This window comes from Rhizobium sp. AG207R (genome assembly GCF_027109195.1).
Classification (GTDB): domain Bacteria; phylum Pseudomonadota; class Alphaproteobacteria; order Rhizobiales; family Rhizobiaceae; genus Rhizobium; species Rhizobium dioscoreae.
In genome coordinates this window covers 115,344-167,058 of record NZ_JAEPVT010000014.1, presented here as the reverse complement: position 1 = coordinate 167,058, position 51,715 = coordinate 115,344, and the positions used below count along the sequence as shown (strand labels likewise).

Genomic DNA, 51,715 nt, shown 5'->3' with positions numbered 1-51,715 from the left:
TTGGGATGTTCTTCATCCTGCTGATGACGGTCTTCTTCTTGCTCTCGGCTCGCCGGAAACTGGATCGCTATCCGCTGCTGCTGAGGATCGCGGTCTTCGCCATTCCGCTGCCCTGGGTCGCCATCGAGCTTGGCTGGGTCGTTGCGGAATTCGGCCGTCAGCCATGGATCATCGAAGGCGTGCTGCCGACGGCGGCGGCCGTCTCCAATCTTGGCGCCGGCACCGTGCTTCTCACCATCCTCGGTTTTGCCGCGCTCTACACCATCCTCATCGTCATCGAGATGATGCTGATGATCAAGGCGATCCGCAATGGCCCCGAAGCGGATGACGAGCCGGAGGCCAAGCTGATTTCCGAAAACCTCGTTCCGGCTGCGGAGTGACCTGCCATGATCCTGCATGAATTGATCGATTATGAGACCCTGCGCATCATCTGGTGGCTGCTTCTCGGCGTGCTTTTGATCGGTTTTGCCGTCACCGACGGCTTCGACCTCGGCGTCGGCACGCTCCTTCCCTTCGTCGCAAAGACGGATACGGAGCGACGCATCGCCATCAATTCGATCGGCGCGACTTGGGAGGGAAATCAGGTCTGGCTGATCCTTGGCGGCGGCGCCATCTTCGCCGCCTGGCCACCGCTCTATGCCGTGTCCTTCTCCGGCTTCTACCTCGCCATGTTCGCCATCCTGTTGGCGCTGATCCTGCGGCCGGTTGCGTTCAAATACCGTTCCAAGCGCGATAGCGCCGGCTGGAAGGCGGGCTGGGACTGGGCCTTGTTCGTTGGCGGTTTCGTTCCATCGCTGATCTTCGGCGTAGCGGTCGGTAACGTGCTGCAGGGCGTGCCGTTCCGGTTCGACGACGATATGCGCATCTTCTACGAAGGCTCCTTCTTCGCGCTTCTGAATCCATATGCACTCCTCTGTGGTCTGCTGTCGGTTGCCATGCTCGTCATGCACGGCGCCGCCTGGCTTCTCGTCAAGACAGATGGAGTTGTCGCCGAACGCGCGCGTCGGTTCGGCACGGTGGCGGCTCTGGTTGTGATCGTGCTCTTCGCGCTCGGCGGCCTGTTCCTTTGGATCGGCATAGACGGCTATCGCATCGCCAGTGCAATCGATGTCGAAGGCCCATCCAATCCGCTTCTGAAGACGGTCGAACACAGCGCGGGCGCATGGCTTGCCAATTATGGCAGCCATCCATGGATGATGATCGCGCCGGCTCTCGGTTTCCTGGGTGCGGCAGTGGCCTTGCTTGCCATGCTCGGGCGGCGTGAAGTGACCGTGCTGCTGTTCAGCAAGCTTGCCATCTTCGGCATCATCTCAACCGTCGGCGTCTCGATGTTTCCCTTCATCTTGCCGTCCTCACTTGATCCGCGCTCCAGCCTCACGGTCTGGGACGCTTCGTCCAGTCATCTGACGCTCTTCATCATGCTCGTCGTCGCCGTCATCTTTCTGCCGAGCGTGCTTGCCTACACCGCATGGGTTTATCGCGTGCTGTGGGGCAAGGTTGACGAGGCGACGGTGAACGATAAGGGCGGCCACGCCTACTGATCTGCAAGGAGATTTCGCATGTGGTATTTTGCCTGGCTTCTCGGCTTCCCTCTGGCCGCAGCATTCGCTGTCCTCAACGCCATGTGGTACGAACTGGTGGATGATCAAGCGAAAGCGAAAGCCGCGCTCACTCAGGAAAAATGAGCGAGCGTCCCATCCTTGATGGAACTTTGCCATATGATCGGCACGCCGGACCAAAACCGGCGTGCCGCGCTCGCAAGAGCGAATGGCGATAACCGGGATATAGGTTCCTGGGTTTATGACTGCCGAGTTGGTCAAACAGCTTTGTCATGCCGTCAATTACGGGAGTATCGGCTGGTTCAAGGCATTCATGGCTCGAAAATATTGGGATATTTGGTTTTCTTAGAGATGAAAAATGCGGTAGATAGCTCCACATAGCGGGAATTGTATGCAATGATATGCCATCAATGCCGGCCGGAGTTTCAGCTCAGGTCTGGTCTCGTGCGGAGCATGAAATGAAAGACTGGCATCCCGATCTCAGCCGCTCCTCCAGCCCCCGCTACATTGCCATAGCCGACTTGATCGAGATGGATTTGCGCAGCGGCGTTCTTGCCGCCGGGGACAGGTTGCCGCCGCAACGCGCGCTTGCCAAGCGTCTCAGCATCGATTTTACGACCGTTGCGCGCGGCTATGTCGAGGCGCAGAAGCGTGGGCTTGTGGATTCCCATGTCGGACGCGGGACGTTCGTGACTGGCAGGCAGGAGAGGGAGCGCCGAAGTTTTGCTCTCGACGCCGCTTCCGATCCGCGTCGTGCCTCCGCGATCGATTTTTCGATGAATCTCCCGCCGGAACCGAGCGATCCGGATCTTCTGGCCCGCATGCAGGAGGGCATGTCGGCCGTAGCGGTCGATCTTATTCCCTTGCTGCGGTATCAGGGATTTGGCGGCCTGGCTGTGGACAAGGAGGCCGCCGCAATCTGGCTCAGCCGCCGGGGCCTCACCCCGACACAGGAGCGCATCTTCATAACACCCGGCGCGCACCCGGCCTTGCTGGCGATCTTTGGCCTCTTGGCCAAGCCAGGCGAAACCGTTCTCTCGGAAAATATTACCTATCCCGGCATGCGTTCGATTGCGGCGCAGCTCCGGCTCAATCTCTCGGGCCTGGCGATGGATGAGGAAGGTGTCTTGCCGGAAGCTTTTGAAGACAGCTGCGAGCGCCTGCGACCGAAGGCGCTTTACCTCAACCCGACACTGCAAAATCCGACGACGCTGACGATTCCGCAGGCGCGGCGCGAAGCGATTGCCGCAATTGCCCGCAAATATCGTGTGCCGATCATCGAGGACGATGCCTATGGCTTCATTCCGCTGGATGCGCCAGCGCCAATGGCTGCAATCGCCCCGGATCTGACCTGGCATATCGGTGGATTGGCAAAGTGCATCGGTGCGGGGTTGCGTTTGGCCTTCGTCGTGGCGCCGGATACCCGGTCGATATGGCCCTTCGTGAGTGCGATGCGAAGCAACAATGTCATGGCGTCGCCGCTCAACATGGCGCTTGCGACGCGCTGGATCGAAGATGGCACTGCCGATGGTATTCTGCGTTTCATTCGTACGGAGGCCGCCGCCCGCCAGGAGATGGTCGCTGACACATTGCCATCAGGCAGCTATCGGGCTGACCCCATCAGCTTTAACATCTGGCTGCCGCTGGGTAACGGCTGGACGCGTGCCACCTTCGGCAGCCATATGCGCAATGCAGGTATCGGCGTTGTTGCAAGCGACGCATTCACGGTAGACGGCGTGGCACCTGAGGCCGTGCGCGTTTGTCTCGGTGGCCCAATAGGCCGCGAGGCCTTGAAGGGTGCCTTGAGTTTCATGGCGCATGCGCTGCAGGGGCCGCCGGAATTGGCCGCCTCCTTTTTCTAGTCTTCTGGCGCAACATCGCTATTGATGGGAGCGGCGCAGGCTCCTTACCGCGCCTATTCTCTTCATTTGCCGAAATTGCCACTGCGTCATTCTGCCGAATGGACGTATAGAATGCATTCATTATATTTAGAATGAATGCATGCAATATGATTATTGATTGCCTTCCCTTGGAAGATTGATTCAGGAGTGATGCTGTCATGGATGCCGATTATCCCCCGCTGAGCCCGCTGCAGGCCGGCCTTCGTTGTCGTTGCCCGCGTTGCGGGCAAGGGCGTTTGTTCGATGGATTCTTGACCCTTCGCAAGCAATGCGAAGCGTGTGGTCTCGACTATTCCTTCGCAGATCCCGCCGATGGGCCGGCTTTCTTTGTCATCTGCTTTGCCTGCATCCCGAGCGTCCTTCTCGGTGTCTGGCTGGAGGTGGCGTTCTCGGCGCCAGTGTGGGTGCAGTTTCTGGTGACTGGCCCCTTCATGCTGGCGACCTGCATTCCGCCATTGCGACCGTTGAAGGGATGGCTGATTGCGAGTCAGTACTTCTACAAGGCCGAGGAAGGCAAGCTTGTTCGTCTGCCGCAGGCGGACGGGCCTCACGCAACAAATTGAGGCCTGCTGTCGCTAGAGAACCAGAGCAAAGTTTGCAACGGATGGCTACGAGGCGATCAGAAGAAGATCGCCAAACCGACTTTCTCGGACTGATTTTCTCGGCATGGCATGGCTCGACCCTTTTCGTCGCCTGCGTTTCCGAAGCCTCCGGATATCAAATTGGACGACGATGGATGTTGCTTGATTTCAATTTTCCTGTCCACTTGACGGATATCCTACAAGTCAATAAGTTGCACGCCATGTCCCGAGGAGCTTGGGTGTCATGGTGGGAAAAGTCATTCAGCCTTTGACGCGCGCACCCTTGCTGCATGTCTCCGTGCAGGAGAGTTTGCGCAGCTATATTGCCGATAACGGTCTCGAGGCGGGCACGATGCTGCCGGCGGAGGGCGAGCTCGCGGCGCAATTGGGTGTCAGCCGCAACTCTCTACGCGAAGGCATAAAGGCGCTGGAATCTCTCGGTGTATTGGAAACGCGCCGCGGCATCGGCATATTCGTCAAGGCATTCTCCTTCGCGCCGCTGCTCGACAATCTCGCCTACGGGCTCGGCGATGCGCTGCGGCATATGGAGGAAGTGCTGGAAATCCGCCGCACGCTCGAAGTGGGCCTGATCGGCAAGACGCTCGACATGATCGGGCCGGAGGACCTGGTGGAACTGCGTGCCACGACCGACCGCATGCGCGCTCACGCCGAACGCGGCGAACCTTTTGCCGAAGACGATCAGCTCTTTCATCGCCTGCTGTTTCGCTGCCAGGGCAACGAGACCTTCGTTCGGCTGATCGATGTCTTCTGGCTTGCCTTCTACAAAGCGTCCCGCTTCTTCGATCTGGACGATGTCGATCCCATGGCCACCTGGCGTGACCATGAGGCAATCGTCGATGCGCTGGAATCCAGAAATCTCAAGGAGGTGCGCATGCGCCTCGACCGTCATTACGAGGGAATTTCGCAGGTGATCGCCAACAACAAGAAGAAGTAGCGATCGCAACCACGAGAGGAGGATCATCATGAGGAAAGCTTTTCATCTGCCTGCAATCGCGTTGGCAGCTTTGCTATCGGCCACTGCGATGCCCGTCTTGGGTGGCCTAGCAGTACCTGCCGCCGCCGCTACCATGTCCGGGGGCTTCGATGTCGGCCCAGGCGGCTTCCAGGGCAACTTCAATCCGCTGGCGGCAACCGCCGGTCTCACCTGGCTCAGCACCTACTTTGAGCCGCTGGTCAGCTACGATGAAAAGCTGCAGAAGATCGTCGGTGTGCTTGCGTCCTCCTATGAGGTGAGCCCGGATCAGTTGACCTATACGTTCAAGCTTGCCGATACCAAGTGGCATGACGGCAAGCCTTTTACGGCCAAGGACGCCAAATTCACCGTCGATCTTGCGGCCAATGCCAAGACCGGCTCGATCTTTGCCGCCCGTTTTAAACTCCTGTCATTCGTCGAGACGCCGGACGACCATACGCTTGTCATCAAGCTTTTCGCGCCTTCCGCGAGCCTGCTTGATACGCTGGCCAAGATCATGGTGCTGCCTGAGCATGCGCTTGCCGCCGTGCCCGTCGATCAGCTTGCGAAGAGCACTTGGTGGTCGACCTCGCCGATTGGGACGGGGCCGTTCAAGTTCGTCAAATATGTGCAGGATCAATATGTCGAGCTGACAGCCAATCCCGACTATCGCGGCGGCAAACCCGTTCTCGATCGGCTGATCAACCGCTATTTCGCCAATCCGGCGGCAGCGATCTCGGCGCTGCGGGCAGGCGAGATCCAGTTCACCTATGTCGATTCCAACGATGTGCCGACCTTCAAGGACGACAAGTCCTTCAAGATCATCGAGGGCGATTCCTTCGTCGTCAATTATCTTGGTTTCAACCAGGATTCGCCACTGTGGAAGGATCTTCGCGTCCGGCAGGCCGTCATGTACGCCATCAATCGCGATGCGATCATCAAGAGCCTCTATGACGGAGCGGCAAAGCCCGCCAATTGCGCTTATGTCGCCAATCAGTTGGTTCCGGACGGCATCGAAGCCTATCCCTACGATCCGGCCAAAGCCAAACAATTGCTCGACGAGGCCGGCTGGGACAAGATCAACGGCAGCAAACCGATCACCTTGCTGACCTATTATAACACGCCGCTTGCAACGAACGTATTGGCGGCCATGCAGGCCATGCTGGCGCAGGTCGGCATCAATGTCGTGCCGCGCGCCGTCGACGCGCCGACGTATAATGGCATCGTGCTGAACCCAAATGCCGACGCATCGCAATTCCAGCTTGTCTATGCGGGCCTTCAGAACGGACCCGATCCGAGCAACATCAACACCGGGCTCAACGAAAAGCAGATCCCGCCGGCGGGCGCCAATGTGGTGCGCGCACGCATGCCCGATCTGACCAAGGCGCTAGATGCGGCGATTGCCGAGACGGACGCCGGCAAGCGTGATCAGCGCTACCAGGATGTCTGCAAGGTCATGAACAAGGATCTGCCCTGGGCGACCATGTGGGTGGCGAACCGCTATGGCGTGGTTTCGTCCAAGGTGAAGGATTTCATCTGGACACCGGCGCCGGGCGGCGGGCCATACATCGCGCATCCGGAAGCGTGGAAGCTCTCAAACTAGGTTTTGAGCCGGCTGCAGGCTCGGTGGCTGGCGCATTCCGCGAAACGCAGGTTCGATATGCTGCACTATGGTCTCAGGCGTCTTGTAATCGGCATCGGCATGCTCGTCGCCTTGAGCATACTGGTCTTTGTGTTGCTGCGGTTGACGCCGGGCGATCCGATCGATGCCTATATCGACCCGAGCACGCCTTTATCTCCCGCTGCGATGGCCGATTTGCGTGAGCGCCTCGGGCTGGATCGGCCGCTGCCGCTGCAATATGTCGGCTGGTTGCAGCAGGCTCTGCAAGGCAATCTCGGCTATTCCGTCAAGCGGCTGGATCAGCCTGTTCTGACGCTGGTTCTGTCTCGCATCGGTCCGACGGTGCTGCTGATGGGCTCGGCCCTGATCATGGCGATCGTCGCCGGCATTGCTGCAGGCGTCATCGGTGCCGTCAGGCGCAATTCAGTCACGGATATCTCGCTCTCCGTGCTGGCGCTTGCCGGCATATCGAGCCCTGCCTTTCTGAGCGCGCTTCTTGGTCTTTATATTTTTGCGGTGCGTCTCGGCTGGCTGCCCTCGGGCGGCATGCTGACGCCCGGCGAGGACTTTTCCATCGGCGACCTGCTTTGGCATCTTATCCTGCCGGCTTCGCTTCTGGCGATCGCGCAAGCCGCGCTCATCATGCGCTATATGCGCGCTTCGCTGCTGGAGGTCCTCAATCAGGATTATGTGCGCACCGCGCGGGCCAAGGGCGTGTTCGAATTCTGGGTTATCGTCAAGCATGCCCTGCGCAATGCGCTCCTGCCTGTCGTAACCGTCATCGGCTCGACCATAGGTCTTGCCATCGGCGGTGCGATCTTCGTCGAAAGTGTCTTCAACTGGCCGGGCATGGGCCTGCTTCTCGTCGATGCGGTCACGTCGCGCGATTATCCCGTCATCATGGGGGCGACGCTCGTCATCGGCGCCTGCGTCATCATCGTCAACCTGCTGACCGATCTCGCCTACGCAGTGATCGATCCCCGCATCAAGGTGGGCTGAGCGATGCTGGCGCGAACCGAACGACCAAGCCATGGGCCACTTGCCCGAGCATTCGATCGCTTCCGGCTGAACGGGGCGGCCCTTTTCGGCGTCTGCGTTGCCGTACCGCTGCTGCTGCTGATCGTCACCTATCCGCTATGGTGGCGATTCCAGCCCAACGACATCGATCTCCTGGCCATGAACGCGCCGCCCAGTGCGACGCACTGGTTTGGAACGGACGGCGTCGGGCGCGATGTCTTTGCCAGAGCGCTCGAAGGCGGCCGTATATCGCTGATGGTCGCGGCAGGTTCCACCGTCATTTCGGCCATCATCGGTTTTCTGTTCGGCTTCGTGTCTGCCTTTGCCGGCCGCTGGGCGGATGCGCTCAGCATGCGCTTCGTCGATCTGGTCATGACCTTGCCGCCGGTGATCTTCCTGCTGGTGCTGGCCTCCATCACCGGCACGGGCATCTTGCCGACGATAGCAGTCATATCGCTGCTCTCCTGGCCGCTGCTGGCCCGTATGGTGCGTTCCAGGCTGCTGGAACTGCGCGAACGCGATTTCGTCACCGCTGCGCGCGGCATGGGGGCAGGGCTGCCGCACCTGCTGCTGCGCCACGGCATGCCGAACTGCATCGATATTCTGGTTGTCTACGCCACGACGCAGGTCGCCAATGCAATCCTCTTGGAGGCTGGGCTTTCCTTTCTCGGTCTCGGCATTGCGCCGCCCGCGGCGAGCTGGGGCAATATGCTGAATGCGGCCCGCTCCACAGCCGTTCTCGAACAATATCCGTGGCAATGGCTGTTTCCCGGCGCAGCTCTGGTGCTTGCCGTCCTTGCCATCAATTTCATCGGCGACGGGCTGAGGGATGCCTTCGATCCGCGCGCCGAGCTTCATTGAACCCAGGAAAGAAAGAGACGATGAGTAAATTCAAGGGTGTGGTGCCTCCCGTTGTAACGCCGCTGAACGACGATTTCACTGTGGATTACGCATCCTATACTAGGGTGCTGGAGCATCTGATCGATGGCGGCTGCCACGGCGTCTTCGTGCTGGGCTCCACCAGCGAGGTCGTCTTCCACGACGAAAAGACACGGCGGGAGATCATCGAGCATTCCGCCAAGGTCGTGAACGGGCGGGTGCCGCTGCTGGTCGGTGTCATCGACCCCACGACAGACCGCGTGATCGCTCATTCGAAAATCGCCAAGGCGGCCGGCGCCGACGCCGTCGTCGTCACCGCTCCGTTCTATACGGTGACCAGCCAGTCAGAGATATTGGATCACTTCCGCTGCATAAGAGATTCTGTCGATGTACCGCTCGTCGCCTATGACATCCCGGTCTGCGTGCATGTGAAGCTGCAGCGCCAGACGGTGGTGACACTCGCCAAGGAAGGGACCATCATCGGGCTAAAGGATTCCAGCGGCGACGACGGCAATTTCCGCTATGCGCTGCTCGATCTTGCCGATCACAAGGATATCTTCCTGATGACCGGCTCCGAAATCGTCGTCGACAATGCGCTTCTGATGGGCGCGCATGGCGTGGTGCCCGGTATCGCCAATGTCGATCCACATGGCTATGTGCGGCTATGGGATGCCGCGCAGCGCGGCGACTGGGCCGCGGCGCGGCGCGAGCAGGAAAGGCTTTGCCGCCTGTTCGAGATCGTCTGGGTCGCGCAGGGCCGCGTCAGCGGCGGTGCCGCCGGCATCGGGGCCTTCAAGGCAGCGATGAAAAGCCTCGGCATCATCGATACCGCTGTCATGCCCCGCCCGCGCGCGGCACTGAATGCGGAGGAAACGGCCAGGATCGATGCGATCCTGAAGAATACGGGGCTGCTGTAGGTATGATAGCGCCGGCTGCCCAACCCGTTCTCGATATCAGAGGGCTCAGGACCGTCTTCCGCACCCGCGGCGGCGAGTTGACCGCTGTCAGAGATATCGACCTGACCATCGACGCGGGCGAGACGCTGGCGCTGGTCGGCGAGTCCGGTTCGGGCAAGTCGGTGACGAGCCTTTCCGTGATGCGGCTTCTGACGCGCAATGTCGGGAAGGTCGCAGCTGGCAGCATTCGGTTGCGGGACAGGCAAGGCGTCGTCAGCGATCTCGCCACGCTGGACGACAGCCATATGCGTGAGATCCGCGGCGGCGCTATCGGCATGGTATTCCAGGAGCCGATGTCGAGCCTCAATCCAGTGCTGACAATCGGCGATCAGATTGCCGAGCCGATCCGCATTCATCGGCGGGCAGATCGTGCTACCGCGATGCGTGAGGCGATCGCGCTGTTGGAAAGCGTCGGAATTCCCGATGCGCAACGCCGCGTCAGGCAATATCCGCATGAACTATCCGGCGGCATGCGGCAGCGCGCGACCATTGCCATGGCGCTTGCCTGCGATCCGGTGCTGCTGATCGCTGACGAGCCGACGACGGCGCTCGACGTCACAATACAGGCGCAGATCCTCGATCTCCTGCAGCGGCTGCAGCGGGAGCGCGGCATGGCGATCCTCTTCGTCACGCATAATCTCGGCGTGGTGGCAGAGATCGCCGATCGCGTCGCCGTCATGTATGCCGGCCGGATTGTCGAGGAAGGGCCGACGGAAACAGTGTTCCGCAATCCGAGGCATCCCTATACGCGCGGCCTTTTGGCCTCCATGCCGCGGCTCGGCGAGGCGACACGGATGCGGCAGGCAGGCGAGCCGCTATACGCTATTCCCGGTGTCGTGCCGAGCCTGACGCGAATGCCATCCGGCTGCGCTTTCGCGCCGCGTTGCGCCCACGCGATCCAGGCTTGCGGCGCGGCGGTGCCGCCTCTCGATGCTGTCGATGCAAGCCATGCGAGCCGCTGCATCCGCTGGCGGGAGATTTAGATGACCGAAGCGCTTGTCTCCGTTCGCGATCTTGCCAAGAATTATGTGTCCCGCGGCGCAAGGCTTTCCATACTTCGCGATATCTCCTTCGATATCGGAAAAGGCGAAGTGGTGGGGCTCGTGGGAGAGTCCGGCAGCGGCAAGACGACGATCGGCAGGTCCATCCTGCGATTGATCGAGCCATCGGCCGGCAGCGTGCGCTTCGACGGCACGGAAATGACCATGCTCGGCGCCGGCGATCTGAGGCGCATGCGACCGCGCATGCAGTATATTTTTCAGGATCCCTTCGCCAGCCTGTCGCCGCGCATGACCATCGGCGAGATCCTGATCGAGGGGCTGAAGATCCAGCGTATCGGCAGCCGTATGGATCGGCTGGATCGGGCACGCGCGGCGCTCGAACAGGTGGATTTGCCGGCGGACGCGATCAATCGCTATGCCCATGAATTCTCAGGCGGCCAGCGCCAGCGGATCGGTATTGCGCGCGCACTTGCGCTCGGGCCGGAATTTCTGGTCGCCGACGAACCCGTTTCGGCACTGGATGTCTCCATTCAGGCGCAGGTCATCAATCTGCTGCGCGGCCTACAGCAGCGTCTCGCGCTTACCATGCTGTTCATCTCTCATGATCTTGCGGTGGTCGAATATCTCTGTGATCGCGTCATTGTGCTTTATCTCGGGCGGATCATGGAGATTGCTGCAAGCGCTGATCTGTATGCCCGGCCACGCCACCCCTATACCCGCGCGCTGCTCTCGGCCATTCCCTCACCGGACCCGGACAGTAGACGCGACCGGCAAATCCTGAAGGGCGATATTCCGAGCCCGGCAAATCCGCCGAGTGGCTGCGTCTTCCGCACGCGCTGTCCCTTCGTGCTCGAGGCCTGCGCGACGACGGTTCCGCAATTGCGGGAGATTGCGCCGGGGCAGTTCAAGGCATGTATTCGCGACGATCTCGATTGATCCCGCTTTCAGGCTGATACGGATCTCGCGACGCGGCTTGCTATGTCGCACTGCACATTTGACCAAACGGGCCACCCTTGATGTCAAAAAAGTATCGGTTGGGCGTACAAGGCGTAGTAGCGGCAGGCGCCTATGAGAGGTAGATTTACCACATAGAAGACGCGATGGCCTCTGGGAGGAGGCGCCGTAGCCGTAACGAATGCGGACGGACGAAAGGAGGTTTGCCGATGAATCCCGATTTGGAAGTGGTCGCGATCGGCAGCGGAGAATCCTTCAAAGCGTGGGAGCACGGCTATCCCTACCGCACGGTGCGTTGGCATTTCCATCCCGAATACGAAATCCATCATGTCGTCGCGACAACGGGTCAATATTTTATCGGCGACTTTATCGGCGAGTTCGAGCCCGGCAATCTAGTGCTGACAGGACCGAACCTCCCGCATAATTGGGTGAGCGACGTGCCTGCCGGTGTCACCCTGCCGCTGCGCTGCCGCGTCCTGCAATTTTCCGAATCCTTCTTCGCCGATGCCAGCAAGGTTTTTCCGGAACTGTCGGCCTGCGCCGGTATTCTTGAGACGAGCCGCCGCGGTGCGCTCTTTACGCCTGAAACGGCGGCCATCGTCGGTCCGATCCTCGGCGAACTGGTGGAAGCAACCGGTATCTGCCGCATCGAACTCTTCATGAATATTCTCGATGCGATGAGCTGTGCCGAGGGCACGCGTACGCTCGCCAGCGCCGGCTATCAGCCGGACCCATCCGGCTTCATGTCGGCGGGCGTCAATCAGGCGCTGGCTTACATCAATGCGCACCTCACCGAGCCGTTCAGCGAGTGTGATCTGGCCGAATTGACCGGCCAGAGCCCGAGCGCCTTTTCGCGCAGCTTTCGCCGCCATACCGGCATGGCGCTGGTTCAGTACGTCAATCGTCTGCGTATCAACTTCGCCTGCCATCTGCTCATGAGCAAGGCCGAGATGACGATCACCGATATCTGCTTTGCGGCAGGCTTCAACAATATCTCGAACTTCAATCGGCGTTTTCTGGATCAGAAGGGCATGGCGCCCTCCCGGTTCAGGTCGCTCTTGGCACAGCACGCACGCGCGGTGGAGGCCGCCTAACACAAGGGAGGACAGGGAGGAGAGACAAATTCAGGGCGAGCGAACGGGTTGGCATCTCTGCCGTCTGAAGGAGAAGGCTTGTCCAAAATTACCGCCGCGTCGGTCTGAGATCGCCTTCGGCGACGCATCAACAAGAGCATCGCGTGCGGACAGCCGCGATGATCGAGGGAAACCATTACCATTTGGAACGGAGAAATTCCAATGAACCATTTCGCACTGAAAATCGCCGGCATAACCGCGCTTGCGGTCGGTCTTCTGGCCGGCACTTCCGCCTTCGCGCAGTCGGCCAAAGTCACGGACGCGACCGTCGCCTTCCTGATGCCCGACCAGAGCTCGACGCGCTATGAAGAGCATGATTTCCCTGGTTTCCAGGCCGAGATGAAGAAGCTCTGCGCCGGCTGCAAGGTCATCTACCAGAACGCCAATGGCGATGCCTCGCGTCAGCAGCAGCAGTTCAATTCGGCGATCTCGCAGGGTGCGAAGGCTATCGTGCTCGACCCGGTGGACTCGACGGCCGCCGCCTCATTGGTGAAGCTCGCGCAGAGCCAGGGCGTGCGCGTCATCGCCTATGACCGGCCCATCCCGTCGGCGGCCGCCGACTACTACGTGTCCTTCAACAACGAAGAGATCGGCAAGATGATCGCCAAATCGCTGGTCGATCATCTGAAGGCGAAGGGCGTGAAGGCGGGCGATGGCGGCCTTCTCGAGATCAACGGCTCGCCGACCGATGCTGCTGCCGGCCTGATCAAGAAGGGCATCCATGCCGGTCTGGCCGACGGCGGCTATCCGGTGCTGGCCGAATTCGACACGCCGGAATGGGCACCGCCGAAGGCGCAGCAATGGGCAAGTGGCCAAATCACCCGCTTCGGCAAGAAGATCCTCGGTGTCGTCGCCGCCAATGACGGCACCGCTGGCGCAGCCGTCGCTGCCTTCAAGGCCGCCGGCTACGATCCAGTGCCGCCGGTCACAGGCAATGATGCGACCATCGCTGGCCTGCAGCTCATCATTTCGGGCGATCAGTATAATACGATCTCCAAGCCGAGCGAGATCGTGGCGGCTGCTGCCGCCAATGTTGCGATCGAGCTGCTCTCCGGCGAGACGCCGAAGGCCGACACGAAGCTCTTCGACACACCGACCAAGCTCTTCACGCCGGCCCTGGTCACGTCCGAAAATCTGAAGGCCGAGATCATCGACAAGACGGTCAACGGCAAGCCGATCCAGACGCCGGAACAGCTCTGCAACGACCGCTATGCCGATGGCTGCAAGAAGCTCGGTATCGGCAGCTGAGATCTGCTCCTCCCAGTCTCCGGCTGCTTCGGCGGCCGGAGGCAAAACGCATCCGATAGCATTTCAACCCGAGAAGGTGGCGAGTCATGAGTGACGCTTCCGATCATAGAGCCCCGGACGGCGAGCTGGTGCTCAGCCTCAAAGGGATCTCCAAACACTTCGGCGCCGTCTCGGCACTGACGGATATCAACCTCGATGTGCATGCCGGCGAAGTCGTGGCGCTGGTCGGCGACAACGGCGCGGGCAAATCGACGCTCGTTAAGGTTCTGGCCGGCGTCCATCAGCCGAGTTCAGGCACGATTACATTCCGCGGCAAGCAGGTCACGCTCAGTGACCCCGCAACCGCGCTCGATCTCGGCATCGCCACGGTCTTTCAGGATCTCGCCCTTTGCGAAAACCTCGATGTCGTCGCCAACATCTTTCTCGGCCGGGAACTGAGCCCGATGAAGCTCGACGAAACCGCCATGGAGGTTCGCGCCTGGACGCTGCTGAATGAGCTCGCGGCGCGCATCCCGAGCGTGCGCATCCCCATCGCCTCGCTTTCCGGCGGTCAGCGGCAGACGGTGGCGATCGCCCGTTCGCTGCTGCTTGAGCCGAAACTCATCATGCTCGACGAGCCCACCGCAGCACTCGGCGTCGCACAAACCGCCGAAGTGCTGAACCTCATCGAACGCGTCCGCGACAAGGGGCTCGGCGTCATCATGATCAGTCACAATATGGAGGATGTGCGCGCCGTTGCCGACCGAATCGTCGTGCTACGCCTCGGGCGCAACAACGGCATCTTCTATCCAGATGCCTCGAACCAGGAACTCGTCAGCGCCATCACCGGAGCCACGGAAAACGCCGTGTCGCGACGCGCAGGGCGGCGTCAGGCCCAGCAGGAATTGAGGGAAGGGGGCCAGCCATGAGCCAGGACAGCAAGCAATCGACCATGCTGCTCGACCGCAGCGATGTCCGCGTCAACCATGATACCGGGCTTGGCGCGACTATTCGCTCCTCCATCGACAAGGTGCGCTCCGGCGACTTGGGCTCGTTGCCCGTCGTCGTCGGCCTCGTCATCATCTGGACGGTGTTCGGCACGCTCAACCCGACCTTCCTTTCCAGCAACAACCTCGCCAATTTGCTGTTCGATGCTTCGACCGTCGGCATCATTTCGCTGGGCATCGTCTGTGTGCTGATGGTTGGCGAGATCGACCTTTCGGTCGGCTCGATCAGCGGCTTCGCCTCGGCCATGGTCGGCATGCTCTGGGTCAATGAGGGCTGGCCGGTGGCGTTGGCGATCCTGGCGGCGCTGGTCGTCGGCGGTGTGATTGGCGTGATCTATGCCGTACTGTTCAACCGCTTGGGCATGCCGAGCTTCGTTGCCACATTGGCAGGTCTTCTCGCCGTACTCGGCATGCAGCTCTATCTGCTTGGCGCCACCGGCTCGATCAATCTGCCCTATGGCTCGGCGATCGTAAATTTCGGCCAGCTCCTCGTCATTCCTCGACCGCTTGCGTATCTCTTCGCGCTTATTCCGGGTGTGGTTCTGCTGGCGACCGGCTTGGGCACTGTGCGGCGACGCAGGCAGGCGAACCTCTCCGCGCCCTCCGTCGGCGGCCTGCTGGCGAAGGCGGCTGTCATCACCGTGGCCCTAGAGTTCGTCGCCTTCTACCTCAATCAGGATCGTGGCGTTCCCTGGATGTTTGCCTTGTTCGTGGTGCTTGTTATCGTCATGGACTACGCGTTGACGCGCACGCAATGGGGCCGGTCGATGTCCGCCGTCGGCGGCAATCGCGAGGCAGCGCGCCGCGCCGGTATCAACGTACGCAGGATCTATACCAGCGCCTTCGTGCTTTGCGCCATGTTTGCGGCGCTTGGCGGCGTGCTAGCGGCGGCACGTCTCGCCTCGGCCAGCCAGCAGGCGGGTACAGGCGACGTCAATCTGAATGCGATTGCGGCGGCCGTCATCGGCGGCACCAGCCTCTTCGGCGGCCGCGGCAGCGCCTATTCGGCCCTGCTCGGCATCATCGTCATCCAGTCGATCGCCAGCGGCCTCACCATGCTCGATCTGTCGTCGGCGCTTCGCTACATGATCACAGGCGCAGTTCTTGCCATTGCCGTCATCGTCGACTCGCTCGCCCGTCGTTCCCGCGCCTCGCATGGGCGCGGCTGATTTCTTCAAGAAGGTAAGGATTGTTATGAGACAGGATTTTGCCGGCAAGGTCGCCGCCATCACCGGGGCTGCCTCTGGAATTGGCCTGGAATGCGCCAAATCGCTATTGAAAGAGGGCGCCAGCGTCGCCCTCGTCGACCGGGCCGAAGACAGCCTGAAAAGCCTTTGCGCCGAATTGGGGCCGAACGCCTTTCCCGTCGTCGTCGATCTTCTGAACCCCGAGAGCGTAGCGGCGATGATGCCGCAGATTCTTGGCAAGTTCGGTAAGCTTGATATCTTCCATGCCAATGCCGGCGCCTATATCGGCGGCGAGGTGGCGGAAGGCGATCCCGATTCCTGGGACCGGATGCTGGATCTGAATATCAACGCGGCGTTCCGCTCGGTTCGCATGGTGTTGCCGCATATGATCGAGCGCAAGACCGGCGATATCATGATGACGAGCTCGATCGCCGGTCTGGTGCCGGTGGTCTGGGAGCCGATCTACACTGCCTCCAAACATGCCATCCAGGCTTTCACCCACACGGTTCGGCGCCAGGTCGCCAAGCATGGTATCCGCGTCGGCGCCGTGGCGCCGGGGCCGGTGGTAACGGCGCTGATCAGCGATTGGCCACAGGCAAAGCTTGACGAAGCGATTGCCGCGGGCGGCCTCATGGAGGCGACGGAAGTGGCGGAAGCGGTGCTCTTCATGCTATCGAGGCCGCGGAACATCGTAATCCGGGATCTGGTGATCCTGCCTTTGAGTACGGATCTCTGATGACAGCACCCTATTTCATCGGCATCGATGTCGGCACCGGCAGCGCCCGGGCCGGGGTTTTCGATGCGCATGGCCATCTGCTCGCCGCCGCCAAGCGGCCGATTACCATCTGGCACGAGGCCGGCAGCATCGTCGAGCAGTCGAGCGAGCAGATATGGAGAGCCGTCTGCGACAGCGTCAAAGAGGCTGTTGCAACGGCAAAGATAGCGGCCGGTGACGTTTCGGGCATCGGCTTCGATGCAACCTGTTCACTGGTCGCCGTCAAGGCGGATGGCCAACCCGTGGCTGTCGGACCATCGGGCTATGCCAATCGCAATATCATCGTCTGGATGGATCATCGTGCGGCCGGCGAGGCGGCGGAGATCAATTCAGGCAATCATGCCGTGCTGCGTTATGTCGGCGGCCGGATCTCGCCCGAGATGGAGACGCCGAAGCTCCTGTGGCTGAAGCGAAACCTGCCGCAATCCTTCGCGGCAACGGATCATTTCTTCGATCTTGCCGACTATCTGACCTGGCGCGCGACCGGCTCGCTGCAGAGATCCGTGTGCACGGTGACATGCAAATGGACCTATCTCGCCCACGAGAAGCGCTGGGATGCGCAATATTTCAAGGATATCGGCCTTGGTGAGTTGGCCGACGAAGGCTTTGTGCGGATCGGCACCGAGATCGTCGAGCCGGGTACGGCACTCGGTGGCGGCTTGAACGACGCTGCCGCCGGCGATCTTGGCCTCATCGTTGGTACGCCGGTCGGCGCGTCGCTGATCGATGCCCATGCGGGCGGCGTCGGGACGCTCGGCGGGCAGGGAGCGGACGGCAAAGCCAATGTCCGGCACAGGCTCGCCTATATCTTCGGCACCTCCGCCTGTTCGATGGCGTCGAGTGATGACGCTGTCTTCGTCGATGGCGTTTGGGGACCTTATTATTCTGCCATGGTGCCTGGCCTCTGGTTGACCGAAGGCGGGCAATCTGCGGCAGGGGCGGCGATCGATCATCTCGTTACCATGCATCCGGCAAGTGGTGAGGCGCGTGCCAGGGCCGAAGCGGAAGACTTGTCGCTCGTCGCCTGGCTTGACCGGCAGGCCATGAAGGCGGTCAAGAATGCGTCCGACGCCGTGAAGCTCGCGCTGTCCATTCAAGTCGTGCCGGAATTCCTCGGCAATCGTTCGCCCTATGCCGATCCCGACGCTCGCGCCGTCATCTCCGGCCTCGGACTGGAAACCGGTATCGATGATCTTGTCGCGCTCTATGTCGCCGGCCTTTGCGGCATCGGCTATGGCCTCAAGCAGCTGCTCGAAAAGCTGGCTCAGGACGGCATTGCCTGCGATCTCATCATCGCCAGCGGCGGGGCTGCCCAGAGCGGATTGGTACGTCAGCTTTTGGCGGATACGACCGGCAGGCCGGTCGCTGTCGCCGATACGGAGGAGCCTGTTCTTCTCGGTGCGGCCATGCTCGGCGCCACGGCCGGCGGGCATTGCGGTTCGCTCGTGGACGCGATGGCTGCCATGTCACGGCTGGCGAAGAGGTTCGAGCCGGCGGATGGCACCATCAGGGCGTTGCATGAACGGCGTTACGAAGCTTTCGCGCTGCTGCAATCGGCAGATCGCAGCATCCGCACCTTGATGGCGTCGTAAGTCTGGCGGGAACGACATTTATCGCTCCAATTCATAAGTCTATACGACGATGGCCCTCTACCGCTTTGTCAATTGCAGGCTAGATTGCCCTCATGCAGCGGAGCCGTCACGGCTCATCGCAGGAAAGGATGGTCATCATGGATATCACGAGGAACGGTGCGCAGCCCTCCGGCAAAGGCCCTTCGGATTGGTTCACCGGTACTGTCCGGATAGACCCGGTCTTTGTGGCTAATGATGCGCGGCGCGCCGCAGCGAGCAGCGTCACGTTTGAACCTGGTGCGAGGACGGCATGGCATACCCATCCGCGCGGCCAGACCTTGATCGTCACCGTCGGCCTGGGTCTCGTTCAGCGCGAAGGGGGGCCGGTCGAAGAGATCCGGCCCGGAGATGTCGTCTGGTTCGAACCGAATGAGAAGCACTGGCACGGTGCTTCGCCGACGACAGCCATGACCCATATCGCCATCCAGGAACACCTTGACGGCAAGGTGGTGGACTGGCTGGAGCATGTGACGGACGAGCAATATCACGCGAGGTGAAGGTCCAACCCGTGGTCGGCCAGCACCGAGCGGATCGCTTGCAGGCAATCAACTCTTGCCATAAGTCAGCCTCACGAGGTCAATATAGATGGAACCCTGTCGCTTCCACGGCACGTCCTAACGATCGAATGCCCCGCGACGTAACTGGCCTCGCGATGGCAGCAATATGGATGGGGAAATATCATGCTTCGGCTTGTGATTGGCGCGGCTCTTGCGCTTGCAGCGCTCACCTGGTCCAACGCGCAATGTATGTAAATGCCGACGGGTTTTCCCCTACTGTCGGGCAGCGTATTTGCCGCCGATTGAACTCGGCGTAATCAGGCAGATGTCGCCATAGCGGCGGTGCTGGCCGTAGGCAGATAAGTGTTCGGTTGCATCGCCGCGTAGTGTCGATGCACTGGCACGAATCGAGGATATCCGATGACCTCTGTTGAGCGTCCCATGCCGAGCGAAGCCGGCATCCTGCAGTTCATGGAGATTTGCGATTCCTTCTATCCGCCGGATGCGGTAACGGCCTCCATCGCGCAACAGCGCCAATGGTATGACGCACTATGCGCTCGTTTCGATCGCCCTTTACCGGAGGGCATGCAGACCGCGGATGATCTTGTATCCGGAACGATTCCCGTCAGGCGTTACAAGCCCGCCAATATCCGTACGACAACGAAGCTTCTCTATCTCCATGGTGGCGGCTTCGTTGTCGGTTCGCTCGAGAGCCATCATGCGATCTGCGCCGAGATTGCCGATCATGCCGGCGCCGAACTGGTCTCGGTCGATTACCGGCTGGCGCCGGAATATCGCTGGCCCGCCCAGACGGATGATTGTTTCAACGTTCTCAAGCAGCTGCTCGCCGAGAAGAGGCCGGTCGTGCTGATCGGCGATAGCGCCGGCGGCAATCTCGCGGCAGGGCTGGCGGTGCGCGCGCAGGCCGAGGGGCTTTCGGGCATTGTTGGCCAGATCCTGATCTATCCCGCACTCGGCGGCGATCTCGTCTCCGGCTCCTATGAGGAGATGGCCGAGGCGCCGGGCCTGACGACGGCTGATGTCGCCTATTACCGCACCGTTCTGCAGGCGCCAGAAGGCGATCCGGTCGCAGGACCGCTTGCCTTAGCCACCATGGCCGGCCTTCCGCCAACCTTCATTACCGTTGCGCATTACGATCCGCTGCGCGACGATGGCCGCAACTATGCGGCGCGTCTCGCACAGGCGGGCGTCGAAGTCTGGTTCCGCGAGGAGCCGCAGATGGTGCATGCCTGGCTGCGGGCACGGCATATGAGCGAAGGTGCGCGGGCCGGCTTTGCCGCCATCTGCGCAGCGGCAAGCCGGTTTGCGGGGTCGCGCTGAACTACATCAGGTCGCGGGCGATACGTTTCTCCTCGAAGGTCTTCCGGAAGATTTCGGTCTCGCCCTCATAGGCAACGACGGAGGCGCTGATGATCCAGTCCTTTGCCGCGCAGGATATGGACGATGTCGCCACCGTGCGAACGAACCAGCTGGGGCGGCTCATGTCACAGGTCCATGTCGAGATGCCTGTCATCGATAGCGGATCGTCCGGCGCGATCGACCAGACCTCTTCGCGCAGCTGCCGTGTGGAAAGTCCGGTGCCGGGATGTTCGGAGAGGCCGGTGTCCTCATGAATTTCATAGCGGGTGACGCCGGCCGAGAGATCGCGCATCACCTGCCGCTTCGTCGAGCCTGGTGCGTGTTCGATATATTTCGGCAGCGGATCGGGATTGTCAGGCTGCTTGATGTCGATGATCTCATGCGCACCGAGCTTCGGCAAAGCAAGGCCGATGGAGGCGATGTCGATCGCCAGGCCCGGATCTTCCGGTGGCGGCAGGACCATCGGCCAATAGGCTGTCGACAGCGACAAGCGGATGCGGTGCCCCTTGCGGAAACGATAGCCGCAGGCATCGAGCGTCACAGTCACTCTGACCTGCTGACCCTTGATCAGCGGCTCCGGCGCGGCATCGCCGTTGCGGTGGGCGAGGTTGAGCACGCCGAAGGAAACGCGCGTTGCCGTGCCGTCCGGATGGATATCGACGAGCCTTGCGCAGAGATTGGCGGTTTCGGCGTCGCATCTGAGCGTCAAGGTGACGACGGGGCGGCCGAGATAGTCGTGATCCTCGATCAGCGGCGCGGTTTGGAAGGTCAGCGAGCCGGCATCGTCGACGCGTTGATCGATCGCCATTTCCGCATCCGGCTTCAGGGTGAACCATTCGCCCGAGGCCGTACCCGTGTCGAGCGGCGAGCGCAGATAGACGGGATGTTCCGGTGCGTGCGGGATTGGCATGCCTTCCATCAGCGTGCCGAATTGCTCGACATAGAAACACTGCATCTCTGGCTGCTGCCATTCTTGCTTCGCGATCCAGAAACCGGGGTCGAAGTCGCGGCGTTTGGCGGGCTTTATGGCGTCAAGAATATAGGCACGCACCGATGGCATGGCCTCCGCGCCGTTACGTTCGCCACGCAGCCAGTGGTTCCACCAGGCGATGGCTTCTCCGTGGAAATCGACCCGCGGCTTCGGCCAGGCGAAATGCGGATATTTGTGAACCCACGGGCCGATCAGCGCCTTCGCCTTATCCCCGAGGCCTTCGACCGCCAACAGCGGCGTATTGCGGTAACCGTCAGCCCAGCCGGCGATGACGATGGCGGGGATATCGAAGCCTGCAAAATCTTCGCAGATCGAGCCATGCCGCCAGAAATCGTCACGACGCTGGTGCTGGAGCCATTCTTCCATGAAGAAGGGTTCCTTTTCCAGGCGCTCCAGCCACATATCGCGCCAGTCGTCGCCAACGATGGCCGGGTCGGGTGAGCGCGATTGATAGCCGAGCATGGTCGCCGCCCAGGAGAGTTGGGCGGAGAGATGGCAGCCGTTCTTGTAGTGGATATCGTCGTTATATCGATCGACCGTGGAGGCGATCGAAATCACCGCTTTCAACGCGGGCGGCTTCAGCGCTGCGACCTGCAGGCAGTTGAAACCGCCCCAGGAAATGCCCATCATGCCGACCGACCCATTCGACCACGGCTGTGCTGCGATCCAGGCAATCAGCTCGCAGGCATTCGCAAGCTCGAGCTCTGTATATTCGCCATCGATGACGCCGCTGGATTCGCCGGAGCCTCTGATATCGACACGAACGCCGGCAATGCCTGCTGCAGCGAAGACCGGGTAGGTGGATTCGTCACGCGGACTTGTCCCGTCGCGCTTGCGGTACGGCAGGAACTCGAAAACGGCAGGCACGGGATCGCTCTCCGCCCCTTCCGGCATCCATATGCGCGCGGCAAGCCGCGTTCCGTCCTTCAGGGTGATCCATTGATTTTCGATGGTGGTGAAGCTGCGCTCGGCCATGATCATATATCCAGAAGAGGTTTAGGCATTAAACCATACACGGCTGCCGATGTAGCCATTCGACATATCGTTGCCGATATCGTCCACGTATCCCTTCAGCGTCTTCGAAGAGGCCATGATGTAGTCGTTGAAGACGGGCAAAATCAGGCCACCATCGTCTCGCACCATCACTGCCAGCTGTCGATAAAGCACCTTGCGTTTGGCTTCATCGAGCTCGGATCGCGCCTGCAACACCAACTTGTCGAAGTCGGGGCGCTTGAAGCGCGTATCGTTCCACTCGGCGGTTGACAGGTAGGAGGTGGAGTAGCGCGAATCCTGCGTAGGACGGCCGCCCCAGAAGGATGCGCAGAAAGGCTGCTTGTTCCAGACATTGGTCCAGTAGCCGTCTTCCGGTTCGCGCTTCACGTCGATCGCAATGCCGGCCTTGCGTGCGCTTTGCTGGAACAGGATCGCCGCATCCACCGCGCCTGGAAACGCTGCGTCTGACGTCAGCAGCTGAACGGGGCGATCGAGACCCGATTTCTTGAAGTGGAAGGCGGCCTTGTCTGGATCATAGGGGCGCTGTTCGATATCGGTCGGCGCGAGCGCGTAGTTGGAATTGACCGGATAGTCATTGCCGATCGTCCCGTAGCCGCCCAGAACCTTGTCGAGGATCGACTGGCGATCGATCGCATATTTCAGCGCGAGCCGAAGATCGGCGTTGTCGAAGGGCGCCGTGTCGCAATGCATCAGGAAGCAGTAGAAGCCCTTGCCGGCATTGCGGACGATCTCGACGGTCGGTGCCCGCTGCAGCATCGGCACGGTTTTCGGGTCGACATTGTTGACGAAATGAACCTGACCGGAGGCGAGCGCTGCAATGCGGGCGGTGTTGTCGTTGATGACGAGGATTTCGACGCTGTCGACGAAGCCCCGGTCAGAGCGCCAATCCCTAGGGTTCTTCTCGAAGGTGGCACGAACACCCGGCTCGAAGCTCTTCAGAATGTAAGGGCCGGTGCCGATAGCTGCCGCCGGCTTGTCGACGCCGCCCTTCGGCTGGATGATCAGGTGGTAATCGGTCAAAAGCAGAGGCAGATCCGCATTGCCCTCGGAAAGCGTGAGGACGAGATCGCCCGCCTTTTCTTCGATGCCGGTGATCGAGGCCATAAGCCCAAGAGCACCCGACTGCGAATTCTTGTCCGCATGCCGCTTCAATGTCGCGACAATGTCGGCGACCGTCATCTTGCTGCCGTCGTGAAACTGCACATCGTTGCGGATCTTGAAGGTCCAGACGGAAGCGCCAGCCGAGGGCGTCCAGGAGGATGCTAGCGACGGCAAGGGAGCGCCGGTCTTCGGATCGGATTCGAGGAGCGTATCGCCCCAGAGGCGGCCAATGACGAACAAGACGGAGGCACTATAGGTTGCCGGGTCGAGCGCATCGCTGGTGGCGCCGCCCTTGAGGCCGAGTTTCAGATGACCACCGCGCTTCGCTTCCTGTGCTTGAGCATCGCGGGGCATTAGGAGGCCGGAGGTGAGTGCCGGCAGTGCACCCAGCGCGGCTGCCCCGCCGAGGAAGTGGCGGCGGCCCATATTCAGCTGAGAAGATTGATCTTTTTGTTGCGTCATGACAGTTCCCTCGTTTCCATTTTGTAGGTGAGAACGTAGAGGCCGGCTCAGCCCACGCAATTTCGCGACTTGACGCATCTTTAAGCAAGTTTACGCTAGTCGTCGTCAATGCGGAGCTACCGATGCCTCACTTGGTCGAGAACCTCAAAATTGCCTGCGCAACGCAACGCTCCATTTCGCATCTGTGCCGCGCAATCGATATCAACCGGCAACAATTCAACCGGTACATCAACGGCCAGACGAGACCGTCTGCCCACAATCTGGCGCGCATCGCCAACTATTTCGATCTTGATGCAGCCGACTTTAGCCTCGCTCCGAAGCTGTTTCGTGAACGTCTTCGAAAACCTGCCCTCGGCGTCAATGAAGGTTCCGATCTCCTCAAAGCGTTTCCCGGAAACCTGATCGCGCTCAGGCGTCACATCGGCTATTTCCAGACCTATCATCGTTCGCCGTCCTGGCCCGGAATGGTTGTGTGTTCGTGCAGTCGTCTGATCGAGCAGGGTGGGTTGGTGCACGTCAAGTCGATGGAACGTCTGCGCGATCCTGGAAACGGCATTCAGCAATTCTCGAAATATGTGGGTTTGGCGGCGTTTTATCGAAACCGCATCTTCATCACGGAGCGTGTGGTAGGCCCGAATTCCATGTTGTCGCAGACGATCCTCCTGCCCTTCGACGAGCACCAGCGCGTCTATCTGCGCGGGACGACAATGGGCGTCTCCTGGCGAAGGGAAAACCTCCCCTACGCCTCGCGGATGATCTGGCGGCATGTGGGTGCCGAGCCTGATCTGCGAGAACTTCTGTCGCGCTGCGGACCGCTGCCGCTGTCATCGCGGCAACTGCCGCCGACGGTACGCTCGTTTCTTGCGGATCCCTCGGCCGAAGTGTATGCGGTGCCAGCCGAGTATTGACGACACCGATTGCCGAAGGGCTTTGTTAGTCTTCGCGGGGGCTCAACAGCGAAAAACCCAAAATGCAAGAAAAAGTTGTGCTTCTACGGAATATATTAAGGATCGCTTTATAAGAATGGCGGTCATCATATCGTTTAGTGACGCATACTTCGACATTTTGGGGATGCCTAGATGCTTTTCTCTGCGAGAATGGATGCAGATCCCAGTGCGTGTGCCTATATCAACGATCTGCTTCGCCAAGAAGCAAAGGTTAATTTGGACCGCGACGCCGACATTCCCGATGCCGTTTCAGTCAACCGGATCTTGAATTTCATCAAGCGCTTGTGGAGCGAAACCGGGGAGGAGCTGGATGTCAATGTCTTCTATCGCCATCGCACCCTCGATGTCCTCGGCCTTGCAATTTCCAATCACGAAGACCTCTCAGTCTCTCCGAAAATCATAGAGCTCCGTGGCGGGGAGGGCGCGGCGCCGTTGCTGCTATTTGCCGGCGGAGCAAGCTGCTTCCTGGAAATGCAGCAATTGATCAAGGAAATTCGCTTTCCAGGACCGATCCTTGGCGTTGCATTGACGGCCTTCAATCGCGATCGTCGACATCCGGCCACGGTGGAAGACGAGATCCAAAGCACGCTGAGAGCGCTGCAGGCCGCAGGGATCAGCGAGCCATATCGATTGCTCGGTTATTCGTTTGGTGGTGTTTTTGCCTTGGAGCTTGCCCGCGTCCTGAGAGCGCAGGGGCAAAAGATTGCATTCCTTGGCATGCTTGATACCCCGTTTGGCGAGCAGGAGTGGCCGCTGACGACGTGGGGCAGGTTCATGTGGCAACGCTGGAGGCGCGCCCGAACCAGAAAGAAGAACCTACGGAAAACCGATTCTCAGCCACGCCGTCAAGTATCGGCTCAGGCCAGCAGGTCGGTTATCGAGCGACGAGAACTCCTCGCAAAAAAACTGAAGCCCCTTTCTTTCCGTTACGCCGATCCGCATTCGGCCTATTATCCGGAGCTGGCGCCGCAATGGATGGGCGATTATCCGCCGCTCTATGATGCAGCTGCCAGACAACTCCTGCGTATGAAGGGTCTTTATAAACCGAGCTGTTATGACGGCGAGCTGACCTTCTACCGCAGCCTGCAAGGCTCACCGGTCGATTGCGATCCCAAGACCATATGGAGGCGTTTTCTTGCGCATGCGGATTGGGTCGATGTTGCCGGCAACCACCAGAGCATGATTGTCGGTCGCAATGCCGGCACGCTTGCTCGCGAACTCAGCGCGCGCCTGCTGCGCTGAGCTTTCAATTTCCGGCGCTCTCCATCTTTCGGGTCGTCAGTACGCGCTCCAGCCAGCCGATCTCCATTTCGGGAACGGATTTCAGCAGCAAGTCGGTGTAATCGTCGAAGGGCGGCGACAGTGCTTGCGATTTCGGGCCGAAGCGAACGAGCTTGCCGCGATGCATCACCGCGACGCTATCGGCGATGGCGCGCACGATAGCGATGTCATGCGTGATGAAGACGTAGGAGAGATGCGACTCTTCCTGCAGCTTCAGGAGCAGTTTCAGAATGCCTTCGGCAACCAGCGGATCGAGCGCCGAGGTCGGCTCGTCGCACAGTATGAGTTCCGGCTTGGCTGCGAGCGCGCGCGCGATGGCGACACGCTGTTTCTGGCCGCCCGATAGCTCGGCCGGATAGCGGTCGATGAAACCGTTGCTCATCTCGATCTGATCGAGCAGTTCTTTCACACGTGCGGTCTTTGCTGCACCATGCAGGCCATCATAAAAGGTCAGTGGACGGCCGATGATATCGCGCACGGTCTGACGCGGGTTCATGGCGGTATCCGCCATCTGGTAGATCAGCTGGATACGTCGCAGTTCCTGCCGCGAGCGGTCTTTCAAGGCAGGCGTCAGCGGCTTGCCGTCGAAAGAAATCCGCCCGTCGCTCGGCGGCAGCAGGCCGGTGATGACGCGGGCAAGCGTCGATTTTCCGGAACCGGACTCGCCGACCACTGCCAAAGTCTGGCCTTTAGGAACGTGTAGAGAAACATCATGTAATACTCTGAAACCATTGGAGTATTGCGCGCTGATATTTTCGATTTTCAAAAGCGCGCTCGTCTGATCGGCGGCTTCTGCACGTATCTCCTGGCGGACGTTGACGAGAGCGTGGGTATAGTCCTGTTGCGGCTCCTCGATGATCTGCTGGACGCTGCCATATTCCACCGTCTTGCCGTGCCTCAGCACCATGATGTCGTCGGAAATCTGGGCAACGACGGCAAGGTCATGGGTGATGTAGAGCGCAGCGGTATGCGTCTCCTCAATGGCGTGCTTGATCGCTGCAAGCACATCGATCTGCGTGGTGACATCGAGCGCGGTCGTCGGTTCGTCGAAGACGATCAGTTCCGGATTGGAGCAGAGCGCCATGGCGGTCATGGCGCGCTGCAGCTGGCCGCCGGAAACCTGATGCGGATAGCGGTCCCCGAAAGTTTCCGGATTGGGAAGGCCAAGCACGCGGAAGAGATAGAGCGCCCGCTTCCTTGCCTCCTCCTTCGTCATCAGGCCATGCTTCACCGTTGCTTCGATGACCTGATCGCCCAGCCGATGCGCCGGATTGAAGGCGGCCGCTGCCGATTGCGCGACGTAGCAGACCCGTGCCCCGCGGATCCGGCGGATGCCGGACTTGCCGAGCGGCAGGATGTCGGTGCCGTCGAGCAGCACCTGGCCGCCGGTAATCTCGGCGCCGCCACGGCCGTAGGCGAGGGCGGAAAGGCCGATGGTGGACTTGCCGGCGCCGGACTCGCCGATCAGCCCGAGCACCTTGCCTTTCTGCAAGTCGAAGGAAACGCCATCGACGATGGTGACGCGTTTCGGCGGCTCGCCCGGCGGATAGCTGGTTGCCTCTATCTTGAGATTACGGACGGAAAGAAGCTCAGGCATCGCCACGCCCTCCCTTGAGGCTGGAGGTGCGCCTTAGGAGCCAGTCGACCACCAGATTGACACAGATTGCGAGTGCCGCAATGGCGGAGCCCGGCACGAGCGCGGCTGAAATCCCGAAGATGATGCCGTCCTTATTGTCCTTGACCATGCCGCCCCAGTCGGCTGCCGGCGGCTGGATGCCCAAGCCGAGGAAGGACAGGGTGGAGAGAAACAGGATCGAGAAGGCAAAGCGCAGTCCGAATTCCGCTAGCAGCGGCGACAGCGTATTCGGCAGGATCTCGCGGAAGATGATCCAGATCTTGCCTTCGCCGCGCAGCTTAGCGGCTTCGACGAATTCCATGACCGCGACATCCAGCGCTACGGCGCGGCCGAGGCGATAGACGCGGGTGGAATCGAGAATGGCCATGACGAGGATCAGCACGATCAGGTTCTGCGGCAGGACTGCGAGCACCACGAGCGCGAAGATCAGCGTCGGGATCGACATCATCAAGTCGTTAAAGCGCGAAAAGACCGTGTCGATCCATCCGCGCGAGACGGCGGCGGTAAAGCTGAGGATGATGCCGAGCGAGAAGGAGATGATCGTTGCCGCCAGTGCGACGAAGAGCGTCGTGCGGGTGCCATAGATCAGACGCGAGAGGATATCGCGGCCGAGATTGTCGAGACCGAAAAAATATTGCGCATCGGCCGGCTGCCAGACGTTGCCGACGACTTCCGTCTCGCCGAAAGGGGCGATCCAGGGCGCGAAGATCGCGCAGATAAAGGCGATCAGAATACCTGTCATGCCGACCCAGGCGGTGATGGGAATGTCTCTCAATCTCATCGCGGATGCCTCAGACGCGGGTTGGCGATGATGGCGAGAATATCGGCCGTCATGTTGAGGAAGATGTAGACGGCGGCAAAGATCAGGCCGCAGGCCTGGACGACAGGCATATCCCGCACCGTCACCGCATCGACCATGTACTGGCCCATGCCCGGATAGACGAAGACAACTTCGACGACGACGACGCCGACGATGAGATAGGCGAGGTTCAGCGCGATGACGTTGATGATCGGCGCCAGCGCATTGGGGGCGGCGTGCTTGACGATGGCGCGGAAGGCGGAGAGCCCCTTCAGTTCCGCCGTTTCCATATAGGCCGAAGACATGACGGAGAGAATGGCCGCCCGCGTCATGCGCATCATGTGAGCGAGTACGACAAGGACCAGAGTTGCGGTCGGAAGCGCGATTGCCTTCAGCCGATCGACGAAGCCCATGCCGTCGAAAACTGTGGCCGGAAAAGTCGCGATACCGAATTTGACCGAGAAGAACATGATGAGGAGATAGCCGATGAAGAATTCCGGCAGAGAGATTGCCGCCAGCGAGATGACATTGATGATCTTATCAGGCATTCGGTTCCTGAAATGGACGGCGAGCATGCCTAGGCAAACCGCCAGCGGCACCGAAATCAACGCCGCAAAGCCGGCTAGAAACAGCGAATTGCCGAGCCGCTTGCCTATTTGCTCGCCAACTGAATTCTTGCTGGCCCAGGAGGTGCCGAAATCGCCCTTGACGGCATTGCCGAGCCATTCGACATAGCGGGTGACAACCGGCCGATTGAGGCCAAGCTCTTCGCGGATATTCGCGACCGCCTGTGGCGTTGCCGACTGGCCGAGATAAGTGGTGGCGAAATCGCCGGGCAGGGCTTCGAGCCCGCCGAAGATCAGGACCGAGACGGCAAACAGCAAAATGATGCTGAGCACGCAACGCTCGATAATGAGGGATAGCAGCGGAAAACGCTGCTTGAACCTCAGCCCGGGCAGAACGGTGCCGGGAGGTGAATTGGACATGGCCGATGCCTCGCACTGAGAGCGGTTCCATGTTTTACAGGAATCGCTGTGCCGCTCTCTCTTGTTGTTTTACGCAATTCCGAATGGAAAACAGCTGCGCATTTTCCTGAAATTGCCTGAAACGTCGGGAGGACCGCGAAAGGCTTTCGCGGTCCCGGCTGCGTTGGAGATCAGGGCGTTCTCGCCCGCTTCAGGCATCAAGCGTCCAGCCAGACGCGGGTCGCGACATAGCCGTTCGACATGTCATTGCCGATATCGTGGACATAGCCCTTCACCTGCTTGGTGGAGGCATTCACGAAATCGTTGAACATCGGCAGGATGACGCCGCCTTCGTCGCGCACCATCATTGCCATGGCGCGATAGAGCTCCTTGCGCTTGGCTTCGTCCAGTTCGGAGCGGGCCTGAAGCAGGAGTTTGTCGAAGTCGGGGCGCTTGAAGCGCGTGTCGTTCCAGTCCGCCGTCGAGAGATAGGCGGTGGAATACATCTGGTCCTGCGTCGGCCGCCCGCCCCAGTAGGAGGTGGAGAAGGGCTGGACGTTCCAGACGTTCGTCCAGTATCCGTCGCCCGGCTCGCGCTTGACCTCGATATTGATCCCCGCCTTCTTGCAGCTTTCCTGATAGAGAACTGCGGCATCGACGGCGCCGGGGAAGGCGACTTCGGAGGTGCGCAGCAAGACCGAACCGCTATGGCCAGACTTTTTGTAGTGGAAGGCGGCCTTGTCGGGATCATATTTGCGCTGCTCGATGCCTTCGGGGAAGAGCGCATAGGTGCCGTTGATCGGGAAGTCGTTGCCGACCTTGCCGTAGCCGCCAAGAATCTTTTTGACCATCGTCTCGCGGTCCATGGCGTATTTCAGTGCCAGGCGCAGGTCGTTGTTGTCGAAGGGCGCCTTGTCGCAATGCATGATGAAGACGTAATGGCCGCGGCCGGCGGTGGCCAGGATTTCGACGTTCGGCGCACGCTTGAGAAGATCCACGGTCTTCGGATCGACACGGTTGATGTAATGGACTTGGCCGGATGAGAGCGCGGCGATGCGAGCCGTCGCATCGTTCATGCAGATGATTTCGACACTGTCGACGAAGCCGCGGTCGGTACGCCAGTCGTCCTTGTTGCGCTCGAAGGTGGCGCGTACGCCGGGCTCGAAGCTGACCTGCTTGTAAGGGCCGGTACCGATCGAGGCGAGGGGATCGTCATAACCGCCATTCGGCTGGATAACGAGGTGATAGTCGGTCAGAAGCAACGGCATGTCGGCGTTGCCTTCGGTCAGCGTCAGGATGAGATTGTCGCCATCGGCCTTGATCTCCTTGATCGACTTCATGACGCCCAGCGCGCCGGATTCCGATTTCGCATCCGTATGGCGCTTGAGCGTGGCGACGACGTCGTCGATCGTCAGGTCCTTGCCGTTGTGGAATTTCACGCCCTTGCGGATCTTGAAGGTCCAGGTGGCGGCATCCTTCGACGGCTCCCAGGATTCAGCGAGCGAGGGAACGGCGGCGCCTGTCAGCGGGTGAGATTCCACCAGCATGTCGCCCCAGCAGCGGCCGATGCAGAACATGACCTGTGACAGGAATTTTGCCGGATCCTTGGAATCGGTTGCAGCACCGCCTTCAAGGCCAAGCTTCAGATGGCCGCCGCGCTTCGGTTCGGCTGCCATTGCACTTTCGGTAAAGAGCTTGTCGGCGAGCGTCAAAGTCACGCCCGCGGCCATTGCGCGTCCCATGAATTCGCGGCGGCTAAGCCCGCCGGCGGTAACGCGGCTGGTCAGATATTTCGTATAATCGTTCATTCCCCTGTTCCTTCTTCTTGCCGTGTTGACAAAGCTCCCGAGCAAGCCACTTCAGGTCACGGTTCCTCTTCCGCCTGAAGCCTGTTGCCCGCGAGCATGCGGGAAATTCAGCGGTTGCTGCCGCCTCCTACCTTCCTTTCCAGATGGGGGCTCGCTTCTCTGCGAAAGCCCGTGCGCCTTCCAATTGATCTTCGCTCGAATAGAGGATGTCGACGGTTGAAAACTGCCGTTTGGTGATCTTGTTCATGGCAGTCTGAAACGTCGAACCCTCCGCTTCACGAACGATTTCCTTGATCGCTGCGTAGACGAGCGGCGGACCGCTTGCGAGCAGGCGGGCGAGCTCCCAGGCCCTGTCCATCAGCTTGTCGGCCATGACGATCTCGTTGACGAAGCCCCAGCGATGCGCCTCTTCGACGTTGAGCCAGCGGCCGGTCAGCAGCATGTCCATGGCGATATGATAGGGGATGCGCTTCGGAAGCTTGATCGACGCCGCATCGGCGACGGTGCCGGAGCGGATCTCGGGCAACGCGAAGGTCGCGTGCGGCGCGGCTATGATGAGATCGGTCGACAGAGCGATTTCCAGCCCGCCGCCGCAACAGATGCCGTTGACGGCGCAGATGATCGGCTTGTTGAGGTCGCGCAGTTCCTGCATCCCCCCGAAACCGCCAACGCCATAGTCGCCATCGACGGCGTCGCCATCAGCGGCGGCCTTCAAATCCCAGCCCGCGGAAAAGAATTTCTCGCCGGCGCCGGTCACGATGGCGACGCGCAGATCTGGGTCGTCGCGGAAGTCACGAAAGATCAAACCCATCTTGCGGCTGGTCGCCAGGTCGATGGAGTTCGCCTTGGGCCGATCGATGATGACCTCGAGGATGCCGTCTTCGGAGCGGGTTCGAATGGGGTCTTGCAACTTCCGCTACCTCCTTCGCCGGATGAGGGCATCCGCCGCAATGGCGCCCCGAGATTCTGCTAGAACCATCAATGGATTAATGTCTAGTTCTTCAAGATGTGCGGCGTTCGTTACGACATATTCTGCCGCTGATAGGACGGCGTCAGCAACGATTTCAAGGCTGCTGCCGGTATCGCCGCGATAGCCCTCAATCAGTTTCCGGACCTTCAGCCGCGAAATCCGCTCGAGAACCTCGGCTTTCGTCACGGGGAGTGGCAAAACGACGGAATCCTCAAGCAATTCCACGAGAATTCCGCCCGCGCCAACGGTTAGTGTCAAGCCGACGACCGGATCGCGGACCGCGCCAACGATCAGCTCCGCGATAGGGCGATCGATCATCCGCTCGACAAGGAATCCGTGTGAGAAACCGGCCATGCCTTCGGCCGCGTCTCTGACAGCATTCCTATCCCATAGGTTGAGCTTAACCGCGCCGACATCGGACTTGTGCTCGACACCGAGCGCCTTGAGCGCCACCGGAAAACCGAGTTGTTCCGCGCAATCGGCCGCTTCGCTTGCCGTGGCGGCGGTCCTGCCTAGTGGGACGGCGAGGCCCGCAGCGGCAAGTTCCGCCTTGGCGGCAGCTTCGCTCAGGGTCTCGACCTCGCCTTCGGCGGTGGAAGCGCTGAGAAGCGGCAATGGTTGCGGCCTATTCCATGCCCTGGCAATGTCGCTGGCCATATCCGCTGCGGTCAACGCCTCGCTGATACCGCAGAGCGGCACGATGCCGCTTTCGATCAGCCGTTGTGCGATCGCCTCCGGCATGTTTTCGGGCAAGGTCGCCAGAATGCCGGCGCGGGCACCCGTCCGCTTCGCGGCCGCGGCAACCGCTGCAACAGTAATCATCCAGTCGGCGCCATCACAACGATCCGCGCGCGGGAAGTCGAGAACGAGCAGATTGAGGGCATAGCCGCCGGCGAACATGGCGCTGAAAGCCTCCGTCTGCCGGCCCAGATCGCCCCAGACGAAGGTGTGATAGTCGAGCGGATTGGAAAGCGTCACCATCGGGCCGAGAGTTGCGCGCAGGGCAGGAAGCTGTTCGGCTTTCAACGCACGAAACTCGATAGTCCGGCCCACGGCAGCATCGGCCATCAGCGACGCCTCGCCGCCCGAACAGCTCATCGACGAGATCGCATTGCTCTCGAGCGGGCCAGCGACATGCAGGAGTTTCAACGTCTCGATCAGCTCCGGCAGCGTCGAAACGCGGCCGATGCCGAGGCGGTCGAGAACGGCGTCGGCCACTGCATCGCTGCCAGCAAGTGAGGCGGTGTGCGAAACGGTGGCGCGTTGAGCCTGTTCGGATTTGCCGACCTTCAGTGCGACGACGGGCTTCTTCAGCTCTCGGGCGCGCATGGCGAGCCCTTCCAGCGCCCTTATATCGCCGAAGCCTTCGATATGCAGACCGACGGCCGTCACACGCGGATCTTCAAGGACGGCTCGGGCAAGGTCCGACAGGCCTGTCTGCGCCTGGTTGCCCGCCGTCATCAGATAGCTGATGGGCAGGCCGCGCCTCTGCATGCTGAGATTGATGGCGATATTGGAGGACTGCGTAAGGATCGCAACGCCGCGCTCGGTTCTGACAATGCCATGCTGATCGGGCCAGAGCAGGGCGCCGTCCAACCCGTTGATCATGCCGTAGCAATTCGGCCCAACGATCGGCATGCTACCTGCCCCTTCGACGAGCGCGCGCTGCAAGTTCGCGCCATCAGCCAGTTCGGCCACAGCCTCACTGAAGCCTGAGGCATAGCAGACGGCGCCGCCGGCGCCTCTGGAGGAGAGCTCCCTCACGATATCGACGGTAAGCGCCCTGTTAACGCCAACGAAGGCGGCGTCCGGCGCGTCAGGCAGGTCGGCGACCGAGCGATAGCAGCGGCGGCCAAGCACGCTTTCCTGTGTCGGATGCACCGGCCAGATTTCGCCGGCAAATCCCATGCGGTCGCATTGCTCGATGACGCGCCGTGCCTCTCTGCCGCCGAAGACGGCGATCGTTTTGGGTCGGATCAGGCGGTCGAGCGAACGCTGGGTCATGGGCTCATGCTCCGAACGGCCGAAGCAGGTCGCGGCTGATAATGTGCCGCTGGATTTCCGAAGTCCCGTCCCAGATACGCTCGACGCGGGCGTCGCGCCAGAAGCGGGCAAGCGGCAGATCGTCCATCAATCCCATGCCGCCGAAGATCTGGATCGCCTCGTCGGTGACGCGGGCAAGCATTTCCGACGCATAGAGCTTGGCCGATGCGATTTCGCGATTGGCCGGGATGCGGGCATCGAGCTTCCAGGCGGCCGACAGCGTGAGCAGATCGGCCGCGTCGATCTCGGTAATCATGTCGGCAAGCTTGAAGGACACGCCCTGATTGGCGCCGATCGGCTTGCCGAATTGCTTGCGCTCGGCCGCATAGGGCAGGGCAAGATCAAAAGTGCGGCGTGCCCGGCCTACACAGGTGGCGGCAACCGTCAGGCGGGTCCCGTAGAGCCACTGATTGGCAAGATCGAAGCCCCGATGCACCTCGCCGAGCACCTGAGACCTCGGCAGGCGGCAATCAGTGAAATTCAAGATGCAGTTGTGATAGCCGCGATGGGAGACCGAGTCATAGCCTTTGACGATCTCGAAGCCCGGCGTGCCGCGATCGACCAGGAAGGCCGTAATCTTCTTCTTGACGCCTCGATGGGTATCCTCCTCGCCGGTGGCAGCAAAAACGATGACGAAATCGGCGACATCGGCATGCGAGATGAAATGCTTCGTGCCGTTGAGCACGAAATCGTCACCATCCTGCCTTGCCGCGCATTTCATGCCGCGCATGTCGGAGCCGGCGTCCGGCTCGGTGATGGCAAGTGCATCGACCCTTTCCCCGCGCACCGCCGGCAAGAGGTAACGCTCGCGCTGCTCGCCCTCGCAGGCCATCAGGATGCCGGATGGGCGGCCGAAGAAGACCGTAAGTCCCATCGAGCCGCGGCCGAGCTCACGTTCAACAAGCGTGAAGGTGACGTGATCGAGCCCGGCGCCGCCGATCTCCTCCGGGAAATTGCAGGCATAGAAGCCGAGCTCGATGCATTTGCGCTTGATTTCCAGCCCAAGATCGGGCGGCACGAAGCCGGTGCGCTCGACCTCGTTTTCGTGCGGATAGATCTCCGTCTCGACGAAGTCCCTGACCGTCTTGACGATCATCTCCTGTTCTTCGCTGAGCCCGAAATTCACGATCGCTTCCTCCTAGCGTTTTTGTCCCACATGACGGCCGGCTCCCTCCGGCATGGCCAAGGCTGCATGCGCGGCAGTAATAGGCATCAGCTTCGCCAACACCTCCTCCGGTGCGGCAACGGCTTTGCCTGCTTTCGCATCGACATGAAGCAGCATCTGTTCGGCGGTGGCGATTATTTCGCCGCTGGCGCTGTTATGCAGTGCATGGAAAACATGCAGCCGCTTTTCGTCAGATGCGAGGATCTGCGCCGTCGAATGGATGGCCTGTCCGAGCTTGGCTTCGCCGAGATGGCGGATATGTGTCTCCACCGTGTAGTAGCTATGGCCGCGCTCAACATAGGCGAGATCGACGCCGATCAGCCGCAACAGCGCATCCGACGTGTCGCCGAACACCTGCAGATAGCGATGCTCGGTCATATGGCCGTTATAGTCGACCCATGCGGGGCTGACCTTGGTATCGATCAGGCGCAGCGGCTTTGTAACATCCAGCCCCTGCTTCTCTCCGCCACCTGCGGCCCAAAGCTGCTGTTCGAAATCCTTCAGCAGTTTGCCGGCGCCCCAGCCTTTGCCGCCATGGCTTCCCTTTAAGCTCTGAAGGATGCCGACGAGGTTCTCGTCGCGGATGCGCTCGAGTTCGCGGATCGACAGGCCATCGGCCTGATCGTCCGACTGCTGGCCGATCTTTTCGACAAGCGCATCGTCGAGATCGACGACATCCATCAGCTTCGTCCAGTTCCATTGTAGGGCAGGGCCGAATTGCGCGAGGAAATGCCGCATGCCCGCTTCCCCGCCGGCGATGCGATAGGTCTGGAACAGACCCATCTGCGCCCAGCGCAGACCGAAGGAATAGCGGATCACATCGTCCAACGTCTCGACGGTGCAGATATCGTCCTTGATCAGCCACAAGGCCTCGCGCCAGAGCGCTTCCAGCAGGCGGTCGCCGACGAAAGCTTCGATCTCCTTGGCGATATACACACCCTTCATGCCGATGGGCGGCAGGCGGTCCATCGCCGCCTTGATCGTGGCAGCACTGGTCTTTTCGCCGCCGACGATTTCGACGAGCGGCAGCAGATAGACGGGATTATAGGGGTGAGCGACGAACAGGCGCTCAGGATGACGCATGTCGCGTTGCAGGTCGGTCGGTAGCAGCCCCGAAGTGGATGAGCCGATCAGCGCATCGGGCTTTGCGGCCGCATCGATCTGCGTCAGCACGTTGCGCTTGAGATCCAGCCGCTCGGGCACGCTTTCCTGGATCCAGTCAGCGCCGGCGACGGCTGCTTCCAGCGTCTCCTTGAACGTAAGCTTGCCGCGCGGCGGAAGCGGCGCGCCGGTCAGCATCGCATAGGCTTTTTCGGCGTTATCAAGAACTTCGCCGACGATGCGGGTTGCCTCAGGATGCGGGTCGTAGACATCCACATCGATGCCTGCCAGCAGGAAGCGGGCGATCCATCCGCCGCCGATGACGCCGCCGCCGATGCAGGCCGCCTTGTTGATCTTGGTCATCGGGGCCTCAGCGCTTCGTCAGTTTCAGCTTCTTGCGGACATCTTCAGGGCCGATGATGCGCGCACCCATGCCTTCCACCACCTGCACCGCTTTTTCGACGAGCTGCGCGTTGGTCGCGAGCATGCCCTTGCCGGCATAGAGATTGTCTTCCAGCCCGACACGGACATTGCCGCCGGCAAGGATGGCGGCCGCTGGATAGGCCATGGCGTTGCGACCAATAGAAAAGGCCGAGAAGGTCCAGCTTTTGGGAACGTTATTGACCATCGCCATAAAGGTGTTGAGGTCATCGGGCGCCCCCCAGGGGATGCCCATGCAGAGCTGGATGAGGACCGGATCCTCGATCAAGCCCTCCTCGGCAAGCTGTTTGGCAAACCAGAGATGACCGGTGTCGAAGGCTTCGATCTCCGGGCGGACGCCGAGATCGGTCATCTTCTTTGCCATGGCCCGTAGCATCGAAGGCGTATTGGTCATGACGTAGTCGCCAAGATTGAAGTTCATCGTGCCGCAATCGAGCGTGCAGATCTCCGGCAGGCACTCGGCGACGTGGCTGACGCGCTCGGTGGCGCCTGCCATATCGGTGCCCTTGGCATTCAGGGGCAGGGGGCTCTCGACATCGCCGAAAATCAGGTCGCCGCCCATGCCGGCCGTCAGGTTCAGCACGACATCGATGTCGGCCGAACGGATACGGTCCGTGACTTCCCTATAAAGTTCGTTGCGGCGGCTGGCAGCGCCCGTTTCGGGATCGCGGACATGGCAGTGAACCACTGCCGCTCCAGCCTTGGCGGCGTCGATCGCGGAGTCGGCGATCTGCTTGGGAGTGATCGGAACATGGCTGGATTTCGAAACCGTGTCGCCGGCACCGGTCACGGCACAGGTGATGAAGACATCGCGATTCATCGCAAGAGGCATTTTTGTTCTCCCTCGTATTGAGGACATTACGAGCCATGAGACGCTTTCGTGCTTTGCATTATCGGAAGCATTCGATACAGTTTCGGAACGCTTGGAGGAATGCGTGATGCTGGCATCGGCAAACGAGACACTCGACATCGATCTCCTCATCCTTCCGGAGACGAACTTGATTCTGATCGCGTCGGTGATCGAACCCTTGCGCGGGGCCAATCGCATTTCCGGAGCCGAGCTTTATCGCTGGCGCCTTTTCACGCCGGACGGCTCTCCCGCGGAGACGACGAGCCTTATCCCGGTGCCAGCTTGCGCAAGCTTTCGGCCGACATCGGATGCGACGCCACTTTTTGTGCTCGCCAGTTACAATTGGCGGCGCAACGCCACGCAGGCGCTGAAAATGCAATTGTCGCAGACCGCACGCCATCGCTCGATGATTGCCGGCATCGAGTCCGGGACGTGGCTGCTTGCCGAGGCGAGCCTGCTCGATAATGTTTCCGCTGCCGTCCACTGGGAGGATTACGACGATTTCGCGCTCGCCTATCCGCAGGTGCGCGCGGTCAAGGACCGCTTCGTCATCGACGGCAAGCGGATCACCACGGCCGGCTCTCTGCCGACCGTCGATCTCATGCTCGAGATCATTCGGCGGCGGCAAGGCTATTCGTTGGCCCTCGAAGTTAGCCGCCTGTTCATTTACGAGCCGGCGAGCACGCAGAGTGTGGCAGAACTTTCGCCATCGACGGCCGGCTTGCGCATGCGCGATCCGCGCGTGGCGCAGGCAATCCGCCTGATGGAGGACCATATCGAACAGCCGCTGGTGCTCACGCGTCTCGCCCGCCGTGTTGGTGTCAGTGCACGCCATCTTCAGGCGCTTTTTCAGGAGAGCATCGGCGCGCCGCCGCATGTGCATTATCTGGCGTTGAGGCTCAATGCAGCGCGGCGCAAGGTCATCGAGACGAAAGCCTCCTTCGCCGAGATTGCAGCCATGACAGGTTTCAATTCGGCATCGGCCTTTTCGCGTAGCTATCGTGCCAGCTTTTCCGAAAGTCCCTCCGGCACGCGCCGCAGGCTGCGCCGTCGCATTACGGCTGCAGCAGAGCCGACATAGGCTGGAACGCCTCGCGCACCATTTCGGCCAGTTCCCGGATCGCCTCGCTCGAATGATAGGGGTTGCGGCGAAGCACGACGCGCGATGAATCCACAGGCGGAAAACCGTCGTCACTCGTCAGTTCGCGGCAACCGTTCGGAATGTTGCTGCGCGATAGCGTGGTCACGGCTAGCCCGGCGGAGACGGCGTTCTTCAAGCCCGAGCTCGTGTCGGCGATGAAGGCGATACGATAACGCCGCCCAATTTGCTCCAACGATTTCAGAGCGAAGTCGCGACACCATGTCGAATCCCGATAAACGGCGATTGGCATTGGGGTCGCCTCATGCACACGGTGCACCAACGATGTCACCCAGACCGTCGGGTCGATGCAGAGAACCTCGCCTTTGCTCTGGTTGTTCCAGTCAAAGACGACGGCCAGATCCAGTTCATCCTTTTCCAGCGCGGCCAGGTTATGTGCCGTGTAATCGCAGGAGACGGTCACTTCGACGGCTGAATGCCTGACTGCGAAAGCGGCTAAGGCGGCGGGAAGAATGGTCTGGCTATATTCCTCCGGAATCCCGATCCGGACCGGGCCGTCGAGCGGTTTGGTGCGAATATTTGCCGCCGCCTCGTTTAGAAGCTCGATCACGCGCTGCGCGTAGGGAAGCAATTGAGTGCCGGCTCGGGTGAGGACGGCCCCCCGGGCACTTCGTTCGAAGAGCGTTTCGCCGATCGTATCCTCGAGCCGCTTGATCTGGGCGCTGACGGCCGATTGCGTGCGGCCGATCCTTTGAGCGGCGGTGGAAAAATTGGACGTCTCGCTGATGACGAGGAAGGTCCGCAGAAGGTCGCTCTCAATGGGTTCACGCATTGGGGTCACAAATATTTCTGATAGCTACTATCTCTACTATTCGTTTGCCTGATGTCAAATATCGGCGCACACAGGAGCGTTCCTTCGTTCCTCCGAGTCCATACATGACATTCCAGTTTCCGGCCCGCTCCGCTTTTGCCAGCGAATATGAGAGGGGCGTTATACTTGTGGCGACAGCAATGCTTGCGTGGAGCTGCAGCGGCATCTATGCGCGCCTGCTGACCACGGACATATGGACGGCGATCGCCTGGCGTTCGCTGTTCGGTGGCTTGTTTCTGTTGATTCCCAGCTTTTTCCTCGAAGGTGGGTTTTCCAGGCGGCAATGGGCATCGATCTTTCACCCTGCCGGACTGGCGATGCTGGCCTGCCAGACCATCAGCCAGGCCTGCTTCATCGGCGCGCTTTACACGACCACGGTTGCGAACGTGACCATGATCTATGCGACGGCGCCGTTCATTGCCGCCTTCCTCAGCTGGACTATGCTGAAGGAGCGGGTCGCGAAGCGCACATTGGTGGCCGGCGGTATCTGCCTTATCGGCGTTGCTGTTATCGTTGCCTCGTCGATCGGCGGTGGTACAGGTGTCGGCGATCTGCTCGCGCTCGGCATGACTGTTACCTTCGCCCTCATCATCGTCATCCCGCGCATGGACCCGAGCATCCCGATCCTGCCGTCGAGCGTCGTCAGCGGGCTTTTGACCTTCGTGGTCTTCGTGCCCTTTGCCTCGACAAGCTCGGTGGACGTTCACAACTGGCTTCTGCTCGCCGCATTCGGGGCGACGAATTTCGCGCTTGCCTTCGTTCTTTTCCTGTTCGGATCAAGAAAGATGCCCGCCGCCGACGCCGCTCTCATCAGTTCGATGGAAATCGTGCTGACGCCGTTCTGGGTGTGGCTCTTCTTCTCGGAGATGCCGCCGGTTGCCACTTTTGTCGGCGGAGCGATCATCTTCGCGACGATCGTCTGGCATACCGCGATCGATCTGCGGCATAGCCGCCGCCGTCGCGCACCCGTCAATGGGCTATAGCCATAACCTCTCGTCTCAGCAAAGATAGCGGATCGAGCCTCGACTTCATAAAGCGATGAAAGTGACATGACCTCCAACGATCCCTTGCTCCAGCCCTATCAGCTCAAGCACCTGACACTGAAGAACCGCATCATGTCGACAGCGCATGAGCCGGCCTATTCGGAAGGCGGCATGCCGACGGATCGTTACAGGCTCTATCATCGCGAGAAGGCAAAGGGCGGCATCGCGCTGACGATGACGGCGGGCTCGGCGATTGTATCGGCCGATTCGCCGCCGGCCTTCGGCAATCTCCATGCCTATCGCGATGAAATCGTGCCCTGGCTGAAGAAGCTTGCCGACGACTGTCACGAGTTCGGGGCTGCTGTCATGATCCAGCTGACCCACCTCGGCCGCCGCACCGGCTGGAACAAGGGCGACTGGCTGCCGGTGCTGGCGCCATCGTCGATCCGCGAGCCGGCGCATCGCGCCTTTCCGAAGACGGCTGAGGATTGGGATATCGAGCGGATCATTGGGGACTTTGCCGCGGCGGCGCAACGCATGCAAGCCGCCGGCCTGGACGGTATCGAGATCGAAGCCTATGGCCATCTGACCGACGGCTTCTGGTCACCTGCAACGAACCGGCGTGAGGACGAATTCGGCGGCTCGCTTGAAAACCGCATGCGTTTCTCGGTGATGGTGACGCAGGCCATCCGCAAGGCTGTCGGCCCGGATTTCATCGTCGGCATGCGCATGGTGGCTGACGAGGACTGGGAAAAGGGGCTCTCGCGGGAGGAAGGCGTCGAGATTGCCAGGCGGCTGGTGGCCTCCGGCAATATCGATTTCCTCAATATCATTCGCGGCCATATCGATAGCGACGCGGCTCTCAACAATGTCATTCCCATCCAGGGCATGGCATCGGCACCGCATCTCGATTTTGCCGGCGAGGTGAGGGCAGCGACGAAGTTCCCTGTCTTCCATGCCGCCCGCATCGGCGATGTCGCCACCGCGCGTCACGCGATTGCGGAAGGCAAGCTCGATATGGTCGGCATGACGCGCGCGCATATCGCCGATCCGCATATCGTCAGCAAGATCATGACGGGCCAGGAGGCCAATATACGCCCCTGCGTCGGCGCAACCTACTGTCTCGACCGCATCTATGAGGGTGGCGAGGCGCTCTGTATTCATAATGCGGCAACCGGCCGCGAGGCCGAGATGCCGCATCGGATCGAGCGCGCGGCGGCGTTGCGCAAGGCTGTCGTCATCGGCGCCGGGCCTGCGGGCCTGGAAGCGGCGCGTGTGCTGGCTGAGCGCGGCCATAAGGTCGACGTGCTGGAGGCGAGCAGCAAGGCTGGCGGACAGGTGAATCTGCTCACGCGCAACCCGCGCCGCAAGGAGATGATCGGCATCATCGATTGGCGGCTGGCGGAGCTGGAGCGGTTGGGCGTCACGATCCACTACGACGTCTATGCGGGAGCTGATGAAGTCCTGGCGTTCGAGCCCGATCTCGTCGTCGTGGCGACGGGCGGTATCGCGCAATCTCCGGAGCTGGAGAGCGGCGACAGCCTTTTGACCTCCTCCTGGGACATTTTGGCCGGCGCGGTGAAGGCCGAGGGTCAGGTCCTGCTTTATGACGACAATGGCGGACATCCGGGCATGTCGGCGGCCGAAGTCATCGCCAATGGCGGCGCCGAACTGGAGCTTGTCTCGCCGGAGCGCTTCTTTGCGCCGGAGATGGGCGGCATGAACCATGTGCCCTATGCCAAGACCTTCGCCGAGAAGAATGTCCGTGTCACCATCAATACGAGGCTGAAATCGGTGCGGCGCGATGGCAATGCGCTCGTCGCTGTCCTCGGATCGGATTTCTCGGAAGAGACGCAATGGGAACGCAGAGTATCCCAGGTGGTCGTCGAGCACGGTACCATCGCGAATGATGAACTTTACCTGGAGCTGAAGCCCTTATCGCGTAACTTGGGCGCGGTCGATTATCCGGCATTGATCGCCCGCCGCTCGCCGCTGCCCGTCAAGAACGAAGCCGCTTCCTTCGATTTGATCCGCATCGGTGACGCGATCGCTAGCCGTAATATCCACGCGGCAATTTACGACGCGCTGCGCTATTGCTCGCTTCTGTGAGCCGAGCGGACGGTCAGGCTGCGCTCGAATTTTCACCAAGAATATTATTTATATCAATGCGATGTAATAAATACCTTGGGTGATAAATGAAGTTCTGGCGCCGCAGTGAGGCTACCAGACCGCCTTAATTTTGAAACAAAATGTAACAAGTTATAACACCCTGTTACCGGCCGAATCGTTATATTCGGGCATGTGAGTGAACGAGAGGTGTTTGATGCTGGCTACCCATGCGCCGTCCCCTTCGCGGACCGATGTCCTGATCTGTCTGGATAATCAACAAATTGCCTCGCGCATCAGTTCGCTTCTATCACAACAGGGATTGACGGTCGCAGCCATACCGACGGCCGGCCTTCAGGAGTGGTTCGATCCAACCGGTTGTCACCTGGTGGTGACGCATACCGCGATGATCGGAGACGTGCGGAGGCGGCTGAACTTGCCGGTCGTCAATATCGAGACTTTCATATTCGAGCGCCCTGATCATGTGACCGAGGGGGCTGCGCGGCAGTTCGACGGCAACGCCTTCGTCAAGCGCATTTTTTCCGTTATGAACGGTACGCAAAGGCGCGCGGCTGAGTGATTTAAGTCAGCGGTTGCTGTCTCCTATAATCGCTGCTGGCTGGCCTTGTCGAAGAAATGCAGGTTCGGTGTCTTGAGCGAGATCTGAATTGTCTGGCCCGGCACGAGTTCGGCTCGCTCTCTCATTACCCAGGTTAATTCCTTGCCCTCAAGATCGAGCGCGACATGCGTTTCGGAGCCGGTAGGTTCGACGACGGTCACGGTTGCGCTAACGCCGGCCTCCGTGGCAAACGAGATATCTTCTGGACGTATGCCGAGAATGACCTCCCGACCCTCCGATTGAGCCGGAGCGCTGGCGAGTTGGATGCGTGTGCCGGTTGGCAATATCAATTCCGGCGATGCACCGCCGGTAAGCTTGCCTTCAAGAAAATTCATGGCTGGAGAACCGAGGAAACCGGCCACGAAGACATTTTTCGGCCGGTCGTAAAGTTCGAGCGGCGAGCCGACCTGTTCGACCTTCCCGCCCTGCAGCACCACGATCTTGTCGGCCATAGTCATGGCCTCGATCTGATCATGCGTCACGTAGACGATCGTGGTTTTCAGGCGCTGATGCAGCGCTTTGATCTCGGCCCGCATCTTGACGCGCAGCTTGGCGTCGAGATTGGAAAGCGGTTCATCGAACAGGAAGACCTTGGGATCGCGCACGATGGCGCGGCCCATGGCGACGCGCTGGCGCTGGCCGCCGGAAAGCTGGGCGGGCTTGCGATCCAATAATGGTTGCAGGCCAAGTATCTTGGCGGCCTCGCCGACCTTCTGATCGATTTCGGCACGCTTTGCGCCGGCAAGCTGCAGCGCGAAGCCCATGTTCTGCGCCACCGTCATCTGCGGATAGAGTGCGTAATTCTGGAATACCATGGCGATGTCGCGATCTTTCGGCGGCAGGTCGTTGACGATCCGGCCGCCGATGGAGATTTCACCGCCGGTGATGTCTTCCAGCCCGGCGATCATGCGCAGCAATGTTGACTTGCCGCAGCCCGAGGGACCGACGAGAATGACGAATTCGCCGTCCGAGATTTCGACATCGACGCCATGGATAATGTTTACAGCGCCATAGGACTTCCTGACGTTCTTGATGGTCAATCCGGACATAACTTTTTCCTTGGATCAATGCTTCTTGCGGATGCGGAGCGCCTGGTATGGCTTGCCCGGCAGTTCCACGCCGAAGGCGGCGTCCGCCTTGCCGCCGCGCACGATCGCGCCGTGGCGCGTCGGATGCGGGATCGGCGCTTCCACCTTTTTTGCCGGCGTGACCGTCATTTCCCATGTGTCGATGATATCGACGTCATAGTCGGTTCCGTCCTTCGGCAGACCGGTGGACCAGATAACCGGTTGATGTTCGCCGAGATAGATGTAGCTGACATCACCATCCCTGGCGCCGGAAACGCGCGTCCACGGCCATTCGCCATAGGAGGACATGGGCTCAAGGCCGTTGACGACATCCTGCTCCAGCAGATCGCGCAGGAAGCCGATGCGCTTCCAGGCTTCCCCGCGCAGCTCGCCGCCTTTTGCCCACCAGATGAGATCCTCCGGATGCGAATAGGTTTCACCATGGCCGGCATAGCCGCCGCGCGTCACCGTAATCCAGAAGCGATGCACCAGCTCCTGTGCCGTCAGATTGCCCCAGGACTGAATGATATTGCCTTCATATTCCGGCTCGTCGTTGACGACGGGCTTGCCATAGGCTTCGCGCCATTCCTGTGTGCGCTTCACATCCCAGTTCTGGATGCAGGTATGGGTGACCCACGGCTTGCGATGATCGAAGTTCATTGTCGGCTCGCCGTTGTGGATCGACTTCAGATGGCCATAGGGATCGTTCTCTTCGAGAATGTGGAAGTAACGGTCCCACTGCTGCAGCGGCTTGGTGTCGAGAAGGAAGTCGTACTCGTTGGCAAGCGCCCACCAGACATTGCGATAGGCAGAAAGGCGCGCCGCGAGATAAGCGACGTAGCGGAAATCCTGCTCAGCCGACATATCGGCATAACCCCAGCGATCGTAGGGGTGGAACATGATGATATCGGCCTCGATGCCGAGATCGCAGAGGGCCGCGACCTGGCTCTCGAAATGGCGAAAAAGAACGGGGTTCGGCCGATCGAAGTCCTCCTTGCCGTCCGCGCCCTTTTCAAAGCAGGCATAAAGCGGCTCGTTGACGTTGTAGGGGTAGTCCTTGGGGAAGACACCCATGCGGATCTTGTTGAAGCGTGATTTCTTCAGCGTTTCGAGCGTCTGGGCCTGCATCTCAAGCGGCTGGTGCGTCCAGGCATAGCAGGTCGTGCCGAAGGAGAGGAAAGGCTTGCCATCGGCATAGGCGAAATGGAACTTGTTGCGGACGTGCACGGGGCCGTGGTTGCCTTCCGACGGCTTGGTGGCAACGAAAGAGCCAGTCTTGCCGTCCAGTTCCGATGTCTTCGAGCGCGTGCGGAACGACCAATCGCCTTCGTTGTCGGGCATGAAACGAACGCGATAGACACCGTCGCCGTCATAGAAGCCGGGTACGCGGACCTCGCGGCTGTGCTGGCTGAAAACGGCATCGAATGCCACATCGCGATAGGGATTACCGCTCGAAGGGCCGTTGAAGGCAGCTTCGAACACTCCCCATTTTTCGACGGACGCGTTGGACATGATATTCTCCTTGGAAGATGGATGAATGGCCCGACCGCTCAGCCCTTGACCGCACCGGAGGTGAGGCCGGAGACGAAGTAGCGCTGGAAGATCAGATAAACGATGGTGGCCGGTAGCACAGTCATGACGATCGCCGCGTTCAACTGCCCGTAATCATTGGAAAACTGACCCTGGAAGGACATGAGCCCAAGCGGCAGCGTCCACATATGCTGATCCTGCAGCAGCACGAGCGCCATGGCGAACTCATTCCACGTCGAAACGAAATCCAGGATCAGCAGCGCCGCGAGCACCGGCAGGCAGACGGGCAGGAATATCCGGCGAAAGATGGTGAAATGGCTTGCACCGTCGATCAGGGCCGCTTCCGACAATTCCTTCGGAATACCTTTGAAGAAGCCGTGCAGAATGAAGACCTGATAGGGCACGCCGAAGGCGATGTAGGGCAGGATCACGCCGGGATAGGTATCGATTAAGCCCAGCGAATTGACCAGCGTGAACAGTGGCGCCAGCATGACCTGAAACGGGATCATCGTGCCGAAGACGACAAGGAGCAGCAGGATCTTGCTGAACCGCAGGCGTATCTTGGCAAGCGCATAGGCCGCCATCGCCGAGAGGATGAGACCGAGCGGGACCTTAATCACGGTAATGATGGTGCTGTTCAAGAAGGCGCTGGCGAAATTGCCGCGGCCCCAGGCGCTCGAATAATTCTCGAAGGCGGGCTCAAGCGGTGGCATGAAGGCGCCGGTCGACGTCACATCAGCCTGCGTTTTCAGCGAGGTGAAGACGATGAAAACGAAAGGCGCGAGCCAGATCGCAGCCACCACCAGCAGCGCGATCCACAGGCCGATCAAGACGGGATCGCGCTTGCGCTTTGCCGGTGCAATCGTTTCGAAGTCGTCCGACATGGATGTGGCCGATGCTGCCGTCATTGTTCGGCCTCCTCATGCTTTTGCGTCCAGCGCAGGTAGGGAATGACGACGACGATGGTGATGAGCAGCAGGACGACCGAGATCGCGGCACCGCGGCCGAAATCGAAGATCTGCATGGCTTGTGTGAAGGCCCAGAGCGCCAGCATCTGTGTCGATTGCGCCGGCCCGCCGCCCGTCAGGCCATAAACGATGTCGAAGGCCTTCAGCGACGAAATGACCGAGAGTACAAGCACAATCGTCAGCGTCGTGCGCAATGCAGGCAGGGTGACGTAACGGAAGATGTTCCAACGCCCGGCGCCGTCGATGCGGGCGGCTTCGACCAGCGTCTGCGAGACGTTCTGCAGGCCAGCGAGAAACAGGACCATGGAAAAGCCGACGGATTGCCAGAGATAGGCAATGAAGACGGAATAGAGCGCGATATCCTTGTCGCCGAGCCAGTCCTGGATCCAGTCCTGCAGGCCCATGGAAGTCAGGATTTCGGTGAAGAGACCGAAGAAGGGATCGTACATCCATTTCCACATGGTCGCGACCGCGATCGGGGCGATAATGACAGGCAGATAGAAGATGGCGCGGAAGGTATTGCGGGCAAAGAGCTTCTGGTTGAGGCTCAGCGCGAGCAGCAGCCCGACCATGGGCGGAAAAATCACGCACATGATCGTCCAGATCACCGTATTGCGGAAGGCAACCCAGAAGACGGGGTCCTGCGTGAAGATATATTGATAGTTCGCTAGGCCGACGAAGGGGCGTTGCGGATCGAGGCCGTTCCATTTCTGGAAGCTCAGCACCACCACGTTCAGCATCGGGTAAAGCGCGAAAATCGCGTAGATCAGCATGGCCGGCGCAAGCAGGATCGCTGCCTGGACGCTGGGATCATGTGTTCGGTTGCGGAATGACATTTCTGATTGCTCCCGGCGGCAGCTGACGCGTGGGCATAAGGGTGAGGGAGGCCGTTCGCCGCGATGACGATCGGCCTCCCTCGATTGATCAGGTGCGACCGGCGATGAAGGTCTGCAGCTGCTTGGCGGCATCGACCGGCTGGATGTTGCCGGAGGCGACGTCGTTGATGACCCGGAAATATTCGGTGGTGACGTCGAGCGGGAAGGCCTGGTCGCCGTTCATGTAGACCTTGCTGTAGGTTTTGAAGATCTCAAGCCACTTCGCCTCCAGCGGCTTCTGATCAGTGTACTGGACATTCTTGTTGACCGAGATCGAGCTGATCTGGCCGACGAGATCCTGCTGCACCTTCGTCGACAGGAAGTAGTCGAGGAACTTTGCCGCAAGATCCGGGCTCTTGCTCTTGGTGCTGATGTAATTGTACTCGGCAAAGCCATAGAGGCGATTGGTGTTCGTCGGGAACGGCACGACGCCGTAATCGTCGAGATTGACCTTGCTGCCGCTCAGCTGGCTGACCAGCCAGTCGCCTTCGAGCATCATCGCAGCACGGCCGGCGACGAACAGGGTATAGGATTGCTGGTTGCTGATGCCCATGAAAGGCTTCAGCGTATAATCCTTCGTCCACTTGGCGAATTCGGTGAAGGCATCGGTTGCGCAGGGCTCCTTGGTCCAGTCGGCTTTCATGGCCATCAGCGCGTCATGCTTATCGGCGCCGCATTTGGTTTCGAGCAGCACGTCCATCAGGCGCATGACGTGCCAGTTGACCGAGCCGCCGAAGGTGAAGGCCGGAATGCCTGCGGCCTTGAGCTTGTCTGCTGCGGCCAGCAGCTCTTCATAGGTTTTCGGCTCCCCGGTGATACCAGCCTTCTGGAAGAGCTTCTTGTTGTAGTAGATCGCTTCGCCCTTGAAGGTGAAGGGAACGCCATGCTTGCCGCCCGGATAGAGATCGGCAAAGGCGGCGGCGGACGGAAGCAGTTCGTCGTTCCATTTGTACTGGGTGTAGTATTTGTCGAGCGGCAGCGAGAGTCCCGCCTTCACATATTCGCCGCCGAGGCCAAGGCCGGCCCAGCTGAAATAGATGTCCGGGCCTTTGCTGGAGCCTGCGGCCACGCGAAGGGCGGTCTTGTGTTCATCGACGCCGCGCTGGACGATTTCGACATGGGTGCCGGGATTGGCGGCCTCGAAATCCTTCGCCACCTTCTTCAGCGCGCCGTTTGCCGCGCCATTGTCGAAGTTCAGCGTCCACAGCGTCAGGTCTTCCGCGGCAACATTGGTTGCCGAAAAGGCCGCCGCTGCCATAGCAGCAGCGCCGAACCAACGCGCATATTTGAAGTTGCCAGCCATCTCCCGTCCTCCTCTGAGCAAAGCTGAGGGCGGTTTTGACAAATCGTTGTCAACATGTCAACTGGTATGATGAGCTTATCAGCGGTATCGCATGAAGTGATCGTGAAAACAGACCATGACGACGACGGCCGACGCCGCGCCGGGGTCCATATGTCCCAAGGCTCGATCGCCCAGGCGCGACGACCGGCCTTTTGCCGCGACCATATCCTTGGTTGCTTCTGCGCCCGCTTCGCCCGCTTCAAGGGCGGCGGCCAAGCAATCGGCGAGTGAAAGCCCTCGATCCATGGCCGCGCGGCAGGCTGCGGCAGCGGGTGCCCAAGCATCCACCATGGTCTTTTCGCCGACCTCCGCCTTGCCCCGATCCTGAATGCCCTTGGCAAAAGCTGCGAATATTTCGACCATATCGTCGTCGCTCAATGACGCCTTTCCCTTGGCGACCGCGCCTGCGCGCATCAAGGCGGTCGCATAGAGCGGTCCGGACGAGGCGCCCACCGCATTGAGGAAGGACTTTGCAGCCGTGTTGAAGACCAGCGTCGGGTTGGATGTCGATGATTCCAGCTCCGAAACCGCCTTGGCTGCGGCAGCGAAGCCGAGCTCCATGGCGATGCCGTGGTCGGCGTCGCCGATCACGCCGTCGAGTTCGCAGAGACGGTCCTTCTCGCGGGCCATTGCTTCGGCGATCCGCACGAAAAGCGATTTCAGCTCTTCTGTTCCGATTATGGTCATGACAGCGCCTCGCCGGAGCGGAACATGGCGCAATCGCAGGGGTGATCGATGAGCCGCTGCAATTCGTCATCGAGATGCATGAGGGTGATCGAGGCGCCGGTCATTTCGAGCGACGTGCAGTAATTGCCGACCAGCGACAGGTGAATGACGACGCCGGCATCGTCGAGCATGGCCTTGACCTTGCGCATCATGATGTAGAGCTCCATCAGCGGCGTCGAGCCTAGCGAATTGACGAGCACGGCGACCCGGTCGCCGCGCGCCGGCTTCATCTCATCGAGAATTTTGCCGACGAGTTCGCTCGTCACCTCGTCCGCCGATCGCATCGGCCCGCGGGCGACGCCGGGCTCGCCATGGATGCCCATGCCGATTTCCATTTCGTCGGCGCCGATCTCGAAATTCGGCTTGCGGGTTTGTGGCAGAGAGCAGGGCGAGAGCGCCACCCCCATCGTATAGGTGCGTTCGTTAGCCCACCGCGCCACCCGTTCCACGTCGTCGAAACCGTACATCAGGTCGCAGGCTGCACCCGCGGCCTTGAAGATGAAGACATTGCCGGCAACCCCGCGACGGCGCTCCTTCTGGTTGACCGGCGCAGAAGCGATGTCGTCCGTCGTCAGGACTGTACGCACCTCGATATCGTCCATGGCAAGCATTTCCGCCGCCATGTCGAAATTCATGACATCGCCGGCATAATTACCATACATGAACAGCACGCCGGCGCCGCCGTCGACGGCCTTGGCACATTCGATGATCGGATCGGGCGGCGGCGAGGCAAAGACATTCCCGATAGCGGCGGCATCGGCCAGCCCTTTGCCGACGAAGCCGAGAAACGTCGGCTCGTGCCCGGATCCGCCGCCGATGACCAGGCCGACCTTGCCGGCCCGTGGGCCATGCTTTGCCACGATCGAGCGCGGCGATCCCTCGACAGCGCGCAGATGGCGTGGATGAGCCGCCAAGATGCCGGCCAGCATCTCATCGACGGCGGCGGCACCCTCGTTGATCAATTTCTTCGTCTTCACGCCGAGACTCCCAAATCATTGTGATTGTTGGGACTAACTTGCGCGTCTGCGAATGAAGGTCAATCCATCAAAGTCGTGGAAGCGGTGCTATAGGCATCAAGCGTAAGCCTCGTATTTCCGGGCTGCTCCAGCAGCCGGAACCTTCCCAGCTGAATCTGTTGCGAGGCGGGTGTGATGTTGACCAAATGGAGTTGTCGAGCCGCTCCAGGCTGCGCCGTGATGAAGGCGAGCACGGAGGTCTGATCGGACGACAGGCACTCCTGCCACTGGCTGCCTGCGAGGCGAGACAAGGTGGAGACGACGTTAAAAAGCGGTCGTGTGGTTCCCCGCGCCGACGGCTCTTTTTCTCCGGCGATCAGGCCAAAAGGCCCGGTCAGCGCCGAAAGCGTCAGGCATTCCAATCCGGCATCGAGGACGCGGACGGCATAGCCGAGTGCAAAGGCCTTGCCGAAGCGGGCATTGTGCCGTGGATCGGTGTTGGCCATGGCGATGCGGCCGCCGCGGGGATTCTCTATCGTCCGGCTGCCATAGGGGTTCTGCCGCATCGGTATGGTCGATGGTCCGATACGGTAAGGCTTGTCGCCGTAGATGGCGCGTATGGAACGCGTGATGAAGGGCAGCGCTTCCAACGTCTGCATGACGCTCAGATCGTCGGCCGCATGCACGATGGGATTGGTGCAATGTGTAATGAAATCGAGA

Annotated in this window: 46 protein-coding genes (1 of these 46 running past the window's edge); 26 read left to right on the top strand and 20 right to left on the bottom strand. The window is 60.4% G+C overall.

The window, feature by feature from the left end; genetic code table 11:
* The 20 genes from JJQ51_RS28855 to JJQ51_RS28760 form a co-directional block, all read left to right on the top strand.
* Positions 1 to 380: cytochrome ubiquinol oxidase subunit I (locus JJQ51_RS28855; protein ID WP_269245582.1), on the top strand; the 380-nt coding region annotated here is incomplete at its 5' end.
* Positions 381 to 386: 6 nt separating this feature from the next.
* A complete protein-coding gene (cydB, locus tag JJQ51_RS28850; protein WP_269245581.1) occupies positions 387 to 1,541 on the top strand; it encodes a cytochrome d ubiquinol oxidase subunit II in 1,155 nt (384 codons plus the stop codon).
* A gap of 18 nt (positions 1,542 to 1,559) precedes the next feature.
* Entirely contained in the window at positions 1,560 to 1,685 is a 126-nt protein-coding gene (cydX, locus tag JJQ51_RS28845; protein ID WP_113390170.1) for a cytochrome bd-I oxidase subunit CydX, read from the top strand.
* A gap of 332 nt (positions 1,686 to 2,017) precedes the next feature.
* Positions 2,018 to 3,421 carry an aminotransferase-like domain-containing protein gene (locus tag JJQ51_RS28840; protein WP_113351086.1) on the top strand — a complete coding sequence of 468 codons (1,404 nt, stop codon included), beginning with the start codon at positions 2,018 to 2,020 and terminating at the stop codon, positions 3,419 to 3,421.
* A 197-nt stretch (positions 3,422 to 3,618) separates the two neighbouring features.
* Positions 3,619 to 4,023: a DUF983 domain-containing protein gene (locus tag JJQ51_RS28835; protein WP_145634122.1), complete on the top strand. Its 405-nt coding sequence runs from the start codon at positions 3,619 to 3,621 to the stop codon at positions 4,021 to 4,023.
* Between the two features lie 262 nt (positions 4,024 to 4,285).
* Positions 4,286 to 4,996, top strand: coding sequence for a FadR/GntR family transcriptional regulator (locus tag JJQ51_RS28830; protein WP_113351088.1), 711 nt, complete (start codon positions 4,286 to 4,288; stop codon positions 4,994 to 4,996).
* 88 nt (positions 4,997 to 5,084) lie between these two features.
* Positions 5,085 to 6,617, top strand: a complete 1,533-nt coding sequence (locus tag JJQ51_RS28825; RefSeq protein ID WP_371864946.1) for an ABC transporter substrate-binding protein — start codon at positions 5,085 to 5,087, stop codon at positions 6,615 to 6,617.
* A gap of 57 nt (positions 6,618 to 6,674) precedes the next feature.
* Positions 6,675 to 7,634: an ABC transporter permease gene (locus JJQ51_RS28820; RefSeq protein WP_113351194.1), complete on the top strand. Its 960-nt coding sequence runs from the start codon at positions 6,675 to 6,677 to the stop codon at positions 7,632 to 7,634.
* 3 nt (positions 7,635 to 7,637) lie between these two features.
* Positions 7,638 to 8,513 carry an ABC transporter permease gene (locus JJQ51_RS28815; protein WP_113351090.1) on the top strand — a complete coding sequence of 292 codons (876 nt, stop codon included), beginning with the start codon at positions 7,638 to 7,640 and terminating at the stop codon, positions 8,511 to 8,513.
* Positions 8,514 to 8,533: 20 nt separating this feature from the next.
* Positions 8,534 to 9,448: a dihydrodipicolinate synthase family protein gene (locus JJQ51_RS28810; protein ID WP_113351091.1), complete on the top strand. Its 915-nt coding sequence runs from the start codon at positions 8,534 to 8,536 to the stop codon at positions 9,446 to 9,448.
* Positions 9,449 to 9,450: 2 nt separating this feature from the next.
* Positions 9,451 to 10,470, top strand: coding sequence for an ABC transporter ATP-binding protein (locus tag JJQ51_RS28805; RefSeq protein WP_371864936.1), 1,020 nt, complete (start codon positions 9,451 to 9,453; stop codon positions 10,468 to 10,470).
* Complete coding sequence (locus tag JJQ51_RS28800) at positions 10,471 to 11,424, top strand: ABC transporter ATP-binding protein (protein ID WP_113351092.1); 954 nt, start codon at positions 10,471 to 10,473, stop codon at positions 11,422 to 11,424.
* Between the two features lie 227 nt (positions 11,425 to 11,651).
* Positions 11,652 to 12,536 (top strand): AraC family transcriptional regulator, encoded by an 885-nt coding sequence (locus tag JJQ51_RS28795; protein ID WP_269245580.1) that lies wholly within the window; start codon positions 11,652 to 11,654, stop codon positions 12,534 to 12,536.
* A gap of 201 nt (positions 12,537 to 12,737) precedes the next feature.
* Positions 12,738 to 13,823 carry an ABC transporter substrate-binding protein gene (locus tag JJQ51_RS28790; RefSeq protein WP_269245579.1) on the top strand — a complete coding sequence of 362 codons (1,086 nt, stop codon included), beginning with the start codon at positions 12,738 to 12,740 and terminating at the stop codon, positions 13,821 to 13,823.
* A gap of 86 nt (positions 13,824 to 13,909) precedes the next feature.
* The gene (locus JJQ51_RS28785; protein ID WP_145634124.1) at positions 13,910 to 14,731 is read left to right on the top strand and encodes an ATP-binding cassette domain-containing protein; all 822 of its coding nucleotides are present in this window, start codon (positions 13,910 to 13,912) and stop codon (positions 14,729 to 14,731) included.
* Entirely contained in the window at positions 14,728 to 15,978 is a 1,251-nt protein-coding gene (locus JJQ51_RS28780; RefSeq protein ID WP_113332737.1) for a sugar ABC transporter permease, read from the top strand. Before JJQ51_RS28785 ends, JJQ51_RS28780 begins: the two co-directional genes overlap by 4 nt.
* Before the next feature lie 25 nt (positions 15,979 to 16,003).
* Positions 16,004 to 16,732: an SDR family oxidoreductase gene (locus JJQ51_RS28775; RefSeq protein WP_113351196.1), complete on the top strand. Its 729-nt coding sequence runs from the start codon at positions 16,004 to 16,006 to the stop codon at positions 16,730 to 16,732.
* Positions 16,732 to 18,363: an FGGY-family carbohydrate kinase gene (locus JJQ51_RS28770; protein ID WP_145634128.1), complete on the top strand. Its 1,632-nt coding sequence runs from the start codon at positions 16,732 to 16,734 to the stop codon at positions 18,361 to 18,363. Before JJQ51_RS28775 ends, JJQ51_RS28770 begins: the two co-directional genes overlap by 1 nt.
* Positions 18,364 to 18,497: 134 nt before the next feature.
* Positions 18,498 to 18,899 carry a (R)-mandelonitrile lyase gene (locus tag JJQ51_RS28765; RefSeq protein WP_145634180.1) on the top strand — a complete coding sequence of 134 codons (402 nt, stop codon included), beginning with the start codon at positions 18,498 to 18,500 and terminating at the stop codon, positions 18,897 to 18,899.
* 420 nt (positions 18,900 to 19,319) lie between these two features.
* Positions 19,320 to 20,240, top strand: coding sequence for an alpha/beta hydrolase (locus JJQ51_RS28760; protein WP_145634131.1), 921 nt, complete (start codon positions 19,320 to 19,322; stop codon positions 20,238 to 20,240).
* Position 20,241: 1 nt separating this feature from the next.
* Here the strand turns inward: JJQ51_RS28760 and JJQ51_RS28755 are convergent, their stop codons facing one another.
* Together JJQ51_RS28755 and JJQ51_RS28750 are read right to left on the bottom strand one after the other, a co-directional pair.
* On the bottom strand, positions 20,242 to 22,245 hold the full coding sequence (locus JJQ51_RS28755; protein ID WP_145634134.1) for a CocE/NonD family hydrolase: 2,004 nt from the start codon (positions 22,243 to 22,245) through the stop codon (positions 20,242 to 20,244).
* A gap of 21 nt (positions 22,246 to 22,266) precedes the next feature.
* Positions 22,267 to 23,847, bottom strand: a complete 1,581-nt coding sequence (locus JJQ51_RS28750) for an ABC transporter substrate-binding protein (protein ID WP_145634136.1) — start codon at positions 23,845 to 23,847, stop codon at positions 22,267 to 22,269.
* 122 nt (positions 23,848 to 23,969) lie between these two features.
* On the opposite strand from JJQ51_RS28750, the gene JJQ51_RS28745 reads away from it, so the two are divergent.
* Positions 23,970 to 24,755 carry a helix-turn-helix domain-containing protein gene (locus tag JJQ51_RS28745; protein WP_113351097.1) on the top strand — a complete coding sequence of 262 codons (786 nt, stop codon included), beginning with the start codon at positions 23,970 to 23,972 and terminating at the stop codon, positions 24,753 to 24,755.
* A gap of 171 nt (positions 24,756 to 24,926) precedes the next feature.
* On the top strand, positions 24,927 to 26,036 hold the full coding sequence (locus JJQ51_RS28740; protein ID WP_113351098.1) for a thioesterase domain-containing protein: 1,110 nt from the start codon (positions 24,927 to 24,929) through the stop codon (positions 26,034 to 26,036).
* A 4-nt stretch (positions 26,037 to 26,040) separates the two neighbouring features.
* Here JJQ51_RS28740 and JJQ51_RS28735 read toward each other — a convergent pair whose 3' ends face one another.
* From JJQ51_RS28735 to JJQ51_RS28695, 9 genes are all read right to left on the bottom strand, one after another.
* On the bottom strand, positions 26,041 to 27,672 hold the full coding sequence (locus JJQ51_RS28735) for an ABC transporter ATP-binding protein (RefSeq protein WP_113351099.1): 1,632 nt from the start codon (positions 27,670 to 27,672) through the stop codon (positions 26,041 to 26,043).
* Complete coding sequence (locus JJQ51_RS28730; protein WP_113351100.1) at positions 27,665 to 28,492, bottom strand: ABC transporter permease; 828 nt, start codon at positions 28,490 to 28,492, stop codon at positions 27,665 to 27,667. The genes JJQ51_RS28735 and JJQ51_RS28730 overlap by 8 nt, the downstream gene beginning before the upstream one ends.
* Positions 28,489 to 29,496: an ABC transporter permease gene (locus JJQ51_RS28725; protein WP_113351101.1), complete on the bottom strand. Its 1,008-nt coding sequence runs from the start codon at positions 29,494 to 29,496 to the stop codon at positions 28,489 to 28,491. Before JJQ51_RS28725 ends, JJQ51_RS28730 begins: the two co-directional genes overlap by 4 nt.
* Before the next feature lie 197 nt (positions 29,497 to 29,693).
* Positions 29,694 to 31,283 (bottom strand): ABC transporter substrate-binding protein, encoded by a 1,590-nt coding sequence (locus tag JJQ51_RS28720; protein ID WP_113351102.1) that lies wholly within the window; start codon positions 31,281 to 31,283, stop codon positions 29,694 to 29,696.
* A gap of 127 nt (positions 31,284 to 31,410) precedes the next feature.
* Positions 31,411 to 32,193 carry a carnitinyl-CoA dehydratase gene (locus tag JJQ51_RS28715; protein ID WP_113351103.1) on the bottom strand — a complete coding sequence of 261 codons (783 nt, stop codon included), beginning with the start codon at positions 32,191 to 32,193 and terminating at the stop codon, positions 31,411 to 31,413.
* 6 nt (positions 32,194 to 32,199) lie between these two features.
* Complete coding sequence (locus JJQ51_RS28710) at positions 32,200 to 34,257, bottom strand: acetate--CoA ligase family protein (protein WP_113351104.1); 2,058 nt, start codon at positions 34,255 to 34,257, stop codon at positions 32,200 to 32,202.
* A 4-nt stretch (positions 34,258 to 34,261) separates the two neighbouring features.
* The gene (locus JJQ51_RS28705; protein WP_113351105.1) at positions 34,262 to 35,422 is read right to left on the bottom strand and encodes an acyl-CoA dehydrogenase family protein; all 1,161 of its coding nucleotides are present in this window, start codon (positions 35,420 to 35,422) and stop codon (positions 34,262 to 34,264) included.
* A 12-nt stretch (positions 35,423 to 35,434) separates the two neighbouring features.
* A complete protein-coding gene (locus tag JJQ51_RS28700; RefSeq protein ID WP_113351106.1) occupies positions 35,435 to 36,925 on the bottom strand; it encodes a carnitine 3-dehydrogenase in 1,491 nt (496 codons plus the stop codon).
* A gap of 7 nt (positions 36,926 to 36,932) precedes the next feature.
* Positions 36,933 to 37,835, bottom strand: coding sequence for a 3-keto-5-aminohexanoate cleavage protein (locus JJQ51_RS28695; protein WP_015342966.1), 903 nt, complete (start codon positions 37,833 to 37,835; stop codon positions 36,933 to 36,935).
* A 106-nt stretch (positions 37,836 to 37,941) separates the two neighbouring features.
* Here JJQ51_RS28695 and JJQ51_RS28690 point away from each other — a divergent pair, with 106 nt between their 5' ends.
* Positions 37,942 to 38,934 (top strand): GlxA family transcriptional regulator, encoded by a 993-nt coding sequence (locus tag JJQ51_RS28690; protein ID WP_113351107.1) that lies wholly within the window; start codon positions 37,942 to 37,944, stop codon positions 38,932 to 38,934.
* Here the strand turns inward: JJQ51_RS28690 and JJQ51_RS28685 are convergent.
* Positions 38,909 to 39,784: a LysR substrate-binding domain-containing protein gene (locus JJQ51_RS28685; RefSeq protein ID WP_269245578.1), complete on the bottom strand. Its 876-nt coding sequence runs from the start codon at positions 39,782 to 39,784 to the stop codon at positions 38,909 to 38,911. The genes JJQ51_RS28690 and JJQ51_RS28685 overlap by 26 nt on opposite strands.
* A gap of 104 nt (positions 39,785 to 39,888) precedes the next feature.
* Here JJQ51_RS28685 and JJQ51_RS28680 point away from each other — a divergent pair, with 104 nt between their 5' ends.
* The 3 genes from JJQ51_RS28680 (at position 39,889) to JJQ51_RS28670 (ending at position 43,492) form a co-directional block, all read left to right on the top strand.
* Complete coding sequence (locus JJQ51_RS28680; RefSeq protein WP_113351109.1) at positions 39,889 to 40,806, top strand: DMT family transporter; 918 nt, start codon at positions 39,889 to 39,891, stop codon at positions 40,804 to 40,806.
* Between the two features lie 66 nt (positions 40,807 to 40,872).
* Positions 40,873 to 42,915, top strand: coding sequence for an NADH:flavin oxidoreductase (locus tag JJQ51_RS28675; RefSeq protein WP_269245577.1), 2,043 nt, complete (start codon positions 40,873 to 40,875; stop codon positions 42,913 to 42,915).
* A gap of 214 nt (positions 42,916 to 43,129) precedes the next feature.
* Complete coding sequence (locus tag JJQ51_RS28670; protein WP_113351111.1) at positions 43,130 to 43,492, top strand: hypothetical protein; 363 nt, start codon at positions 43,130 to 43,132, stop codon at positions 43,490 to 43,492.
* 23 nt (positions 43,493 to 43,515) lie between these two features.
* Here JJQ51_RS28670 and JJQ51_RS28665 read toward each other — a convergent pair whose 3' ends face one another.
* The 8 genes from JJQ51_RS28665 to apnL form a co-directional block, all read right to left on the bottom strand.
* The gene (locus JJQ51_RS28665; protein ID WP_113351112.1) at positions 43,516 to 44,580 is read right to left on the bottom strand and encodes an ABC transporter ATP-binding protein; all 1,065 of its coding nucleotides are present in this window, start codon (positions 44,578 to 44,580) and stop codon (positions 43,516 to 43,518) included.
* A 15-nt stretch (positions 44,581 to 44,595) separates the two neighbouring features.
* On the bottom strand, positions 44,596 to 46,110 hold the full coding sequence (locus JJQ51_RS28660) for a DUF5060 domain-containing protein (protein WP_113351113.1): 1,515 nt from the start codon (positions 46,108 to 46,110) through the stop codon (positions 44,596 to 44,598).
* Positions 46,111 to 46,148: 38 nt separating this feature from the next.
* The gene (locus JJQ51_RS28655; RefSeq protein WP_152094720.1) at positions 46,149 to 47,036 is read right to left on the bottom strand and encodes a carbohydrate ABC transporter permease; all 888 of its coding nucleotides are present in this window, start codon (positions 47,034 to 47,036) and stop codon (positions 46,149 to 46,151) included.
* Entirely contained in the window at positions 47,033 to 47,932 is a 900-nt protein-coding gene (locus JJQ51_RS28650) for a carbohydrate ABC transporter permease (protein ID WP_145317905.1), read from the bottom strand. The genes JJQ51_RS28655 and JJQ51_RS28650 overlap by 4 nt, the downstream gene beginning before the upstream one ends.
* Positions 47,933 to 48,020: 88 nt before the next feature.
* Complete coding sequence (locus JJQ51_RS28645) at positions 48,021 to 49,274, bottom strand: ABC transporter substrate-binding protein (RefSeq protein ID WP_113351116.1); 1,254 nt, start codon at positions 49,272 to 49,274, stop codon at positions 48,021 to 48,023.
* A gap of 78 nt (positions 49,275 to 49,352) precedes the next feature.
* Positions 49,353 to 50,000, bottom strand: a complete 648-nt coding sequence (gene dhaL / locus JJQ51_RS28640) for a dihydroxyacetone kinase subunit DhaL (protein WP_113351117.1) — start codon at positions 49,998 to 50,000, stop codon at positions 49,353 to 49,355.
* The gene (locus tag JJQ51_RS28635) at positions 49,997 to 51,016 is read right to left on the bottom strand and encodes a dihydroxyacetone kinase subunit DhaK (RefSeq protein ID WP_152094716.1); all 1,020 of its coding nucleotides are present in this window, start codon (positions 51,014 to 51,016) and stop codon (positions 49,997 to 49,999) included. The genes dhaL and JJQ51_RS28635 overlap by 4 nt, the downstream gene beginning before the upstream one ends.
* A gap of 59 nt (positions 51,017 to 51,075) precedes the next feature.
* A protein-coding gene (apnL, locus tag JJQ51_RS28630) for a D-apionate lactonase (protein WP_269245576.1) crosses the window boundary here: on the bottom strand, positions 51,076 to 51,715 show its final stretch. Its footprint extends 1,238 nt past the window's final position; 640 of the gene's 1,878 nt are visible here — the last part of the coding sequence; the start codon falls outside the window, past its right edge; it ends in the stop codon at positions 51,076 to 51,078.

What these genes read in the sequence shown, in the direction of transcription:
- JJQ51_RS28755 (WP_145634134.1), bottom strand. Translation starts at nt 22,245, where the DNA reads ATGGCCGAGCGCAGCTTCACCACCATCGAAAATCAATGGATCACCCTG.
- JJQ51_RS28805 (WP_371864936.1), top strand. Translation starts at nt 9,451, where the DNA reads ATGATAGCGCCGGCTGCCCAACCCGTTCTCGATATCAGAGGGCTCAGG.
- JJQ51_RS28790 (WP_269245579.1), top strand. Translation starts at nt 12,738, where the DNA reads ATGAACCATTTCGCACTGAAAATCGCCGGCATAACCGCGCTTGCGGTC.
- JJQ51_RS28700 (WP_113351106.1), bottom strand. Translation starts at nt 36,925, where the DNA reads ATGACCAAGATCAACAAGGCGGCCTGCATCGGCGGCGGCGTCATCGGC.
- JJQ51_RS28725 (WP_113351101.1), bottom strand. Translation starts at nt 29,496, where the DNA reads ATGTCCAATTCACCTCCCGGCACCGTTCTGCCCGGGCTGAGGTTCAAG.
- dhaL (WP_113351117.1), bottom strand. Translation starts at nt 50,000, where the DNA reads ATGACCATAATCGGAACAGAAGAGCTGAAATCGCTTTTCGTGCGGATC.
- JJQ51_RS28815 (WP_113351090.1), top strand. Translation starts at nt 7,638, where the DNA reads ATGCTGGCGCGAACCGAACGACCAAGCCATGGGCCACTTGCCCGAGCA.
- JJQ51_RS28830 (WP_113351088.1), top strand. Translation starts at nt 4,286, where the DNA reads ATGGTGGGAAAAGTCATTCAGCCTTTGACGCGCGCACCCTTGCTGCAT.
- JJQ51_RS28820 (WP_113351194.1), top strand. Translation starts at nt 6,675, where the DNA reads ATGCTGCACTATGGTCTCAGGCGTCTTGTAATCGGCATCGGCATGCTC.
- JJQ51_RS28720 (WP_113351102.1), bottom strand. Translation starts at nt 31,283, where the DNA reads ATGAACGATTATACGAAATATCTGACCAGCCGCGTTACCGCCGGCGGG.
- JJQ51_RS28780 (WP_113332737.1), top strand. Translation starts at nt 14,728, where the DNA reads ATGAGCCAGGACAGCAAGCAATCGACCATGCTGCTCGACCGCAGCGAT.
- JJQ51_RS28775 (WP_113351196.1), top strand. Translation starts at nt 16,004, where the DNA reads ATGAGACAGGATTTTGCCGGCAAGGTCGCCGCCATCACCGGGGCTGCC.
- JJQ51_RS28665 (WP_113351112.1), bottom strand. Translation starts at nt 44,580, where the DNA reads ATGTCCGGATTGACCATCAAGAACGTCAGGAAGTCCTATGGCGCTGTA.
- JJQ51_RS28670 (WP_113351111.1), top strand. Translation starts at nt 43,130, where the DNA reads ATGCTGGCTACCCATGCGCCGTCCCCTTCGCGGACCGATGTCCTGATC.
- JJQ51_RS28785 (WP_145634124.1), top strand. Translation starts at nt 13,910, where the DNA reads ATGAGTGACGCTTCCGATCATAGAGCCCCGGACGGCGAGCTGGTGCTC.
- JJQ51_RS28695 (WP_015342966.1), bottom strand. Translation starts at nt 37,835, where the DNA reads ATGCCTCTTGCGATGAATCGCGATGTCTTCATCACCTGTGCCGTGACC.
- JJQ51_RS28825 (WP_371864946.1), top strand. Translation starts at nt 5,085, where the DNA reads ATGCCCGTCTTGGGTGGCCTAGCAGTACCTGCCGCCGCCGCTACCATG.
- JJQ51_RS28735 (WP_113351099.1), bottom strand. Translation starts at nt 27,672, where the DNA reads ATGCCTGAGCTTCTTTCCGTCCGTAATCTCAAGATAGAGGCAACCAGC.
- JJQ51_RS28690 (WP_113351107.1), top strand. Translation starts at nt 37,942, where the DNA reads ATGCTGGCATCGGCAAACGAGACACTCGACATCGATCTCCTCATCCTT.
- JJQ51_RS28650 (WP_145317905.1), bottom strand. Translation starts at nt 47,932, where the DNA reads ATGTCATTCCGCAACCGAACACATGATCCCAGCGTCCAGGCAGCGATC.
- JJQ51_RS28840 (WP_113351086.1), top strand. Translation starts at nt 2,018, where the DNA reads ATGAAAGACTGGCATCCCGATCTCAGCCGCTCCTCCAGCCCCCGCTAC.
- JJQ51_RS28800 (WP_113351092.1), top strand. Translation starts at nt 10,471, where the DNA reads ATGACCGAAGCGCTTGTCTCCGTTCGCGATCTTGCCAAGAATTATGTG.
- cydX (WP_113390170.1), top strand. Translation starts at nt 1,560, where the DNA reads ATGTGGTATTTTGCCTGGCTTCTCGGCTTCCCTCTGGCCGCAGCATTC.
- JJQ51_RS28810 (WP_113351091.1), top strand. Translation starts at nt 8,534, where the DNA reads ATGAGTAAATTCAAGGGTGTGGTGCCTCCCGTTGTAACGCCGCTGAAC.
- cydB (WP_269245581.1), top strand. Translation starts at nt 387, where the DNA reads ATGATCCTGCATGAATTGATCGATTATGAGACCCTGCGCATCATCTGG.
- JJQ51_RS28675 (WP_269245577.1), top strand. Translation starts at nt 40,873, where the DNA reads ATGACCTCCAACGATCCCTTGCTCCAGCCCTATCAGCTCAAGCACCTG.
- JJQ51_RS28795 (WP_269245580.1), top strand. Translation starts at nt 11,652, where the DNA reads ATGAATCCCGATTTGGAAGTGGTCGCGATCGGCAGCGGAGAATCCTTC.
- JJQ51_RS28760 (WP_145634131.1), top strand. Translation starts at nt 19,320, where the DNA reads ATGACCTCTGTTGAGCGTCCCATGCCGAGCGAAGCCGGCATCCTGCAG.
- JJQ51_RS28655 (WP_152094720.1), bottom strand. Translation starts at nt 47,036, where the DNA reads ATGACGGCAGCATCGGCCACATCCATGTCGGACGACTTCGAAACGATT.
- JJQ51_RS28685 (WP_269245578.1), bottom strand. Translation starts at nt 39,784, where the DNA reads ATGCGTGAACCCATTGAGAGCGACCTTCTGCGGACCTTCCTCGTCATC.
- JJQ51_RS28680 (WP_113351109.1), top strand. Translation starts at nt 39,889, where the DNA reads ATGACATTCCAGTTTCCGGCCCGCTCCGCTTTTGCCAGCGAATATGAG.
- JJQ51_RS28835 (WP_145634122.1), top strand. Translation starts at nt 3,619, where the DNA reads ATGGATGCCGATTATCCCCCGCTGAGCCCGCTGCAGGCCGGCCTTCGT.
- JJQ51_RS28750 (WP_145634136.1), bottom strand. Translation starts at nt 23,847, where the DNA reads ATGACGCAACAAAAAGATCAATCTTCTCAGCTGAATATGGGCCGCCGC.
- JJQ51_RS28745 (WP_113351097.1), top strand. Translation starts at nt 23,970, where the DNA reads ATGCCTCACTTGGTCGAGAACCTCAAAATTGCCTGCGCAACGCAACGC.
- JJQ51_RS28770 (WP_145634128.1), top strand. Translation starts at nt 16,732, where the DNA reads ATGACAGCACCCTATTTCATCGGCATCGATGTCGGCACCGGCAGCGCC.
- JJQ51_RS28710 (WP_113351104.1), bottom strand. Translation starts at nt 34,257, where the DNA reads ATGACCCAGCGTTCGCTCGACCGCCTGATCCGACCCAAAACGATCGCC.
- JJQ51_RS28730 (WP_113351100.1), bottom strand. Translation starts at nt 28,492, where the DNA reads ATGAGATTGAGAGACATTCCCATCACCGCCTGGGTCGGCATGACAGGT.
- JJQ51_RS28660 (WP_113351113.1), bottom strand. Translation starts at nt 46,110, where the DNA reads ATGTCCAACGCGTCCGTCGAAAAATGGGGAGTGTTCGAAGCTGCCTTC.
- JJQ51_RS28645 (WP_113351116.1), bottom strand. Translation starts at nt 49,274, where the DNA reads ATGGCTGGCAACTTCAAATATGCGCGTTGGTTCGGCGCTGCTGCTATG.
- JJQ51_RS28740 (WP_113351098.1), top strand. Translation starts at nt 24,927, where the DNA reads ATGCTTTTCTCTGCGAGAATGGATGCAGATCCCAGTGCGTGTGCCTAT.